Origin of the sequence: Hoeflea sp. BAL378 (genome assembly GCF_000759435.1) — a bacterium.
Taxonomy (GTDB): Bacteria; Pseudomonadota; Alphaproteobacteria; order Rhizobiales; family Rhizobiaceae; genus Hoeflea.
In genome coordinates, this window is the sequence record NZ_JRJG01000105.1 from 1 (window position 1) to 57,671 (window position 57,671).

Consider the following 57,671-nt stretch of genomic DNA (forward strand, 5'->3'; position numbering starts at 1 on the left):
CGGGGAGAAGGTGCCGGCGAAGCCGGCGGATGAGGGGGCGCCGCGGCAGCTTCATCCGTCTCGCAACTCATGCGTCGATCGACCCCCCTCGGGGAAAAGAGTGTGGACGTTCCGGCTGCGTGGTTTCTGTTGCCTGGCCCCTCCGAGATCCCGCGCCACCCTCTCCGTCGTCATCCTCGCCCCCCGAGGCGAGGATCCATTCCGTGATCTTTCCCAATGGCTTGTGAGGTGGATGGATCACGGAATGGATCCTCGGCGCGGGGGCCGAGGATGACGAAACATCTGGATTCCAGCCCGAAATCCCCCCCATCCTTTTCCCCACCTTCCGCCCCCGTGCCATACTCCTTGCACTCCCGCCGCCGGATGGATCCGCGAACGTGGCGGACCGGGCGGGAGGAAGCGCTCTCCGGGATCGGCCGAAACGTCCGGCCGGGACCGGGGAGAGGCGGCGGCCAGCGTGGCTCCGTCGGCGGGCTGGCTCACCCCAGGGTGAGCGGGTCAAGCCGGCCACCGGGACGACCTCGCGATCCGTAGCCGCTTTCGGGCGGAGGGGCGGATTGGACAGCGGACCGGGCCTGTGGCGGAGGTCTGCCCCGTCGCGCAGCGCCTGTCCGGGCGGTCTCGCCCGGATGCGCCTCGCGTCGGTGGGGAGATGCTTCGTGCCGGAAACCGCGCTCACACGCCTTGCGTCGCGGCCCTTCGTCCGGGGCCGCGGCCCGGGTAACCGGACAAGCCGCGTCGGGTGGCCACCCTTGGGTGACGACCCTCAAGCGGGGCAGCAAGGCAGGCCACCGCCTGTCGGACGGGGACACCGTCCGGCAAGCCTCGGGTCCGCGCGGGTGCGCGCCAGCCTTCCCGTGCATGCCGCCCCGGCATGCACACCCCATTCCTCCGAGGCGACGCCCCGCGCGGCCCTCCGGACCCTGGTTTCCTCCCACACCCCGGCGGGTTTTTCCCGCGCGGCAGGGTAGGTGGCTGCCTTTGTGTAAGTAATAAATTACCATGGGCCGACGCCGGGTTGCCCCAACATCCTCCAGTTTCTGTCGCGGCCGCCCTCTCGATCCTTCGTCATCCCAGGCCCCCGAGCCTGGGATCCATTCCGTGATCTCTCCCGACAGTGAGACCATGGAAGCATCACGGAATGGATCCTCGGCTCGGGGGCCGAGGATGACGAAACCGAGAAGTGCGGAGACGATTACAGCCCAATTCCAGGACGGAACCCGCGCTTTCCACGCCCCCTCCCTCTCCATCGTCATCCTCGGGCTTGTCCAAGACAAGCGAAGCGACGTCGTTGCCTCCGAGGATCTACTGTCGCCCGCCCGGCAACAGGCGGTCCGGTGGACAACCCGACGGGCCGGTAGATGCTCGGGACAGGCCCGAGCATGACGAAGGCGGCGGGCGCGCGGTGATCCCTCGATGTTCAGGGTCTTCAGCCACACACGCGGATACTCCCTCCCTCCCGTCTCCCGCCACGAGAAGCCGCCAATGCAGCCGGCAGGCGGGGCAATTGCGCCCCCGCCCCCGACGGGTGTACTCCTGCAGGTTCCCGAGCGACGAAGGAGCGCGCCATGGACATCGAGGCCGACACCGTCACCGGCGGCTGCCGCTGCGGCAGGCTGCGCGTCACCGCCACCGGCGCGCCCTATAGGGTGGGCCTTTGCCATTGCCTCGACTGCCGCAAGCATCACGGCGCGCCGTTCCACGCCTCGGCCATCTTCCCGGAAGCGGCGGTCACCGTCAGCGGCGAGGCGCGCGACCTGACCGGCCGTTTCTTCTGCCCCGCCTGCGGCTCGCCGGTGTTCGGCCGCTCGGGCGATGAGGTCGAGGTCAATCTCGGCGCGCTCGACGAGCCCGGCCGCTTCACCCCCACCTACGAGCTCTGGACCATAAGGCGCGAGCCCTGGCTGCCGCCGTTCCCGGGGCTGCGAAGCTACGCGCGCAACCGCGACGGCTCCGGCCGCACCGAGCCGTAGCATCCGCGCAACAGCGGCCGGCAAAAAGCCCACCCAAGATGCGGGTTTTGCTGGGCGCGGCCGCCAGGTCGGCGTAAAGCAGGATCAGCCCACCCGATCCGGGAGCAGGATCCATGACCCATTTTCCCCGTGTCCGCTAGCTTTGGCGGAAATCCGCGGCCGAGCCACGCACGCCTGTAACGGCGGGCAAGGCCGGGCCGGTCCGGATCTCCGCCTTCGCTCCGGCACAGTCTGAAGCAGCCCCGGTCCGGCGCCTGTCTGCCGAACCGGCCGTTCGGCCGGTGGCCCGGGCGCCCGTCCGGCTGCTGCCGAATTCTGTCAGCGAAGTCCCTTATTCCCCAGACGGCGCTTCCCCGGCCTGTCCCGGCTGCCGTCCTTTCGATGTTTCATGAGGTTGCCCAATGTCTCCCTTCGTCCGTTCCGCCGTGGTGCTCGGCCTGCTCTGCGCCACCGGCCCGCTCGCCATCGACATGTATCTGCCCGCTTTGCCGCGCATCGCCGAGAGTCTCAACGGCACCATGGCCGGCGCGCAACTCACCATCACCGCCTATTTCATCGCCTACGGGCTGGCGCAGATGGTCTACGGCCCGCTCGCCGACATGGTCGGCCGCAAGCCGCCGCTGATCGCGGGCCTCGCGCTGTTCCTGGCGGGCTCCGTCGGCTGCGCGCTGGCGCCCGACATGAGCTGGCTGATCGCCGCCCGCGTTGTTCAGGCGCTCGGCGGCGCCGCGGCCATGGTGATCCCGCGCGCCATCATCCGCGACCTGCACACCGGCCCCCAGGCCACACGGCTGATGGCGCTGGTGATGCTGATCATCTCGGTCTCGCCGATGCTGGCGCCGCTCGCGGGCTCGGGCATCATCGCGCTGTCGGGCTGGCGGGCGATCTTCGCCCTGCTCGCGGTGGCGGCCGCGCTGTCGATCGCGGTCACGCTGCTCCTGCAGCCCGAGACCCTGCATGAGGAATACCGCGTGCCGGTGCGGGTATCGGCGCTGTCGCGCGGCATCCGGACGCTTCTCACCGATCCGGTGTTCATGGGGCTCACCTTCGTTGGCGGCTTCGGCATGGCGAGCTTCTTCGTCTTCCTGGCCTCGGCCTCCTTCGTCTACACCGGCCATTACGGGCTCACGCCCACCGGTTTCAGCCTGGCCTTCGCCATCAACGCCGCGGGCTTCTTCGGCGCCTCGCAGCTCGCGGCGGGGCTGGGCGAGAAATACGGCGCCGAACGGGTGGTCACGCTCGCGGTCACCGGCTTCCTCGGCTTCACGCTGGCTCTCCTGGCGCTGGTCTGGGGCGGCATCGAGCCGTTCCCGCTGCTGGTGGCCATGCTGATCGGCGCCAATGCCTGCCTCGGCCTCGTCATCCCCACGGTGATGGTGATGGCGCTCGACGATCACGGCGACATCGCCGGCCTCGCCTCGTCGCTCGGCGGCATGCTGCAGATGCTCTGCGGCGGCATCCTCACCATGCTGGCGGGCCCGTTCTTCGACGGGACGCCGCTGCCGATGGTGGCGGCCATCGCGCTGTCGGCGGTGCTGGCCTTCCTCGCCATGCGCATCACCCAGTCCGCCCGCGGCCGGCGCCTCACCGCCGCCGCCTGAGGGGACGGTCACGAAAAACCCCGCCGCGATCGATGCATCGCGGCGGGGCGTTCATGTCAGCCAGTGGAGGCCAGGCCTCAGCGGCCCTGCGTCACGATCACCGGGATCAGCAGGTCGCCCCAGTTGCCGTCGCCGCCATGGTGACGGGCGGAGCGCACCAGCTCCACCGAGACGCCGGCGTCGACGGCCTTCATCACGGAGTGGTTGAGGCGGTGCAGGTCGTTGGCGAGCATGCGGATGGCTGCCTGCTGGTCTGCATCCATCGCGGAAGATTGCTCTTCGGCGCGTTCCTTGACACGGGTCTGGGGGGGCATGGCATTTCTCCTCTGTCGGGGTTTGTGAAGTCAGGATCGGGTCCTCGCCGGCCAGGGCCGGCGAGGGGTGTCGCGTTATTCGGCCGCCGGCTTGAACTGGGCGTGCTCGGTGGATTCGCCCATCGCCGTGGTCGAGGACTTGCCGCCGGTGATCGCCATGGACACGGCGTCGAAATAGCCGGTGCCCACTTCGCGCTGGTGCTTGGTCGCGGTGTAGCCGTTGACCTCGGAGGCGAATTCCGCCTCCTGCAGCTCCGAATAGGCGGCCATCTGCCGGTCCTTGTAGCCGCGGGCCAGTTCGAACATGCCGTGGTTCAACTGGTGGAAGCCAGCCAGCGTGATGAACTGGAACTTGTAGCCCATGGCGCCGAGTTCGCGCTGGAACTTGGCGATGGTGGCGTCGTCGAGGTGCTTCTTCCAGTTGAACGAGGGCGAGCAGTTGTAGGCGAGCAGCTTGCCCGGATGTTCCTTGTGCACGCCCTCGGCGAACTTGCGGGCCTGCTCCAGGTCGGGCTTGGAGGTCTCGCACCAGATCAGGTCGCAATAGGGCGCATAGGCCACGGCGCGGGCGATGCAGGGCTCGAGGCCGTTCTTGATGTTGTAGAAGCCCTCGATGGTGCGGCCGGCGTCGTAGTCGACGAAGGGACGGTCGCGCTCGTCGATGTCGGAGGTCAGCAGCTTGGCGGCCTCGGCGTCGGTGCGGGCGATCACCAGCGTCGGCGTGCCCATCACGTCGGCGGCAAGCCGCGCGGCGTTGAGGTTGCGGATATGCGCCGCGGTCGGGATCAGCACCTTGCCGCCCAGATGGCCGCACTTCTTCTCGGACGCGAGCTGGTCCTCGTAGTGGACACCGGCGGCGCCCGCCTCGATGAAGGCCTTCATGATCTCGAAGGCGTTGAGCGGGCCGCCGAAACCGGCTTCGGCGTCGGCCACGATCGGCGCGAACCAGGTGTCGACCGACAGGCCGTTGCCTTCCGCGGTCTCGATCTGGTCGGCGCGCTGCAGCGTCTTGTTGATCCGCTTGGCGAGTTCCGGCGCGGCGTTGGCCGGGTAGAGCGACTGGTCGGGATACATCGACGAGGCGGTGTTGGAGTCGGCCGCGACCTGCCAGCCCGAGAGATAGATCGCCTTCAGGCCGGCGCGGACCTGCTGCATGGCCTGGTTGCCGGTCATGGCGCCCAGCGCATTGACGAAGTCTTCCTCGTGGATCAGCTTCCACAGCCGGTTGGCGCCCATTTCGGCGAGGCTGTACTTGATGTTGACCGAGCCGCGCAGCTTCTGCACGTCGTCCGGCGTATAGGGCCGCTCGACGCCGTCATAGCGTCCCTCGGGGGCGGTGGGAACCAGGTTGTAAAAATCAGTCATGGCGTGTCTCCGATCTGCAAGTGTCTCTGTCGGGCGAACCGGCCTGGGAGCAACATGTCCGCTTTCGATGTGACCGGGTTTACATTGCAGCGCACCTTGAGCCGAGAAAATTCAGCAAAACCGGCCGGAAATTCAGGTCATGCTGTCTTGTCTTTGACTGATCCAGCCTGTAAATCTGTCACAATTGTAAAAGCGCAACGGCCGGAACCAGCGGGCAGACTCTGTAAATTCCTGTAAAGATCGGTGACATGGCAGACCAGAAAATCTTCGCCGGCCCGCGGATCCGCCGCATCCGCAACGCCAAGGGCCTGACCCAGACGGCGATGGCCGAGGCGCTCGGCATCTCGCCCTCCTATCTCAACCTGATCGAGCGCAACCAGCGGCCGCTGACGGTGCAGCTCATCCTCAAGCTCTCCGCCGTCTACAAGGTCGATGTCGAGGAGCTGCAGGGGGAGGGCGGCGGTGGCACGCTGGCGAGCCTCAAGGAGGCCTTCGCCGACCCGCTGCTCGCCGGCGAACTGCCGGGCGACCAGGAGGTGATCGAGATCGCCGAGGCCGCGCCCAATGCCAGCGCGGCGATCCTCAAGCTTTACCGCGCCTATCGCGAGCAGGCCGAGCGCCTGTCCGATCTCTCCGCGATGCTCGCCCGCGAAGGTCATTCCACCTCGATGGCGGGGGCGAAGCTGCCGATGGACGAGGTGCGCGAGGTGCTCGAGACCCGGCCCAACCACCATCCGGCGCTGGAGGAGGAGGCCGAGGCCTTCCACGCGCTGCTCAAGCCCGGCGACGACCTGATGGGCGCGCTCAAGGCCTGGCTTCGGAGCGAGCACGGCGTCGTCGTCCGCTCGCTTCCCGTCGCCACCATGCCCAACTGGCGCCGCCGCTACGACCGCCATTCGCAGCGGCTGTTCCTGTCCGAGCGGCTGTCGCCCTTCGACCAGTTGCGCGAGGTCGCGATGGAGGCGGCGCTCATCCGCATGAATGTCGCCATCCTCGCCGGCGTCAATGCGCTCAGACTTTCGAGTGACGAGGCCCGCCGCATCGCCCGTTTCGAACTCGCCCGCTACGCGGCGCATGCGCTGATGATGCCCTATCAGGCGTTCCATGCCGCCGCCCAGCGCGCCCGCTACGATGTCGACGTGCTCAAATCCCGCTTCGGCGTCTCCTTCGAGCAGGCCGCCAACCGCGTCACCACCCTGTGCCGGCCCAGCATGGAGGGCGTGCCCTTCTTCATGCTGGAGGTCGATGTCGCCGGCCACCGCTTCCGCCGCGCCGGCGCGCAGGGCTTTCCGCAGCAGCGCTTCGGCGGCCATTGTCCGAAACTGTCGATCCACTCCGCCTTCTCGCAGCCGGCGCAGATCCTGGTCGACGCGGTGGAGCTGCCCGGCGGCGCCGAATTCCTCACCGTCTCGCGCACGCTCGAAGGGCCGCAGGGCGCGTTTTCCGAGCGGCCGCGCCGTACCGCCATCCTGCTCGGCTGCGACATCGGCTTCCGCGACGAGATCGTCTATGGCGCCGCGCTGCCGATGAGCACGGGCAAGACGCCGCATCCGGTCGCCATTCCGGTCGGCCCCGCCTGCCGCCTGTGCGAGCGCGCCGGCTGCCTCGCCCGCGCCGAGCCGCCGATCACCCGCCCGCTCGGGTTGGACGAGATGGTGACCGGTCTGTCCGCCTTCGATTTTCAATAGGCGCGCCGCCCATGTGGATCGGCAAGCCTGCCCGGACGACCGTGGATTGCACTGCGGCATAAAAGCGTCCGATCGCGCATTCCCCTCTTGTGACTCCGGCAATTCCTTCATAGGGTTGGAGGTCCGTGAAGCCCGGCCAATCCGGACTCTGCTCAGGACCGCATCAAGCAGGAGCCTGGCGCCAGACTTCGGCCCGGTTTGATTCGGGGGAACGAAAGAACGAGAGGAACAGGAATGACCCTGAAAACCCGCCTATTCTCAGTGGCCGTCATGCTCGCTGCATCGACCGTCTTCACTGCCGCTCAGGAACGCGTCGTCAACGTCTACAATTGGTCCGACTATATCGATGAGTCCATTCTCGAGGACTTCACCAAGGAAACCGGCATCAAGGTCGTCTACGACGTGTTCGATTCCAACGAGGTGCTGGAAACCAAGCTTTTGGCCGGCTCCACCGGCTACGACATCGTCGTCCCCACCGGCACCTTCCTCGCCCGCCAGATCACGGCCGGCGTGTTCCAGAAGCTCGACAAGTCCAAGCTTCCCAACCTCGCCAACATGGATCCCGCGATCATGTCGCGGCTGGAAAAATACGATCCCGGCAACGAGCACGCGATCAACTACATGTGGGGCACCACCGGCCTCGGCATCAATGTCGACAAGGTCAAGGAACGCCTGGGCGACACCCCGCTCAATTCCTGGGACGTCGTGTTCAAGCCGGAGAACATCTCCAAGCTCGCCGATTGCGGCGTCTACATGCTCGACACCTCCGAGGAGATCATTCCCGCCGCGCTCAACTATCTCGGCCTGGATCCCGATTCCAATTCCCCCGACGACATCGCCAAGGCCGAGGAGCTGCTGCTCACCATCCGCCCGAGCGTGAAGAAGTTCCACTCGTCGGAATACATCAACGCGCTCGCCAATGGCGACATCTGCCTGGCCGTCGGCTGGTCGGGCGACATCCTCCAGGCCCGCGATCGCGCGGCCGAAGCCAACCAGGGCGTGACCATCGAATATGTCATCCCCAAGGAAGGCGCGCTGATGTGGTTCGACAACATGGCGATCCCGGCCGACGCCGCCCATTCGGCCGAGGCGCATGAATTCCTCAACTTCATCATGAAGCCGGAAGTCATGGCGAAAGCCTCCAACTATGTCTACTACGCCAACGGCAACCTGGCTTCCAAGCAGTTCCTCAACGAGGACGTGATCGGCGACCCCGCCATCTATCCCGACGAGGAAACCATCGGGCGGCTCTATTCCACATCGCCCAAGGATCAGCGCACCCAGCGCCTGATGACGCGGACCTGGACCAAGGTCGTCACCGGCCAGTGACCCGAAGCTTCGCCCCCGGCCCCAAAGGCCGGGGGTTTTCACTCCTGCGCCGCGGCGTCCTGCGGGACATGCCCGGGGTCGCCGGGGCGCCTTGAAGGAAGGCATGTCCGCCATCGGTCGGATACCGGCATCCGGGCGCGACATGCATTGGTTTTGACCATGGGGGCAATCGATCATGAAATCTCTGGGAAGCATCCGGCGCAGTTTCGAACCGTGGAATGATCCGAGCCAGCGGCCCTACATCGCCTTCGACAACATCACCAAGAAATTCGGCGATTTCACCGCGGTCAAGGACCTGACGCTGCACATCTACCAGCGCGAGTTCTTCGCGCTGCTGGGCGGCTCGGGATGCGGCAAGTCGACCCTGCTCAGGATGCTTGCCGGCTTCGAGAACCCCACCAGCGGCCAGATCCTGCTCGACGGCGAGAATCTCGCGGGGGTGCCGCCTTACCGCCGCCCGGTCAACATGATGTTCCAGTCCTACGCACTGTTTCCGCACATGAGCGTGGAGAAGAACATTGCCTTCGGCCTCAAGCAGGATGGCATGGCCCAGTCCGAGATCGACGACCGCGTCGCCAACATGCTCAAGCTCGTCAAGATGGACCAGTTCGGCAAGCGCAAGCCGCACCAGCTCTCGGGCGGCCAGCGCCAGCGCGTGGCGCTGGCCCGCTCCATCGCCAAGCGCCCCAAGGTGCTGCTGCTCGACGAGCCGCTCGGCGCGCTCGACAAGAAGCTGCGCGAGGAAACCCAGTTCGAGCTCATGGACCTGCAGCAGGATCTGGGCCTCACCTTCGTCGTCGTCACCCACGATCAGGAAGAGGCCATGACCATGGCCGACCGCATCGCCGTGATGGATCTGGGCCGCATCGTCCAGATCGGCACGCCCGCGGAAATCTACGAGGCGCCCAATTCGGAATTCGTCGCCAGCTTCATCGGCGACATCAACATCTTCCGCGGCGAGGTCACGACCGCCTCCGGCGGCAAGGTCGACATCGAGACCCCCGACGGCATGGTCATCCGCTCCGCCGCAGCCACCGCCGAACCGCTCAGGACCGGGCAGAAGGCCAGTTTCGCCATCCGGCCGGAGAAGCTCCGCGTCTCCCGCAGCCGGCCCGAGGGCGGCATCAACGCCGTGGCCGGCGAAGTCTGGGACATCGGCTATCTCGGCGACATGACGGTGTTCAACGTCAAGCTCAAGAGCGGCGACGTCGTCAAGGCCTCGCTGCTCAACGCCGCCCGCACGGTTGAAGATCCCTTCAGCTATGACGACGAGATCTGGATCTCGTTCGACGCGGACAGCGGCGTCGTGCTGAGCAGTTGAGGAGGATCAGATGAAATTCCTCTCCGCCATCACCCGCCGCCTGGTCATCATCGTCCCCTATGCCTGGCTCCTGGTCTTCTTCCTGGTGCCGTTCCTCATCGTCCTCAAGATCTCGTTCTCAGAGCCGGTGATGTCGATGCCACCCTATGCGCCGGCCATCGATCTCAAGGACGGCTTCTCCGGCCTCGTCGAGGCCTTCAGGCAGTTCAGCTTCTCCAACTATCTGTGGCTGACCGAGGACGCGCTCTACATCAACGCCTATATCTCCTCGATCGTCATCGCCTTCATCTCCACCGTGCTCACCCTGATGATCGGCTTTCCGCTGGCCTACGGCATGGCCCGCGCGCCGACCTCGCTGCGCCCGACGCTTCTGATGCTGGTCATCCTGCCGTTCTGGACCTCGTTCCTGATCCGGGTCTATGCCTGGATCGGCATCCTCAAGCCCGAGGGCCTGCTCAACCAGTTTCTCATGGCGCTGGGCCTCATCGACGAGCCGCTGATCATCCTCAACACCAACACCGCCGTCTATATCGGCATCGTCTATTCCTACCTGCCGTTCATGGTGCTGCCGATCTATTCGGCGCTCGAGAAGATGGACTACACGCTGATCGAGGCCGCGCAGGATCTGGGCTGCCCGCCGATCACCGCCTTCTGGAAGATCACCTTTCCGCTCGCCATCCCCGGCATCGTCGCGGGCTGCCTGCTGGTGTTCATCCCCGCCGTCGGCGAATTCGTCATCCCCGACCTGCTCGGCGGCTCGCGTACGCTGATGATCGGCAAGACACTGTGGAGCGAGTTCTTCAACAACCGCGACTGGCCGGTGTCCTCGGCGGTGGCGGTGCTGCTGCTGTTGATCCTGGTGGTTCCCATCATGCTGTTCCAGCAGGCGCAGGCCAAGGCGCAGGAGAGCGGACGATGAACACGACCTGGTCCCGCTTCAACATCGCCTCGGTGGTGTTCGGCTTCGCCTTCCTCTACCTGCCGATCGTCATCCTGGTGATCTACTCGTTCAACGAATCCCGGCTGGTCACCGTCTGGACCGGGTTTTCGACCAAATGGTATGTCGAGCTGTTCAACAATCAGGGCCTGATGGACGCGGCCTGGGTGACGGTCAGGGTGGGGCTCGTCTCGGCCTCCGTCGCCACCGTGCTCGGCACGCTGGCGGCCCTGGCGCTGACCCGCTACACCCGCTTCAACGGCCGCATCCTGTTTTCCGGCATGGTCTTCGCGCCGTTGGTGATGCCCGAGGTGATCACCGGCCTGTCGCTGCTGCTCCTGTTCGTGGCGGTGGATTTCGCCCGCGGATTCTGGACCGTCACGCTGGCCCACATCACCTTCTCGATGTGCTTCGTCGCCGTCGTGGTGCAGTCGCGGCTGATGAGCTTCGACCGCTCGCTCGAGGAGGCGGCGATGGATCTCGGCGCCGGCCCCGTCACCACCTTCCTGCAGATCACCCTGCCGGTGATCCTGCCGGCCGTCATCTCCGGCTGGATGCTCGCCTTCACCCTGTCGCTCGACGACCTGGTGATCGCCAGCTTCACCTCCGGGCCGGGCGCCACCACGCTGCCGATGAAGATCTATTCGCAGGTGCGGCTCGGCGTGACGCCGGAAATCAACGCGGTCTGCACGCTGCTGATCGGCGCCGTCTCGATCGGCGTCATCATCGCCTCGATCCTCAACAAGAGCCGCGAGGTCAGGCGCCGGCGCGACGAACAGGCGGCGTTCAACCACTGAGGCGGGGAGGCCGGTCCTGAGGGCGGGTCAGTTCCGCGGCGGGCGCAGCAGGTAGGTCACGAACCAGATCGGCACGATCACCATCGAGCCGAGCAAGATGTTGGGGATCGCCCATTCCGCGCCCTGCCTGAGCAGCGCCGACACGCTCTCGGGCGTGAGCCCGATCTCGGCCAGCAGTTCGGCGGCCGACAGGTTGAGCGCCGAGAGCACCGCGCCGGTCACCAGCGAGGCCAGTGCGATCTTCACGACTGCCGAAATCACCTGCAGCATGGCGTGCCCCTGTCCCCCTGCGGTCCGCTCCCGGCTTCGCCGCGGCCCGCCGCCGCCGCGAAGCAGTGAATGGGGCGATTGTCGCCAAATCCGCGCAGTTCCGCAAGATGGGCGCATCGGGGCGCCGGAGGCGGCGATGCATCAGGGCGTGACGGGCGAGATCACCGGCCGCGGCCAGGAGCCGCCGACGAAGAACCGGAGCGCCTCCGGGGCCTCGGCCGCGGCGGCGACATTGGTCTCGGTCTCCGTTTTCGGCGCCAGCACGCCGGCGATGGCGAGGCTCGAGCGCGAATAGGGAATGACGCCCGACAGCGAGAACATCTGCCTGGCGCCCAGCAGTTCGGCGGTCTTCAGGTCCGCCTCGCCCGCAGCGATCGTGGCCTCGAAGCGCGCGCTCTGGAATGGAAACCCGGTGCCCGTGCCCAACTGGTCCAGGTCGAAGAACCGCTCCGTCTTGGCCAGTTCCCGGAACTTCTGCACATTGAGCCCGGGCACGACGCCCTTGCCGATGGACAGGTCGATCTTTCCGGTCAGGTCCGACAGCGCCGTGGCCCAGGTCGGGTAGGGCGAGGTCACCTCGACGTCGAGCGATCCCATGCCGCGCGGCAGCGGGCCGGTCAGGCCCATCGCGTCGAACAGGTTGCCGAAATCGATCTGGCGGGCCGACAGTTGCACCTTGACCCCGCCCTCGATGCCCTTCTCCGACAGCGCGATGCGGCCCATGACGCTGCCGCCATAGGCGGTGGCGTCGCCGACATCGAAATTGGCGCGGCCCTGCTCGACGCGCGCCGCCGCCGCCAGGTTGGACAGCACCACCGGGCCAAGGCTCGCCGACTGGGCCGAGAGCCTCAGGTCAAGCCCGATCTCGCGCAGGAAGCGGGTGTCGATGGTCGAGGCGATGTCCGCGCCGGTGACCGGCAGCGGCGTGAAGGCCTGCAGGAAGGAGGCGATGTCGAGCGAGTTGAACGCCAGCGTGCCCGCCACCAGCGGCGGCTCATCCTCGCGCAGCGCCACGTCCAGCACGCCGATGCCGCGGTTGCGGTCGATCATGACGATCAAATCGTCGAGCTTGGCCTTGGTCGGCTCCGCCGTGATCTTGGCCGTCAGCTCCAGCGCGCCCAGCGCTTCGCCCGGCTTGATGTCGGCGCCCGACCATTCCAGCGCCCGGCGCACCGAGGCGCTCTTGAGATCGAGCATCCCCGACAGGAACAGCTTCGCCCCCAGGCTCGCCGATCCGGCAAATCCGAGGTTGAGCGGCGCGGAGCTGATCTTGAACTCGACCGGCGCCGTGCGCTGGCCGAGCAGAAGCAAGGGCGCCGCCGTCGAGCCGGAAAGCGTGATCTGTTCGCCGCGGAAGATCGCCGTCAGGTCGGCCCGGGCCACCGCGGTCGGCGCCGTCCAGGCCACCGTGCCGTTGACGGCCGTCAGCTTTTCGGCCTGCGCGCCCGGGTCGCGGATCCATCGGACGGTGCCGTCCTCGATCGTCACCGCCCCCAGCGCGGCCGATTCCGGAATGGTCGCCGTCGACGGCGGCGCGGAGCCGGACTGCGCGGCGAGGTCCTGCGCCACGGCCGCCGCGATGCCCTGCGCCAGCTCGCCCGAGGAGGACGACCAGTTGGAGGTCGAATCCGGGTACAGCTCGACATTGAAGGTCGGCCGGATCAGCTTGAACTGCGAGAAGCTCGGCGCGCCCAGGACCGCGGAGAAAAGGTTGAAATTGGCGACGATGCTGTCGGCGCGCAGGATCGGGTCGCCATCGGCGAAGGTCGCCGGCCGGATCTCCACATTGTCGAGCTTGATGGTCGGCGTCGGCCAGAAATCGATTGACGGCGCGTCGCCCAGCGCCACCGCGTGGCCGGCCCAGGCGCCGATGTCGCGCTCCAGCCGGTCGCGCACCACGCCGCTCGACACCGCCAGCGGCAGGCTCGCGAAAATGGCCAGGACGATGGCGAGCACGGCGAGCCCGCCGCTGATCGCCGCGCGTCGCAAGGACCATTGCGCGATTAAGAACTTCAAACCCCAGCCTCCCGAAGCGCTGCCACGTTGCTCTGGTTAAAGCCTGCCGCCGGCGAATGCAATTGCGCAGGGACCGTCCGCCCCCTCAGGGCGGCGGTTGCCCCAGCTTCTGTTTGCATCCCGCCCCGCCGATGCTACTAAACCTTCCTCACGATTTGGCAGGAGCAGACGATGACCGACACACCGCTTTGGCGCCCCGACCCGGAGCGCTTGCAGGCCAGCCCCTGGATGGAATTTGCCCGCTTCGCCGGCGAAAGGGCAGGGCTCTCGCTCGCTGATCCGCTTGCGCTGCACCAGTGGTCGATCACCGACCGCGAGGGCTTCTGGTCGGCGGTGTGGGATTTCTGCGGCGTCCGCGGCGTCAAGGGCGCGCGCATCCTCGAGAACGGCGACGCCATGCCCGGCGCGCGGTTCTTCCCCGACGCCGAGCTCAATTTCGCCGAGAACCTGCTGAGCCGCACCGGCGCAGAGCCCGCGATCCTGTTCCGCGCCGAGGACAAGGCCAGGCGGGCCATGACCTGGCTCGAGCTGCATGCCCTGGTCTCGCGCCTGCAGCAGGCGTTCCGCGCCCATGGCGTGGGCAAGGGCGACCGCATCGCGGCGATGATGCCCAACATGCCCGAGACCATCGCCTGCATGCTGGCCTGCGCCTCGATCGGGGCGATCTGGTCGTCCTGCTCGCCCGATTTCGGGGTCCAGGGCGTGCTCGACCGCTTCGGCCAGATCGAGCCCAGGCTGTTCATTTCCTGCGACGGCTACTGGTACAACGGCAAGCGCCAGGACGTGACCGCCAAGCTCACCGAGATCGCCGCCGCGCTCAAGCCCAACGCCACCCTGATCGTGCCGATGATCGACGACGGCCATGCCGTCGCCGCCGCGGTGGCGGGCGCCTGGACGCTCGAGCATTTCATCGCCGAATTTCCGGCCCGGGAGGTCGAGTTCGAACGGCTGCCCTTCGGCCATCCGCTCTACATCCTGTTCTCCTCGGGCACCACCGGCGTTCCCAAATGCATCGTCCACTCGGCCGGCGGCACGCTGCTGCAGCATTTGAAGGAGCACCGCCTGCATTGCGGCCTCGAACCCGGCGAGCGGCTGTTCTATTTCACCACCTGCGGCTGGATGATGTGGAACTGGCTCGCCTCCGGCCTCGCGGTCGGCGCCACGCTCTGCCTCTATGACGGCTCGCCCTTCCATCCCGACGGCAATGTCCTGTTCGACTACGCCGCCGAGGAGCGCTTCTCGGTGTTCGGCACCTCGGCCAAGTTCATCGACGCCGTGCGCAAGGCCGGGCTCGAGCCGGCCAGGACCCATGACCTGTCGCAGCTTAGGCTCGTGACCTCGACCGGCTCGCCGCTGTCGCCGGAAGGCTTCAACTTCGTCTATTCCGGCATCAAGCCGGACGTGCATTTGGCCTCGATCTCCGGCGGCACCGACATCGTCTCCTGCTTCGTGCTCGGCATTCCGGCGCTGCCGGTCTACACCGGCGAGATCCAGGGCCCCGGCCTCGGCATGGCCGTCGACGTCTGGGACGAGGACGGCAAGCCGGTCCGCGGCGAAAAGGGCGAACTGGTCTGCACAAGGCCGTTCCCGGCCATGCCGATCGGCTTCTGGAACGATCCCGATGACGAGAAATACCGCGCCGCCTATTTCGCCCGCTTCGACAATGTCTGGACCCATGGCGATTTCGCCGAATGGACCGCCCATCATGGCGTCATCATCCACGGCCGCTCGGACGCCACCCTCAATCCCGGCGGCGTGCGCATCGGCACCGCCGAGATCTACAACCAGGTCGAACAGATGGAGGAAGTGGCGGAAGCCATCTGCATCGGCCAGGACTGGGACGACGATGTCCGCGTCGTCCTCTTCGTCCGCCTGGCCCAGGGCGTGACGCTCGATGACGATCTCAAGGCCAGGATCCGCGCGAAGATCCGCACCGGCGCCTCGCCCCGCCACGTGCCCGCCGTGATCATCGCCGTCAGCGACATCCCCCGCACCAAATCCGGCAAGATCGTCGAACTCGCCGTCCGCGACATCGTCCACGGGCGCCCGGTCAAGAACAAGGAGGCGCTCGCCAACCCCGACGCGCTGGAGCTGTTCAGGGACTTGCCGGAACTGAAGGCCGGATGACCTGAAGTCCTCGGGGACTAGGGCGGGTAGTGCGCACGCACACCCGCCCCTGTGTCCCGTCAGGCCGGAATGCCGGAAAGCCGAAGCGCGATCATCCGGATCGGCCGGCCGATCAGCAGGGCGACCAGAAAACCGGTCGGCCAGCCGATCGCGAATCCGCGTGCCCAGGACACCAGCCATTCGGGCGTCAGTCCGAAGGCCAGGAAGGTAAACAGGCCTGAAAAGAAGGCTGACATCGCGAACGACATCAACAGCGAAATCACCAGGTTCATTTTGACGTGTGGTGTCATGGTCTTCTCCTGCTGCGGGCAGGGAGGCGTTGTCCACGCCAGCACCTGCCCGATTGGACATCGGGTTCAAGTGCCGCGGGTTCATGGAAAACGTGGCCCGGATAACCGGCGCCGGATGACCAATCCGGCATAAGCCTCTTTTCGACCTCAGCAGGCTAGGCCGGTCCGACAGGCCCGTCAAGCGGGCAAACCGGCCTCGCGCCGCGATGCCTGGCGCCGTGGCGATCGGCTACAGCAGGCCGTGTTCGGTCGCCCCGAAGGTGATGGCCAGGAAGAAGCAGGCGGAGGCCGCGATGACGAAGCCGTGCCAGATCGCGGTCGCGAAGCGTAGCTTCTTGGCCGCGTAGAAAAACACGCCGACGGTGTAGAGCAGCCCGCCGGCGATGATGAAGCCGACCGGCATCTCCGACCAGGCCGACCAGATCAGCACGATGCTCATCCAGCCCATGATCAGGTACAGCGCCGGGCCCATGCGGCCGGGCGTGCTCCAGAACACGAGTTTCAGCGTCATGCCGATGATCGCCAGGGCCCAGACAAGGCCGAGCATGACATAGGCCAGGCCGTTGCCGATCATCACCACCAGTGGCGTGTAGGTGCCGGCGATCTTGAGATAGATCGCCGCGTGGTCGATCCGGCGCAGCACGGGCCGGAGGTTTTCCCAGGGCGTCATGTGATAGAAGGCCGAGGCGGCGAAGGTGGCGATCAGCGTGATCGCATAGATGCTGATGGCCGTGATTTCCCACGGCGAGGCCACCCGGCTCGACCAGACCAGCAACAGCGCCGCCCCGCTCGTCGCGCCGATCACGCCGATGGCGTGCATGCTCCCGTCCGCCACGCGTTCCGACTTCGAATAATCCGGGTACATCGTCATCTCCAAACCCTGAACGACCGCCGCATCGGGGCGCCGCATCCGGCGAAGGCCAGACCGCAGCCTATCCTGTCGGTCCCGCACATCGCGCTCAGGACCGTTCACTTAACGTATGGACCTCATGGCTGGAAAGAGGCATATGATCGCAGGCAGCCCATGGGAGGGGAGCGGCGACGGTTGCGACGCCCGTCGGGTGGCCCGGCCCGAGTCCGCGTTCTTCCCGTGATCGACGCCCTCCGCGCATCGCGGCGTCGCCCATTCCTTAACAAAACCTTGCCGCTGATTTTAACCAAACCCGGCGAATGAACTCCATATCAGTAAAAACTTAAGTATGCTGGAAAGGAGCCGGTAAGGGTTTGCGGGCCATGACTCGCATCACCCTTTGGATAGCTTCGCTTTCCACGGTGTTGGTTAGCACTGATGCAAATTTGACGGGGATCCTCGCGGGTCCCCGTTTTTTTGTCCGGGCAGCCGGCCGTCCGGTCGCCGCGCCGCGGTCTCAGTCGGCCAGCACCCGCTGCGGCGGGAACGAGATCGACACCAGCGTGCCTTCGCTCGGCGTCGAGACGATGTCGAACTGGGCGCGGTTGGCCTCCACCATCGCCTTGGTGAGCGGCAGGCCGAGGCCTGTACCCTCGCCGCGCTGCCGCGGACCGGGGCCGACCTGGCCGAAGGGCTTCATCGCCTGCTCGAGTTCCTTGCGGTTCATGCCGATGCCGGTGTCGCGGATGCGGATGACCACGTTGCCCGAAGGCTCGTAGGAGGTCGACACCACGATCTGCCCGCCCGAGGGGGTGAAGCGGATGGCGTTGGACAACAGGTTGAGCGCGATCTGCTTGATCGAGCGCCGGTCGGCCACCACTTCCGGCACGCTCACCGACAGGCTGGTGCGGATGATCACCCGCTGGCTGTTGGCCATCGGCTGCAACAGCGACACGCTTTCGGCGAGATGCTCGTTGAGCGAGACGGCGACGAACTCCATCTGCTCCTGGCCCGCCTCGATCTTGGAAATGTCGAGCAGATCGTTGACGATGTCGAGCACATGCTTGCCGGAATTGCCGATGTCATGGGCATATTCGAGATAGCGCGGGCTGCCGATCGGGCCGAAGCGCTCTTCCACCATCATCTCGGAAAACCCGATGATGGCGTTGAGCGGCGTGCGGATCTCGTGGCTGACGCGGGCGAGGAAATCCGACTTGTGCGAATTGGCGGTCTCGGCGGCGCGCTTGGCGGTGCGCAGCTCCTCTTCCGTGCGCTTCCACTGGGTGATGTCGCGCAGCACCGCGCAATAGCCGTTGGAGCCCGACAGCCTGCCGATGGTCATGAACAGCGGCAGGAAGCCGCCCGCGGCCTCGCGGCCGATCACTTCGCGCCCGTCATTGAGCACGCTCGACACGCCGTGTTCGGCGAGCCCGGAGACATAGTCCATCACCGCGCGCTGGCTCTCATGGGCAAACAGCATGGCGAAGGGCTGGCCCTGGGTTTCGCTCTCATTGTAGTTGAACAGCGCGCAGGCCGAGCCGTTCATCGAGCGGATGGTGCCGTCATCGTCGAGGATCACCACGCCGTCGGTGGCGGTCTCCAGGATCGAGCGCAGCTCCTGCGCCTCGATCTTCAGCGCCGCCGCATCGGTCTCGCCGGCCTCGGGCAGGGGGGCGGAGGCCGCGCTGCCGGGTTCGCCTGGCTCTTCGGCCGCGAATTCGTCCGGCTCGTCGTCAGCCGCCAGCGCTTCCGCTTCGGTCGGCGTGATCACGGCCGCGGTCTCCAGCGACGCCGCAGGCGGGATTGGCGCCAGCGCCAGCAGCAGCGCCTGTCCGGCGCCCCAGTTGACCGACCGGAGCCGGGCGGTGACCTTGAGCGATGTGCCGTCGCCGCGCCGCACGAGCATGCCGCCATCGGCGGGGGCCGCCTCGTCGTCGGGCCGGTCGAGCAGGTGATCCAGTCCGCCACGCGCGGCAAGCTGGGTGAGCGAGGAATAGCCGGTCAGGTCGAGGAATTCGGCATTGGCGTGGATCAGCGCGTCGCCCGAATGCACCAGAAGCGCCGCCGGGATGGCGTCGACCAGGGCCGCGTCGAGCCCCGTCTGCATCACCTGGCGGGCCGGCAAGGCGAAGGCCGACGGCAGAGGTTCGACGACCACCCGTTCGATGATCTGGGGTTCGACAGAAGCGGGCTCGGCAGACCGGGCCTCGGGCTCTGTCGATCCGTCCGCGGGCTGGGACCCTTCGGTTTCCCGCGCGCTCCTTTCCGCCGCCGGCTCGCTCCAGCCGGCTTCAGGCGCATGCGCATGCGCAGGGGCGTCGGTGTCGACTTCTTCCCTGGGCTCCGCCGCGTCCTCGGCCCGATCCTCTGTCAGTGCCGTGATCTCGCCGATGGCTGCATCGCGGTCCGCGGCGCCGGCGCCGACGTCATCGGCTTCGCCCGCGGGCTCGTCCACGGTCTTGCCGGTTTCATCCAGGGGATCGCCGTCGAAACTGCCCTCGCTGTCGGCCTGGCCCGGTTCGCCGCGCAGCGACTGGCGTTTGCCGAACACCGGCCGGTCTTCCGGCGCATCCGGCGTGGCTTCGGTGTCGGTGGCGTCGGTCAGCGATGTCCCGGCTGCAGGCGCCGTGAATTCGGTCAGGCGCACGCCGATCTCCCGGAATGCCGCCTGTTCGCCGGGTGACAGGCCGTCGCGCGTCCGCGTCCGCCGCGTTTCGAGGTCGATGATCTTGTCGCTGTCGCGGCGCATCGGGGTTTCGACCAGCCGGATCGCCGGCCGCTCGCCCCGGAACGGATCCTCTGGCTCGGCGTCGGGCTGGTCTTGCCCGGCCGCGCCGGTGTCGTCTGCGTCCACGCCTTCGGCGCCGTCCATGCGGGCGAGGTCGTCCGTGTCCCGGTCAAGATCGGCGATCTCGAGATCGGCGTCGTCGACACCGGGCACATCCTCGCGGGACGGCGCCTGCGCTTGGTCTGCGTCGCCGGTTTCGGTCCGGTCTTCGGCCGGGGTCTCGGGGGCAGGGCGGAGAGGCGCGCCGGGCACCAGCGCCAGGCCCAGCGCCTCGGGATCGGGCCGGGTCTCGCCGATCCTGACGATGCCGAAGCCGCGGAACCCGTCGAACTGGCGGTCGCGGGTATAGGTCGGCAGGGCCGCCAGATCCACCGGCGTCACCAGCGACGTCCCCTGGATCGGCCAGTAGACGGTCTTGCCTGACCATGTGTCGCGGCGGTTCAGGAGTTCGGTGATGACATGGTCCGGGTCGAGATTGAACACCCGCGCCAGGTCCGGGAAACTGCGGCCGACGATATCGGCCGAATGCGGACCCACGGCGGCGGCGAATTCGGGCGAGACGTCGCTGAACTTGCCGTCGCGATTGATCTTCCAGACGAAGCGCGCCGGCTTGCGGTTGGGGTCGAAGCGGAACTCCCGTGCCGCGGTGGCGGTCTGCTCCTCCTCGGTGTGCGTCCCGGCAGGGGCCGTTGCCTCCGGTTGCTCAGGCTGGGCCGCATCCGCGGCTTCGTCCCCGTCGGTTGCCGGAACCTGATCCTCGGGCTCCTCGGCCGCGCCGAGAGGCTCCTCCAAAGCCTCGCCGGCCGGCGAGGCTGTTCCGGCGTCCGGTTCCGCGTCGCTGTAGGGACCGGCCTCCGGGGTCGTGTCCGGTCCGGCCTCGCCGCCGGCATCGATCTCCGTCAGAACATCGGCATCGGTTTCGCCGTCGGCCTCGAAGCCCGACACGAGATTGCGCGCATCGGCGAAGGGCGGCGGAACCTGCTGCTCCTCGAGCGCCTCCTCGGCGCGGGCCTTCGCAAGCCGCGCATTGAGTTCGGCGCGGATGCGGCTGATGTCGAATTGGGGCCGGCGCGGCGCCGGGGCCTGGCTTTCCCGCTCGGTCTCAAGGCCGGCATCCGCCGCGGCGGTGTCGGTCTCCCGTTCGGGCGAAGCGACGTCATCTTCGGAAGAGGCCGCGGCATCGGACGCGTCGTCGAAGGCGGGTGCCTCGTCGGCATCGGTTCGGCGGGCGGAATCGTCGTCCATGACGGGGGCGGGGGAATGATCCCCTGCGCCCTCGGAAGCGTCGTCCGCGCCCGACTGCCAGTCGGGACGCGCCAAATCTTCGGGCTCCGGCCCGGCCTCACCTGTGGTCGCGTCGGATGCGGCGTCGTCCTCGACCGGCTCGGCAACGTCCTGCGGCGCCTCGTCCGCGTCCTCGACCGGCGATGCCTCGACGGCAAACAGCAGGTGCAGCGCCGGGTCATCGGCGAGCCTGCCGATGGCGGTCGGCATCGGTCCGTTGCGCGCCTCGGTCATGCGCTTGACCAGGCGGTCGGGATCCTCGGCCACGTCCGCGATCATCCGGCTGATCTCGCTTTGAGCAAGGCCGATCTCATCGAAGGTGCTGGTCGCGGCCAGCACCGTGCCGTCGCGGTCGAGCACGGCGACATGGGTGCCGGTTCCCTCGAAGCCGGAAATGATCTGGCGGGCGCGCACGCCCGGCGCCAGGATCTTGCCACTCTGGCTGCTGACGAGCAGCAGCGCCCGCTCGCCGTCGGGCAGGGTGATGTCCTCGAGCGTCGCCGGCGTCATCGCCCGCGAGAAGCCCGACGACAGCCGCATCATGAAGGCCTGCGGCCGGGCCGTGCGGCGCAGGCCGCTGAGCGCGCTTTCGATCTGCCGCCGTGTCGCGGCCTGGCCCGCCAGGCCTTCGTCCAGCGCGTCGTAGATGTTGTCGAAGCCGAACAGGCCCGCGGCCGCGCCATTGGCCCACAGCACCGCCCCCAGATCCGCGCTCAGCACGGCCACGGCGTCGCCCTTGGCGAAGCGGTCCCTGACCGAGGGATGAACGGCGAGATCGATGAACGGATAATGATGAGCCTGCATGGGCTGAATTCCAGTTTCGGCCAGATTGCGCCCGGGAAACGGGCGTATTAAGATTTAATTAATAGCTTTGACGCCAGCGCGGGTCCAGCAAGCCACCGTGTCGCAGCGGCAATTTGTCAATAAACGGTTAACGCATGGTGCGTTGCACAAGATATGTTGCAATGCACCATAATCTGTGCTAGGGTCTATCTGAAATCGAAACGGGGCCATGAACGGTCCCAGGATCCTTCAAGGAGAAGCGACATGGCGACCAAGAAAACCGCAACCACCGCAGACGTCTTCGAATTCCCGGCCTTCGACATGACCAAGATGGCCGACGGCTACCGCGAAATGGCTGACAAATCCGTCAACCAGACCAAGGAAGCCTATGCCAAGGTCAAGTCTTCCGCCGAGGAAGCCACCAAGGCGATCGAAGCCACGCTGGAAAACGCCCAGGCCGGCACCGTCGAACTGAGCCTCAAGGCCATCGACGCCGCCCGCGGCAATGTCGAGCATTCGCTCTCGCACATGGAAGCCCTGCTCGGCGTCAAGTCGGTCGCCCAGATGATCGAACTGCAGACCAGCTTCTTCCGCAAGCAGGCCGAGATGATGGTCGACCAGGCCAAGATCATGCAGGAAGCCGCCCGCAAGGTGGCCGAAGACGTCTCCAAGCCGACCAAGACCGTGGCCGAAAAGACCATGAACGAGATCAAGGTCGCCTGAGCCGCATCGGCGAGAACTGGCGAAGGCCGGACCCGGACGTGCAACGCCGACAGAGGGTCACCCTCTGTCGGAGCACGAGGGGCCGGCCTTTTGCCGTGTGGTTTTCCACACCCCCAAAATGACCCGATCCGGGCAAAATCCTCTTGCAAAATCGACTTTGCCGCCGTATGTCAGCGGCATAAACGCGGCTTGGACAGCGTCCTTGCCCGGTGGCGTGCGGTTGTAGCTCAGTTGGTTAGAGCGCCGGATTGTGGATCCGGAGGTCGGTGGTTCGAGCCCACCCAATCGTACCATTTCTTCCTGGCGCAGCGTCGAAATCAATCGCCTTCCTGCCGGCGCAACAGCCGCAGCCCTCGGGCTTTCGCGCTCCCCCGCTCAGAACGCCTTGCCCAAGCTCAGAACGCCTTGAATGTCAGGATCGTGTGCGTCCGCTCGACGCCCGGGATCGTGTGCACATTGTCGGCGATGAACCGGCCGATATCGACGTCATCGTCGATGTAGAATTTTGCCATCAGGTCGAACTGGCCGCTGACCGAGTAGATCTCGGAAGCGATCTCGCGGTTGGCGATTTCCTCGGCGACCGGATAGGCCTGTCCGAGCTTGCATTGGAACTCCACGAAAAAACACTGCATCGCCGGTCTCCTTCTGTTCCGTATGGCTGGTCTCCCCTTGGAACCATGCCCGCGCGCGGGGCGCAAGGCCACAATCCGCGCACAAATGCTTTAAGCTTAAAAAAGTACTGGAATTATCCGATACGGCTGTTAAGCTCCCCTGCAACGGCCCATAAAAAGGGGCCCGCCGGGGATAATGTTGCAGGGAGCGGACCGAAACAAGGGCCGGCCCGGCATCAAACACAGAGAGGACGTTCAATGAACAAGATGCTTTTGGGACTGACAACCGCCGTGTCGCTGATCGCCAGTGTCGCGGTTTCCGCCGCCGAGCCCGTCAAGGTCGGCATGATCACGACCCTCTCCGGCGGTGGCGCGGCGATCGGCCTGGATACCCGCGATGGCTTCATGCTCGCCATCAAGCAGTCCGGCGCCAAGGACATCGAGGTCATTGTCGAGGACGACGCCTTGAAGCCGGATCTGGCCGTGCAACTGGCCGACAAGCTGATCCAGTCCGACAAGGTCGACATCATGACCGGCATCATCTGGTCCAACCTCGCCATGGCCGTCGTGCCCTCGACCGTGGCCCAGGGCAAGTTCTATCTCTCCACCAATGCCGCACCCTCGGCGCTCGCCGGCGCAGGCTGCAACCCGAACTATTTCTCGGTCTCCTACCAGAACGACAATCTGCATGAAGGCGCGGGCGAATACGCCAACACCGCGGGCATGAAGAAGGTGTTCATCATGGCGCCGAACTATCCGGCGGGCAAGGATTCGCTGGCCGGCTTCAAGCGCTTCTACAAGGGCGAGATCGCCAACGAGGTCTACACCGAACTGGGCGCCACCGACTACGCCAACGAGATCGCCCAGATCCGCGCGTCCGGCGCCGACGGCGTCTTCTTCTTCCTTCCCGGCGGCATGGGCATCGCCTTCATGAAGCAGTATGCCGGCGCCGGCGTCGGTGTGCCGCTGATCGGCCCCGCCTTCTCCTTCGACCAGAACATCCTGCAGGCCGTCGGCGACGCGGCGCTCGGCGTCAAGAACACCTCGACCTGGTCGAAGGATCTCGACAACCAGGCCAACAAGGACTTCGTCGCCGCCTACCAGGCCGAATACAACCGCCTGCCGTCGATCTACGCCGCGCAGGGCTATGACACCGCCAGCCTGCTGATCTCGGCCCTGGCCGTCGCCCCCGTCAGCGATCAGGATGCGTTCCGCAAGGCGCTGGAAGCCGCCGATTTCAAGTCGGTTCGCGGCAAGTTCAGCTTCGGCCCCAACCATCACCCGATCCAGGACATCCATGTCCGCGAAGTGATCAAGGAAGGTGACATCTACACCAACAAGCTGGTCGGCACCGCGCTCACCGACCGCGCCGACGCCTACGCCGCCGACTGCAAGATGTAATCTTCTCTCGAACCCGGGCGGACACGCCGCCCGGGCCTTCTCCTTGCGCTGACGAGAGCCCGGCAGACCATGACCGTTGCCCTTTTTCTGGAACAAATCCTCAACGGTCTGCAGCTCGGCGTCATGCTGTTCCTGATGGCCGCCGGCCTCACCCTGATTTTCGGCGTCATGGGTCTGATCAATCTCGCCCATGGCTCGCTGTTCATGGTCGGCGGCTTCGTCTGCGCCGCGGTCGCCGCCTGGACCGGGTCGTTCTGGCTCGGCCTGATCGCCAGCCTGGCGGCAGCCGCCGCGCTCGGCGCCCTGGTCGAGATGGTGGTGATCCGCAGGCTCTATGACCGCGATCACCTCGATCAGGTGCTGGCCACCTTCGCGCTGGTGCTGATGTTCTCGGAAGGCGTGCGCTTCCTGTTCGGCTCGTTCCCGCTCTATCTCGATCCGCCCGCGTTTCTCACCGGTCCGGTGATGCTGCCCGGAGGCCTGCCCTATCCGGCCTACCGGCTGGCGCTGATCGTCGCCGGCCTCGCCGTGGCCGCCGGCCTCGGCCTTTTGATCAGCCGCACGCGGCTCGGCATGCAGATCCGCGCCGGCGAGTCCGATCGCGAAATGATCGCGGCGCTCGGCGTCGACATCCGCTTTCTCTACACGGTCGTCTTTGCGCTCGGCGCCGCGCTCGCGGGCTTCGCCGGCGCGCTGGTCGGCGCCATCCAGTCGGTGCAGATCGGCATGGGCGAACCGGTGCTGATCCTCGCCTTCGTGGTCATCGTCATCGGCGGCATCGGCTCGATCCGCGGCGCGCTGATTGCGGCCCTGATCGTCGGCGTTGTCGACACCATGGGCCGTTTCCTGCTGCCCACGCTTCTCTCCACCGTGATGGGCGCCTCCGATGCCGCCGGCGTCGGCTCGGCGGTGGCCTCGATGCTGATCTACCTGCTGATGGCCGCCGTGCTGGTGTTCAAGCCCAAGGGGTTGTTTCCCGCCAATGCGTGATCTTGTCACCGAACACCGACTCAACATCGTGCTGGCGCTGATCCTGCTCGGCGGGCCGCTGATCGCGCATTTCGCCGACGAACCCTTCCTGGTCACGCTCGCCACCCGCGCCACCATCCTGGCGCTCGCCGGCGTCGGGCTGAACATCGCGCTCGGGCTCGGCGGGCTGGTCTCCTTCGGCCATGCCGCCTTCTTCGGGCTCGGCGGCTATGCGGTGGGCATTCTCGCCAGCCACCACCAGACCTACGAGCCGCTGATGACCTGGCCTTTCACCGTCAACGGCAGCAACCAGATGCTGGTGCTGTGGCTGGTGGCGGTGCTGGTCTCGGGCCTGGCGGCGCTGGTGATCGGGGCGCTCAGTCTGAGGACTTCCGGCGTCTATTTCATCATGATCACGCTGGCCTTCGCCCAGATGCTCTTCTTCTTCGCCATCTCCTGGCCGGCCTATGGCGGCGAGGACGGGTTGTCGATCTATGTCCGCAATGCCTTTCCCGGCGTCAACACGCTCAGGCCGCTCGATTTCTTCCTGCTCTGCTACGGGGTGCTGATGCTGGTGCTCCTCGCCCAGTGGCGGATGACCGGCGCGCGCTTCGGCATCGCCCTGCAGGCGGTCCGACAGAATGAAGGCCGCGTTGCCGCCCTCGGCCTGTCGCCCTACCGGATCAAGCTCGCCGCTTTCGTGATCTCGGGCATGGTGACCGGCCTCGCCGGCGCGCTCTATGTCGATCTCAACCGCTTCGTCAGCCCCTCGATGATGTCCTGGCACCTGTCGGGCGAGATCATGGTGTTCATCATCCTGGGCGGCGTCGCCCGACTGTTCGGCCCGGTGGTGGGCGCCTGCCTGTTCGTGCTGTTCGAGCACGTCTTCGGCAGCTTCACCGAACACTGGCAGTTCTTCCTGGGCGCGGCGCTGCTCGGCGTGGTGCTGTTCGCCCGCGGCGGCTTCATCGGCCTGGTGGCGGGGAGGGCGCGCCATGATTGAGCCGGTGCTGGAGCTCAAGGGCCTGACCAAGTCCTTCGGCGCGCTCAAGGTCACCGACGGCGTCGACCTCGATCTGCGCCCGGGCGAGATCCACGCCCTGATCGGCCCCAACGGCGCCGGCAAGTCGAGCCTGATCAAGCTGGTCGCCGGCGAACTCGCCGCCAATTCGGGCTCGATCCGCTTCGACGGCCGCGAGATCAACGGCCTCGACCAGATCGCCCGCGCACGACTGGGCCTCACCCGCACCTTCCAGGTGTCTTCGCTCATTCCGGAATTCTCCGCCCGCGGCAATGTCATGCTGGCGGCCCAGGCGCGCCACCGGTCGGTGTTCGGCTTCGTCAGGCAGGTGAGCCGCGACCGGGAGCTGACCGGCGAGGCCATGCAGGCGCTCGAGCGCGTCGGCCTCGCCGACCGCGCCGCGGTCCGCGTCAGCGAACTTTCCCACGGCGAGAAGCGGCTTCTGGAGATCGCCATGGCGCTCGCCATGCGGCCGCGCATCTTCCTGATGGACGAGCCGATGGCGGGCCTCGGCCAGGAAGGCTCGAGCCGCCTCATCGGCTTCCTCGACAATCTGCGTCGCGAGGCGCCGATCCTCCTGATCGAGCACGACATGGATGCGGTGTTCCAGTTGGCCGACCGCATCTCGGTGCTGGTCGCCGGCCGCATCATCGCCCGCGGCAAGGCCGACGAGATCCGCACGCATCCGGAAGTCCGCGCCGCCTATCTCGGGGAGGACGAGGCATGAGCCTGCTTGAGGTCAGACGGCTCGAGGCCTTCTACGGCGCCTCGCAGGCGCTGTTCGGCGTCGATCTGGAGATTGCCGAGGGCGAACTGGTGGCGCTGATGGGCCGCAACGGCATGGGCAAGACCACCACCGTGCGCGCCATCACCCGCATGCTCCGCACCACGCGCGGCGAGATCCGCTTCGACGGACACGATCTGGCGGCGCTGCCCTCGTTCCGCGCCGCCCGGCTCGGCATTGGGCTCGCGCCCGAGGGCCGCCGCTGTTTCGCGGGGCTGACGGTGGCCGAAAACCTGATGGCCTCGGCCCGCCCCGGGCCCTGGACCATCGACCGGGCGACCGCGCTGTTTCCGCGCCTGGGCGAACGCATGGGCCAGACCGCCGCCACGCTTTCGGGCGGCGAGCAGCAGATGCTGGCGATCGCGCGCGCGCTGATGACCAATCCGCGGCTGCTCATCCTCGATGAGGCGACCGAGGGGCTGGCGCCGGTGGTCCGCCATGAGATCTGGGCGGCGATCGCCCTGCTCAAGCAGGGCGGCCAGTCGATCCTGGTGATCGACAAGGCGTTCTCGGAACTGCGCGCGGTGGCCGACCGCTGCGTCATCCTCGCGCGCGGCCAGAGCGTCTGGACCGGCACGCCCGCGGGCCTCACCCGCGAGATCGAGACCGAGTTCCTCGGCGTCTGAGCCTGGGTGAACCGGACCGGCGTTCACGCCGGTCCGAAGGCCAAGCACGCAACCGCAGTTCCCGGAACCCGGGTCCCGCTACTCCGCCGCCTGCTGCGACACCACCAGTTTCGGCGGCCTCGGCCCGGCCTGGCGTTCGAGCTCCGCCAGCCGCGCGCGCAGGTCGGCGAGCTCTCCGGCATTCTCGCTCAGCGCCGCGGTCATCGCCCCGGGCTCCATGGTCTCGGCCTCTTCCTCGCTGGGGCCGACCAGGCGGCCGAAGATCCGGCGCAGGAGCCGCGACAGGTCGTCCATGATCAGGAAGAACGAGGGCACCACGACAAGGCTCAGCATCGTCGAGACGATGATGCCGCCGATCACCGCGATTGCCATCGGCGAGCGAAACGATCCGCCTTCGCCGACGCCCAGCGCGCTCGGCAGCATGCCCGCCGACATGGCGATCGAGGTCATGACGATCGGCCGGGCGCGCTTCTGGCCGGCCTCGATCATGGCGTCGACGCGGTTGCGCCCCGAGCGGATCAGCTCGACGGCGAAATCCACGAGCAGGATGGCGTTCTTGGTGACGATGCCCATCAGCATCAGGATGCCGATCAGCACCGGCATCGATAGCGCATTGCCGGTGAGGATCAGGCCCGCCGCCACGCCGCCGATGGCGAGCGGCAGCGAGAACAGGATGGTGAACGGCTGGATGACGTCCTTGAACAGAAGGATCAGCACGGTGAGCACCAGCAAGAGCCCCATCAGCATGGCGTTCTGGAAGCTGGTCATCAGTTCGTTCTGAACCTCGGCGTCGCCCGATTCCAGCACCTGCACGCCGGCCGGCAGCTCGGTGGAGCTGACCACCGCGTTGAACCGCTCCTTGGCCGTGTTCAGCGCCACGCCGATCGGCAGGCTGGCGCCGATGGTCGCCTGCCGCTCCCGGTTGAAGCGCTTGATGGTCGAGGGACCCTGGGTGATGATGATGTCGGCCACGCTCTTGAGCGGCACCGACACCCCCTTGGAGGTGGCGACCCTGAGATTGGCGAGCCGGTCGATGTCGGTCCGGTAGACCGGGTCGAGCTGCACCCGGATCGGAATCTGACGGTTGTCGAGCGAGATCTTGGCGAGCGCCGCGTCGACGTCGCCGATGGTGGCGACGCGCACGGTCTCGGCGATCTGCGCCGTGGTGACGCCGAGCCGGGCGGCCTCCTCGAGCCGCGGCCGGATCTGCACCTCGGGGCGGGGCAGGGAGCCCGACACGCTGACCGAGGAGAGCACGGTTTCGGCCTTGAGCTTGGGCTCGAGGATGGCCACGGCGCGGTCGATGGCGTCATTGTCGGTCGAGATCACGTTGTAGCTCAAGTCGCGGTCGCCGCGATCGTTGAGCTTGTAGGCGCGGATGTCGGGAATGACCGCGAGCTTGTCGAAGATCTCGGCTTCGATCTCGGCCTGGGTGCGGGTTCGGCCGTTGACCTTCATGCGCGGCACGAAATCGCCGGGCACCGCGTCCGACAGGCCGTTGACCACCTTCTTGAGCATCGAGTGCTCGATCTTCTTGAGCATCACCGAGACCGAGGCGCGGCGGATGTCGAGTTCGCCGCGCGGCGAGGTGCCGCCCAGGATGAACACGCTCTCCACGCCCTCGACATCCTGGATGATGTCGCGCATCGCCTGCGTCGTGGCGTCGGTGTCGGCGAGCGTCGCGCCGGGCGGCAGCTCGACGCTGACGCTCACGCGTGACACGTCTTCGGGCGGCAGGAACGAGCCCGGCACCTGCGCCATGAAATAGACCGCGACCACCAGCGATCCGATCGCCGCGAGCAGGGTGGTGTAGCGCCAGCGCAGGGTGCGGCTCACGAGCCAGGTGTAGCCCTGCATGATGCGGCCGCCGCCTTCCTTCTCCTCATGCGCATCGCTGTCGCGCATCAGGTAGGCGGCCATCATCGGTGTGATCAGCCGCGCCACCAGCAGCGAGAACATCACCGCCACCGCGACCGTCATGCCGAACTGCTTGAAATACTGCCCCGGAATGCCGGGCATCAGCGACACCGGCACGAACACGGCGATGATGGTGAAGGTGGTGGCGATCACCGCCAGCCCGATCTCGTCGGCGGCCTCCACCGCCGCCCGGTAGGGCGTCTTGCCCATGCGGATGTGGCGCGAGATGTTCTCCACCTCGACGATCGCATCATCGACCAGGATGCCCGTGGCCAGCGTGATGGCGAGCAGACTCACCAGGTTGAGCGAGAAGCCGAGCAGGTCCATGACATAGAAGGTCGGGATCGCCGACAGCGGCAGCGCGATGGCGGCGATCATCGTCGCCCGCCAGTTCCTCAGGAACAGGAACACCACGAGGATCGCCAGCAGCGATCCCTCGGCCAGCGTGTGCAGCGCCGATTCGTAATTGCCGTAGGTGTAGAACACCGTGTCGTCGACCGGCACGAGCTCGACATTGGGGTTGTCGGCGCGGATCTGGTCGAGTGTCTCCGTCACCACCTCGGCCACCGAAATCTCGCTGGCGCCCTTGGCGCGGAACACCGCGAAGGCCACCACCTGGTCGCCGTTGTAGCGCCCGAAGGATCTCAGTTCCTCATAGGTGTCGCGCACGGCGCCGAGGTCGCCGAGCCGGACGAAACGGCCGTTCGCGAGCGCGATGGTGGTGTTCTCCAGCGCCTTCGTGTCCTGGGCGTCGCCGAGCGTGCGGATGGTCTGCTCGCGCTCACCGATCTCGCCGCGTCCGCCGCCGAGATTGGCGTTGGTCGCGCGCAACTGCCGGTTCACGTCGGCCGCGGTGATGCCGTAGGAATCGAGCCGCGCCGGATCGAGTTCGATGCGGATCTCGCGGTCCGCGCCACCATAGCGCTCGACCTTGCCGACGCCGCGCTGGCCCTGCAGCGCCCGCATGATGGTGTCGTCGACAAACCACGAGGCTTCCTCGAGCGTCATGTCGGGCGCGTGCACCGCGAAGGTCATGATCGCCTGGCCCTCGACGTCGACGCGGGTGACGATCGGCTCCTCCACCGAGCCCGGCAGGTCGCCGCGCACCCGGTCGATGGCGTCCTTGACGTCCTGGACGGCCTGCTCGGTCGGCACTTCCATGCGGAAGACCACATTGGTGGTCGACACGCCGTCGGAGACGGTCGAGGCGATGTCGTCGACGCCGGTGATGCCGGCCACCGCGTCCTCGATCTCCTTGGTCACCTGCGCTTCCATTTCGGAGGGTGCCGCGCCCGACTGCACCACGGTGATCGCCACCAGCGGCACGTCGATGTTGGGAAACCGGGTGATCGGCAGGGTGAAGAAGGATTGGATGCCGACAACCGTCAGCAGCGCGAATGCGAGAATCGGCGCGATCGGGTTGCGGATGGCCCAGGCGGAGAAATTCATGGCGGGCGCCCTATTCGGTGATCGCGGCGACGTGGCCGCTGTCGGTTTCTTCCACCGGCGTCACCCGGTCCCCGTCGCGCACGAAGGCCCCGGCCTTGGCGACGATCAGATCGCCCTCGGCCAGGCCCTCGGTGATTTCCACCCGGCCGCCGTCGCGGATCCCGGTCTTGACCGCGGTGAGCCGCGCCACGCCGTCCTCGATCTTGAGCACGTCGGCGCCGTCGGGATCCATGTTGATCGACGTCACCGGCACCGTGACCGCGTCGCGCTCGGCGACGATGATCTCGGCGTCGGCGAACATGCCGGCGCGCAGGGCGGCGGCGTCCTCGATCTCGATCCGGGCCATGCCGAGCCGGCTCGTGGTGTTGAGCGTGGGCTCGATCAGCCGGACTTCTCCGGTGACCGGAGCCGCAGCACCGATCAGATGGATGCGCGCGGTCTGCCCCTGGGCGATCCGCTGCATGTCGGCCTCGGCGATGTCGGCGCGCATTTCCAGCCGGCCATCCCGGATCATCGTAAACAGCGGTCCCGCGGCCGCGCCGGCAATCGAGCCGACGCGCGCGCCGCGTCCGGTGATGACGCCCGAGACCGGCGCCTTGACCTCGGTGCGCGCCAGCCTGAGCTCGACATCCTTGATCTGGGCGTCGATCAGCGTGATGTCGGCCTCGGCGACCTTGATGGATTCCTCGACCGAGCGGATGCGGGCCAGCGCCCCGGTCGCCTGCGCCTCGGCCTGCTCGGCCTGCACGGTCGAATAGGTGCCCTTCTCGGCCAACTGGCGCGCGCGCCGGGCGGTCTTGACGGTCTCATCGGCCGTGGACTGGACTTCGGCAAGCTGCGCGCCAAGCTGGGCGATGCCGGCGAGCGCCTTGGCCCGGTTGGCATCGAGCTGGCTGCGCTGCAGGATCAACTGGTCGTCGGACAGGGTGGCGAGCACCGCTCCGGCTTCGACCCGGTCGCCGACATCGGCGTTGAGGCTCTCGATCGCCAGGCCCTCGACCTGCGGCGCCACCAGGACTTCCTCCACGGCGGCGATCATGCCGTTGGCGAGAACCCGGTCCGTGATCGGCGCCACCACGGCCCGCACAGCGATGATCGCCGGCGGCTGCGCGGCGGGGGCCGCTGCGGGTTGGGCGTCCTGCGCCGCGGTCGGCAGGGCGGTGGCGAGGACGAGCGGGGCCGGCATCAGGGAAACGGCAAGGGCGAAGGCAAGGAGAGGGCGCATCGAAAATCCGGTCAAACGGCGGGTGGGACGGGGGGAGCGAAGATGGTGTCGTGCAGGGTCGAGAGCACCAGCTCGGCGACGGCGGCGGATTGTTCGGGGCTGACGCTGTCGCGCGAGCAGGATTTGCGCTGGGAGAAGCCGTGCACCAGCAGCATGATGAAATTGGCGCGGATGGCGAAGGTCGCAAGCGCTTCGGCGCTGTCATCGCCGTGGATGCGCACCAGCGCCCGGATCATGTAGGTGCGCACGGTCTCTTCCATGGCGCGCATCAGCGCCGCGATTTCCGGGCTGCGGAACGAGGCGGCCTGGACCTCGCTCCACAGGGCGGCGTCCTCCAGCGGCAGGGTCTCGATCCTGAGCCGCAGCAGATGCATCAACATCGCGCCGGGATCGGGCGCCGCCTTGATCGCGTCGAACAGGCTTTCGATCTCCATCATGTCGCGCTTGACGAGCGCCGTGATGATGGCGTCCTTGGAAGGGAAATAGCGGTAGAAATTGCCCACGCTCATCTGCGCCGCCTGGGCCAGATCCTGCATCGACGCGCCGTTGAAACCATTGAGCGCGAAGACGGACTTCACCCTTTCGAGGATGTCCGAAACGCGTTGGCTGGCGATGTCGACTGCGGCGGTGTCCATCGGGCATGTCCTGAAATGGCAAGTCAGTATTGGTCTGGCAGATCGTGCGGAGGGCGGGGCCGGGCTTTGCGGTCGCCATCCATCAGCTCCTAGTATAGTGAATGAATATTCATTCATCAAGATGGGGGCCTGTCAAATCCGTCGTGGCCGGAAGGGTGTGCACCGCGCGCCTGCCACCAGGGGTGGCGGACGCCGGGCGCCCGGGCATTCCGGCGGTTTGGCGTTCCTGGACCCGGGGTGGAGCCGGCGATCCGGCTCAGGCGGCTGTCAAATGATTGATAACCAACACTTTGGAAACCATGTGGCCAGGTTCCGGATTAGCAATCTGTGAACCATTTGCTCCCTAATGTCGGCCCGCTCGAAGGGGGCCGCTCCGCATGAGGCGGAGGGGAATAGGATGTGGGGTAATCATGCACATGATGTGCACTAAATGGCCGGCCTTGCTTGCCGGCTTTCTCGCGCTGACCCTGTTGTGGTTGCCGCTGAGCCTTCAGGCGCAACTGGTCCTGAGCCTCGCGGCGCTCGGCGTCATGTTCTTCGGCATGACCAGGCCGCACAACACGGTGTTCCGGTTCATCACCTTCATGTTCTGCGCCGTGCTGGCCCTGCGCTACGCCTTCTGGCGCACGACCGAGACCCTGCCGGCAGTCTCCGAACCAATGAACTTCATCCCGGGCCTCTTGCTCTACATTGCCGAAATGTACTGCCTGCTGATGCTGGCGGTGAGCTTCTTCATGCTGGCCGATCCGCTCAAGCGCGTCGCGCCCAAGGTGCGCTCGCTCGATGAGCTGCCGAGCGTCGACGTGTTCATCCCGACCTACAATGAAGATCCGGAACTGCTGGCAAGCACGCTCGCCGCCGCCAAGTCCATGATCTATCCGCGCGACAAGCTCACCATCTGGCTGCTCGACGACGGCGGCACCGACGCCAAGCGCACGCACAAGGATCCGGTCGTGGCGCTTGCCGCCACCCGCCGCCACGAGCAGCTCAAGGCCCTGTGCAAGGCCATGGGCGTGAACTACCACGCCCGCAAGAAGAACGACCACGCCAAGGCCGGCAATCTCAATGACGGCCTGCGCGTGTCGTCCTCCGATCTCGTCGTCGTCTTCGACGCCGACCATGCGCCGGTGCGCGAATTCCTCAAGGAGACGGTGAGTTTCTTCCGCGAGGATCCGAAGCTGTTCCTGGTCCAGACCCCGCATTACTTCCTCAATCCCGATCCGCTCGAGAAGAACCTCAGGACCTTCCGCTCGATGCCGTCCGAGAACGAGATGTTCTATTCGGTGCTGCAGCGCGGGCTCGACAAGTGGAACGCCTCGTTCTTCTGCGGCTCGGCCGCGGTGCTGAGCCGCAAGGCGCTCGCCACCGTCGGCGGCTTCTCCGGCCAGTCGATCACCGAGGATTGCGAGACCGCGCTCAGCCTGCACGCCAAGGGCTGGCACTCGGTCTATGTCGACAAGCCGCTGATCGCCGGCCTGCAGCCCGAGACCTTCGTCGCCTTCATCGGCCAGCGCGCCCGCTGGTGCCAGGGCATGCTGCAGATTCTCATTTTGAACCGGCCGTTCCTGGCCAAGGGTCTCACGATGGGACAGCGCATCTGCTATGCCGGCATCAACCTGTTCTGGCTGTTTCCGCTGTCGCGGCTGGCCTTCATGCTGTCGCCGCTGCTCTACATTTTTTTCTCGCTCGAGATCTACCAGGCCAATATCCAGGAATTCGGCGTCTATGCGCTCACCTACCTGATCGCCTCCTTCGCCATGCAGAGCTATCTCTATGGCAAGGTGCGCTGGCCCTGGGTGTCCGAGCTCTATGAATATGTCCAGTCGATCATGCTGGTGGGCTCCATCGTCAGCGTGATCCGCAATCCGCGCAAGCCCACCTTCAATGTGACCGCCAAGGGCCAGACGCTGGATTCGGACGGGCTGTCGCCGATCGCCATTCCCTATTTCGTCATGTTCTTCGTGCTGCTGGCGGCCGCCGTCTACTCCGTCTGGCGGCTCGCCACCGAGCCGGTCGCCACCGATCTTCTGATGATCGTCGCGCTGTGGAACGTGATCAACCTCGGCGTCGCCGGCGCCGGCCTCGGCGTCGTCGCCGAACGCCGTGAACTGCGCCGCAACCAGCGCCTGCCGATCCGCCGCCACGGGCTGCTGCGCCAGGGCGGCCGCACCTGGACCATCATCCTGCTCGATGCGTCCTCCGGCGGCGTTTCGGTCCAGTTTCCCGAGCACGAACCCGAGATCGACCCGGACTCCGACTGGACGGGCGAGATCGAGGTGCGCCGCGGCGGCCGGCCGGTGACCTTCCCGGTGGCGATCCGCTCGGTGCGCGAGTTCGACGGCACCAATGTGTTCGGCTTCGCCTATCCCGAACGGATGCCGGCGACCTTCATGGCGATCGCGGAGATCATGTATTCCGACCAGGGCGTGCTGCAGGACCGCATCGCCCGCCGCCAGGTGCGCCTCGGCATCCTGCGCGGCACCCTGCGCTTCGGCCGCTGGAGCATCGTCGAGTCGGTCCGCGCCATCGGCTATCTCATGGGCTTCGGCCGGTCCGAGAAGACCGTCTCGCACGCAGATGCGCCCATCGTCGTCAAGGACAACAACGCCCGGATCCCGGGCAAGGCCGCCGATCTGGCCGCCGCCATCTCGGGGGTGCGCTCGCATGCGTAAACTGATGTCCTGTCTCGCCGCCGCCGTCCTTCTGGGAATCCCTGCGTCGCCGGCCGCCCTGGCGCAAAGCCTGCTCAGCGATGCCCCGGCGGCGCCGCCTGCGGTGTCGCTCAGGGGCCTGGGCGACAGCACCATCCTGTCCACCCGCCCGGTCGCCCTGGCCCGGGCCGGCGCCGCGCGGGACATCAACCTCGCCGCGTTTGAACAGTCCCGCTCGGCGCTCGCGCTTGAGGGCGAGGACGACGTGGTCGAGCTCACCTTCGTGCTCGACGCCGGCCACGTCGCCGAAGGCGGCGACCTCGTCATCGCCTACCGCAACGCGGTCTCGGTCATGCCGGAAGCCTCCATGGTCTCGGTCATGATCAACGGCGCGCCCGTGGGCGACTTCCCGATCCGCTCGCCCTCGGGCTTTGCCAGGCAGGTCATCGACGTGTCTCCGGCCTTGCTGCGCGCGGGCGTCAACGAGGTCCGCCTGCGCGCGGTGCAGCGGCACCGGGTCGATTGCTCGATGGAGGCGACTTACGAATTGTGGACGGAAATCGACGGCCAGGCCTCGGGCTTCCGCAGCCGCTCGGCCCTGCGGCCGGAGGATTTCCAAAGCCTGCGGACCCTCGGCCGCACGGAGCACGGCCTCACCGATCTGCGCCTGGTGCTGCCCGCCGGCGCAGGCGCCGCGACGCTCACCCGCGCGGCCCCCGTGGTCCAGACCCTGGCGCTGGCGCTCAACCGCGACGATCTCTCGGTCACGGTGGCCGAGTCCGAGGGCCGCGGCCCCGGCATCGACCTGATCGTCGCCACCGATGACGACCCCGGCTCGCTTGCCGCCGCCGGCTCCGCCCCCTACGGCCTCTCGGTCGCGGCCGGCGCCGACGCCGGCCGGGCCAGGGTAGTGCTGCGCGCGGCCACGGCCGGCGAGATCCCGGGCCTGCTGCTGAGCGCGGTGCAGGGGCCGCTCCAGCCCGTGCTCGACACCGGCATCCGCGCCAGGCGCAAGGGCGAGATCCGCGCCGCGGAAAACAGCGCCTATACGCTCGCCGATGCCGGCTATGTCGCCGCCCCCTTCTCGGGCCGCCTGTTCCATACGGGCTTCGACATGATCCTGCCCGCCGATTTCTACCCGGCCGAATACGCCACCCTGGATCTGGCCCTGCATGCCGCCACCTCGCCGGGCCTCAAGCCCACCTCGCAGCTCCTGGTCCGGGTCAACGGCCACATCGTCAAGAGCCTGCCGATGCGCGACGCCGACGGCGAGGTGTTCTCGGGCCGCAAGCTGGAGCTGCCGCTCCGCGCGTTCCGGCCCGGACGCAACCAGATCGAGCTGCTGGCCGAACTGGAGCGCGCCGCCGATGACGCCTGCGTCTTCGCCGAGCGCGACGATTCGGTGCCGCGCTTCATCCTGCTCGACACGACCGAGATCCGGGTGCCGGCGCTGGCGCGCGTGGCCCGGTCTCCCGAACTCGCGGCGCTGGCCGGCTCGGCCTATCCCTATGCGTCGCCGTCGGGCGTGAGCGTGCACGCGCTCAAGCCGGACGCCGGCTCGGTGTCCGCGGCCATGACCATGATCGCCAAGATGGGCCTGGCCGCGCGCGCGCCGGTGATGGCCCGCATGGAATTCGGCCCGCCCTCGGCGGACGCCGGCGCCAATGCCATCGTGATTGCCTCCAGGCGCGCCGTCGAGGCCCTGTCCGGGCTTGAGCCCGCCGCCTCTCCGCCGGCGGCGCAGGCGATCGATTTCGCCCGCGCCCGGGATTTCGCCGACCCGATGCCGACGGCGTCGATCCATCTGCCCGGCGCCGCGGTGGCGATGTCTATGGCGACGGATCCGGCGGCGCTGCTCGATGCCTTCCAGCAGACCACGCGCGGCCTGGCCACGGGCGGCTCGCTGGTGCGGGATTTCGGTGCGGGTCTCTCCGATGCCTCCCGCGCGTTCAGGCATTGGCTCAACTACGAGCGGCCCTCCGATGCGGCGCCGCTGGTCGAGCCGCTGCGCAAGGCGCTGCTGTTGCAACGCCCCAGCGTGACCGGCGAGGGCGTCGTCACATGGCTGACGGCGGACACGTCGCTGGACATGGTCGAGGCCTCCGACATGCTCGCCGATCCTTCGGTGTGGAACCGGCTCGAGGGCGAGAGCGTGGTGCTCGACCTCGATGCCCGCACCCTCCGCGCCACCCGCCCGCAGGCCTATTTCACCCACGACATCAAGGATTACGGCCCGGGCAATCTGCGCCGCATCGCCGCCGCCTGGTTTTCCGATCACTTCCGCATCTACGTGGTGCTGGTGCTCGCGCTGATGGCCGTTTTCGCGATCTGGCTCGGCCGGGCGGTTCCCGGCGCGGGCGTGAGGACCGACCGATGAGACAGTCTGACCGACGCTTCCCCGCCGCCGCCTCCAAGCGGCCCTTCCGGCTCAACCATGGCCTCTTCGGGGCAGGGCTGCTGGGCCTCCTGGGCCTCGTCCCCGCCGCCGCGGCGGATTCGGCGCAACTGATCATCGCCGCAGGCCAGGCCTATCCCGCCGACAGCACCGCCGCCCTGCTTCAGCCCGCGACGGCAGCCCCCGCGGCGCCGGCCGGCGCGGATCTCGCGCTCGACCCGGTCGAGACCGCCGCGCTCTATTATTATGCCAAGGAACGCCAGATCGAGCGCGTGGAGGCGGAAATCGCCCGCCTGCAGGCGCTGCATCCGGGCTTCGTTCCACCCCAGGATCTCTACATCGCCGCCGACCGCATCGTGCCCGATGAAACCAGCCTGTGGGACCTGTTCGCCGCTGATGATTTCACCGGCATCGACGCCGAGATCATACGGCGCAAGGCCGCCGATCCCGCCTGGCAGCCGACCGCCGATTTCCAGGCCAAGCTCGCCCGCAAGAAGCTGCGAGTGCAGATGAAGGAACTCACCGAGGCCGGCGACTGGCTGGCGCTCACCGATGTGTCGGCCGCCCTCGATCCGGCGAAGGAGGCCGATGTCGATCTGGTCTGGATGAAGATCGACGCGCTGTCGGCGCTGGGCGACCGCGACGGTCTGGCGCGGGTGCTGCGCGGCCTGCTGACCCGGCAGGGCAAGGACCGGCTCTCCGACGAGCACCTGCTGGTGAGCCTGCAGAAGGCGTTGAGGGATTTCCCGGCCGACGAGATCCGCCTGCTGGCGGCGAGCCTCTGGCCGGCGGAGTCCGGGCTTGCGCTGCCCGCCGCACTGCGGCTGGACCTAGCGCGCAAGGACGTGGCCGATTTCAACGCCGACAAGGATGCCGCCCCGGTCGCTGCCGACGCCGTTAGGCTGCTCGCCGTGGAAGCCAGGGCCGCCCGCAGGCCCGAGGACCTGTCGCTCCTGGGCTGGCATGATCTCAAGACTGACAATCCGCAATCGGCGGAAGAATGGTTCGCGCTCGCCATCGAGGCCGCGCCCGATCCGGACACCATCAAGGGCATGTATCTGAGCCTGGCGCGGCAGAAGGACGAGGCGCGGGCCTATGACTTCGCCGCAAGCCATCTGGCCGAGCTCTCCGATGACCCGGTGTTCCTGATGAACGTGCTGTCGCCCCGCTTCGGCAAGCCCGGCGAGGGCACCGTTGGCGCGGACGCGGTGCTCGCCTATTCGACGGCGATCATGGAGACCAGCGCCGCCGACCATGCCGAGATCCTCGGCTGGTACGCCTACAATTCCCGCCAGTTCGACGCCGCCGAGGCCTGGTTCCGCCAGTCCCACGGCTGGGAGGCGTCCGCCGACCGGATCAAGGGCCTGGCGCTGACGCTGATGCAGCTCAGGAAGAAGAAGGACTATGCCGCGCTCAAGGCCGAATACGCCGGGGTCTATCCCGATATCTGGCCGGAGATTGCCGCGGCGCCGGCGCCCAAGGCCAAGACGGCCGCCTCCGTCGCCGAGCCGGCCTCCGGGGTCAGGATGAGCCATGTCCGGCAGTTCGAGGCCAGGAATTACCCCGCCTGCCTGCGCGACATCGACCGGCTCGGCGCCGCCGCGGCCAAGCCCGCCGTCGCGGTGATCCGCGGCTGGTGCGAATTGGGCCTCAAGCGCTTCGACGACGCGCGCAAATCCTTCGAGGCGGCGATGGCGGGGTCCGGCCAGGTCCGCTCCGACGCGGTCTACGGCGCAGGCCTCGCGCTTCTCGGCTCGCGGCTCACCGACGAGGCCGAGGCGCTGATCGCGGCCTGGCCGCTGTCGGCCGAGCGCGACCGCGAACTCAAGGCCGAGATCTATTTCCAGCGCGCGCGCTCCTCCTTCGATCACAAGCAGTTCGACCGGACGCTGCGGGCGCTCGACGCCCGCGCCGCGCTCGTTCCCGAATCCCGCGACCTGATGCAGATGCGCGCCTGGGCCTATTATCATTCGGGACAATCCGAGCAGGCCAAGGCGATCTTCCGCGAGCTCAACATGGTCATCCGCGACACCGCTTCGCTCGCTGCCCTTGCGCTGATCAACACCAATGAGGGGAGATGATCCCATGATGCCGCGATTGATGGCCATGATGGCCCTGGCGCTTGCCTTGACGGGATGCGCCACCGGGAATGATCCCGCGCTCTTCACCGGCTCGACCCCGCCCGTCGCCCCGGCGCTGATCGCCGATGTGGCGCCCGACTATGCCGCCGCCTATCTGCCGCAGGTGGCGGGCGGCGTCAAAGCCGTGCGGCAATCGTCGCGGCCCGATCACATCTTCCAGACCATCCTCTATCCCAATCCCGGCTATGGCGACGGCGAGAACGAGCTGATGATCTCGATCGCGCCGCCCTCCTCGGGGGCCTCCTATTTCCAGGCGCCGACCGAGCGGCAGGTGGCAAGCGAGATGCGCGCGGCGCTGCCCGGCGTGGCGATGCGCATCGCAAGCAATGTCGGGCAGAATCCCCATGGCCCGTTCGGCTACGCCACCGGCGCCCCCGCCGGCGGCGGCGCCTGCATCTTCGCCTGGCAGACCGCCCGGGAGATCGGCCGCGCCGACCAGAACGGCTTCGGCAAGCTGACGCGGACCCATTACGCGGCCAAGGTGCGGCTGCGCTACTGTCATCCGAGCCTGAGCGAGGGCGCGCTGGTCTCGCTGATGAGCGGTCTCAGGATCCGCGAAGTCACCGCCGCCACCGTGGAGATGCTGCGCTTCGCCGAAGGCTCCGGCGTGGCCACGCAGCCCGGCTATGCCGCCCAGCGGGTCCAGGCGCGGCCCGTGACAGAGCCGGCGACGGTGAAGGCTGCAGCTCCCGCCAGGCCCTCCGCCGACGAGACCGAAATGCCGGTGCGCAGCGCCCCGCGCGTGCTCAAGCCCGGCGAGCTGGCGGGCTACGCCGGCGCGCAGAAGGCCGCGCCGGTGGTTCTCGCCCAGGCCGCACCGGAGGACGGCGTGGCCGCCGCCGCGGTTCCGCTGCCGGCAACCCTGGGCCGCTGAGGCGCACGTTTCAAAGATAAGAAAGCTCGGCGTTCCCTGCTGTGGATCCCATCCCGGAAGCGGCGCCGCCGCCTCCGGGATGGCTCGGGACAGGTCTATTCCGCGGCGTCCGCGTAATCCGCCATTGGCGGGCAGGAGCAGACCAAGTGCCGGTCGCCATAGACATTGTCGACCCGGTTCACGGGCGCGAAATACTTGGCGGTGCGCATGGCGCCGGCCGGGAAGCAGGCGGTCTCCCGGTCGTAGGGCCGGTCCCAGGGGCCGACCAGGTCCTCGATCGTGTGCGGCGCGTGCTTGAGGGGGTTGTTCTCCCGGTCCATCGTGCCGTCCTCGATCGCCTGCGCCTCGGCGCGGATGGCGAGCATCGCCGCGCAGAACCGGTCGAGCTCGGCTTTCACTTCCGATTCCGTCGGCTCGATCATCAGCGTGCCGGCCACCGGCCAGCTCATGGTCGGCGCGTGGAAGCCGCAGTCGATCAGCCGCTTGGCGACGTCGTCCACCGTGACGCCGGCGCTTTGCACCAGCGGCCGCGTGTCGATGATGCACTCATGCGCCACCCGGCCCTTGGCCGAGGAATAGAGCACGTCATAGGCGCCCTTGAGCCGGGCGGCGATGTAGTTGGCGTTGAGGATCGCGATCTTGGTGGCCTGCGTCAGGCCCTCGCCGCCCATCATCAGGCAATAGGCCCAGGAGATCGGCAGGATCGAGGCCGATCCGAACGGAGCGGCCGAGACCGCGCCCGGCTTGCCGTCGGTCTGGCAGTGACCCGGCAGATAGGGCGTGAGATGGGATTTCACCCCGATCGGCCCCATGCCCGGTCCGCCGCCGCCGTGCGGAATGCAGAAGGTCTTGTGCAGGTTGAGGTGGCTCACATCCGAGCCGATGTCGCCGGGGCGCGCGAGCCCCACCAGCGCGTTGAGATTGGCGCCGTCGAGATAGACCTGGCCGCCATGCTGGTGGGTGATGGCGCAGACTTCCGTCGCCGTTTCCTCGAACACGCCGTGGGTCGAGGGATAGGTGATCATGCACGCCGCCAGATTGTCCGCGTGCAATTCGGCCTTGGCACGGAAATCATCGAGGTCGATGTCGCCGTTCTCGCGCGTGCCGACGGCGACCACGGTCATGCCCGCCATCTGCGCCGAGGCCGGGTTGGTGCCATGCGCCGAGGTCGGGATCAGGCAGACATGGCGGTGCGCCTGGCCCTTGGCGCGGTGATAGGCGCGGATGGTCATCAGCCCGGCATATTCTCCTTGCGCGCCGGAATTGGGTTGCATCGAGATCGCGTCATAGCCGGTGATCTGGCAGAGCTTGTCCGACAGGTCGTCGATCATCTGCCTGTAGCCCAGCGCCTGCTCGGCCGGGGCGAAGGGGTGGATGTCGGCGAATTCCGGCCAGGTGATCGACAGCATCTCGGCCGTCGCATTGAGCTTCATCGTGCAGGAGCCGAGCGGGATCATCGTCCGGTCGAGCGCCAGGTCCTTGTCCGAGAGCCGGCGGATGTAGCGGGTCATTTCGCTTTCGGCGCGGTTCATGTGGAAGATCGGGTGCTCGAGATAGCGCGACTGGCGCGCCATCGGGTCCGGGATCACCGGCTCGGCGAGCAGGTCCTTGAACTTGAGGTCGCCGCCGAAGGCCCGCCACACCGCTTCCACCGTCTCCTTGCGCGTGACCTCGTCGAGCGCGATGCCGATGCGGTCGTCGCCGACCTTGCGCAGGTTGATGCCCTCGGCCCGCGCCGCTTCGAGGATCTCCGCCTGGCGGCCCTCGGCGAACACGGTCACCGTGTCGAAGAAGATCGCCGGATCGATGATGAAATCGAGCTGCTTGAGACCGGCCGCGAGCGTCGCCGCCTTGACATGGATGCGGCCGGCGATGGCGCGCAGGCCGACCGGCCCGTGGAACACCGCATACATCGAGGCGATGACGGCGAGCAGCACCTGCGCGGTGCAGATGTTGGAGGTGGCCTTCTCGCGGCGGATATGCTGCTCGCGGGTCTGCAGCGCCAGCCGGTAGGCCTGGTTGCCGCGCGCGTCGACCGTGACGCCGACCAGCCGGCCGGGCATCGAGCGCTTGTAGGCGTCCTTCACCGCCATGTAGGCCGCATGCGGCCCGCCATAGCCGACCGGCACGCCGAAGCGCTGCATCGAGCCGATGGCGATGTCGGCGCCCATCTCGCCTGGCGATTTGAGCAGCGTCAGCGACAGCGGATCGGCGGCGACCACGGCAATCGCGTTCTCGGCATGCAGCCGCGTGATCACGTCGGTGAAATCATGCACATGGCCGTGGGTGCCGGGATACTGGAAGATCGCGCCGAACACGGCCGCGGGCTCCAGTCCGGTGAAGGGATCGCCGACGATCACCTCCCAGCCGAGCGGCTCGGCGCGGGTGCGGATCACATCGATGGTCTGCGGGTGGCAGTGATGATCGACGAAGAAGGCGGAACGCTTGGATTTCGAGGCCCGCTCGGCCATCGCCATGGCCTCGGCGGCGGCCGTGGCCTCGTCGAGCAGCGAGGCGTTGGCGATGTCGAGACCGGTAAGGTCGGCCACCAGCGTCTGGAAATTGAGCAGCGCCTCAAGCCGGCCCTGGCTGATCTCCGGCTGGTAGGGCGTATAGGCCGTGTACCAGGCCGGGTTTTCGAGAATGCAGCGCTGGATCACCGGTGGCATGATGGTGCCGTGGTAGCCCTGGCCGATCAGCGAGACCATCACGGTGTTCTTCTTCGCTGTCGCGCGCAGATGGTCGAGCACCTCGCGCTCGCTCATCGGCTCGCCGAAGGCGAGCGGCGCCTTCTGTCGGATCGAGCCGGGCACGGTCTCGTCGATCAGCGCATCGAGCGAGGCGGCGCCCACCACCTTCAGCATGTCCGAGATTTCCGAGGGCGACGGGCCGATATGGCGGCGGTTGGCGAAGTCGTAGGGGTCGTAGTCGGTCAGGGTGATGGTCATGGACTGTCTCAGCCGATCATGGATTTGTAGGCGGCTTCATCCATCAGCGCGCCGGCGCTCGCCGCGTCGTCGAGCTTGAGCTTGAAGAACCAGCCGGCGCCGGCCGGGTCGGAATTGACCAGCGACGGATCGTCGACGATGGCCTGGTTGACCTCGACGACCTCGCCCGCGAGCGGGCAATAGACATCCGACGCCGCCTTGACCGATTCCACGGTCGAAGCCTCGCCGCCCTTCTCGAGCTTGGCGCCGATCTCGGGCAGTTCGACGAACACCAGGTCACCCAGTTGCTCGGCGGCATATTCGGTGATCCCGACGGTGGCGACATCGCCTTCGATCTTCAGCCATTCGTGGTCTTCGGTGAATTTGAGCATGGGGCGTGATCCTGTTCTTGACTTAGCGTTTGTAGGTGGAGGGGACGAAGGGCAGGGCGGTGACGGCCATTTCCAGCCGCTTGCCGCGCACATCGGCGTAGATTCTGGTGCCTGTGGCGGACAGGCCGGAGGGCACGTAGCCCATGGCGACGGGCGCATTGGCGCTGGGGCCGAAGCCGCCCGAGGTGACCGTGCCGATGCTCTCGCCGCCGGTTTCCGCCTCGAACAGCGCCGCGCCCGCCCTGACCGGGGCCTTGCCCGTCGGCTGCAGCCCGACGCGGCGGCGCGGCGCCCCGGTTTCGAACTGGCCGAGGATCACATCCGCGCCGGGAAAGCCGCCCGCGCGCGCGCCGCCCTTGCGGCGCACCTTCTGGATCGCCCAGGTAAGATTGGCCTCCACCGGCGTCGTCGTCTCGTCGATGTCGTGGCCGTAGAGGCAGAGCCCCGCCTCGAGCCGGAGCGAATCCCGCGCGCCGAGCCCGATCGGCGCGAGCCGGTCGTCGGTCAGGAGCAGCCGGGCGATGCGGTCGGTCTCTTCGGCCGGCAGCGAGATCTCGTAGCCGTCCTCGCCGGTATAACCCGAGCGCGAGACCACCGCCGGAACCCCGGCGATGTCGAACTCGGCCACGTCCATGAACACCATGTCCTCGGCCTCCGACGCATAGGCGAGCAGCACGCTCTCGGCCTCCGGCCCCTGCAGCGCGATCAGGCCGCGGTCGAATCGCGCCTCGATCTCGCAGGTCTCGGACAAGGCCGCCTCGAGCCGGGCGAGGTCGTCATGCTTGCAGGCCGCGTTGACGACGAGATAGAGGTGGTCGCCGCGGTTGGCGACCATGAAATCGTCCTCGAGCCCGCCTGCCGCATTGGTGAACAGCCCGTAGCGCTGGCGGCCGGGCTTGAGGTCGGCGACATCGACGGGCGTCAGGCTTTCGAGCGCCAGCGCCGCGTCGCGCACGTCGCCGCTTTTCGCGCGGATCAGGATCTGGCCCATGTGCGAGACGTCGAACAGGCCGGCTTCCGCGCGGGTGTGAAGGTGCTCCTTCATCACGCCCATCGGATACTGGATCGGCATGTCGTAGCCGGCGAAGCCCGCCATGCGCGCGCCGAGTTCAAGGTGTAGGGAATGCAGAGGCGTTTTCAGAAGGTCAGCTGTGGTGTCCACGCTGCAGTCTCCATCTCGGGTGCCGGGGTCAACCGCGCACGGGCCAATCGTCAAGCGTCAGACGCCTTCCATGGCCCCCTCTGTCCTTTTGCCTGAGATTGTTATCCCTTCGGCAGACGCAGCGAGCGCCATTCTCCAGAGTCCTTGATGTTCCGCTGGTCCTTTTGCCTGAGAGTTTCCGGGGCGGTTGCTCCTTCGGCACCGGATCGGACCGGTTTCTCCCAACGGGACGGGGTGTATCTAGGATGAATCGCGGCGGGAAGGCAAGGGGCGCGCAGGAGCTTGATCTCTCTCACTGTGACCGCTTCCCGCAGACACATCGAGAGGTATATAAATCAAATGCCATCCCAAAAAGATAATTTTTAAAATTAAAGAACCTCAAAATCGATCCAAATAATTAAGGTAAATTTAAAAATAATCGATCTTTCCTCTCTTAAATTCTATTTTTTTCCACTCAAAATGCACAATAAAGCGCACCAATCTCGATTTCAGAACTTCAAAATCAGCGTTTATCTGCCCTCGACGTTCGCTATCCTGAATCATCTCGAAGTATTTCTTTGCTTTCTGCAATGCTTCATCCTGTCTTCCCATGGAAACTAAGGCGTCAATATGATACCGCCCTAAGACCGAAAGAGGGTATTCATCGAAGCTTTTATGTTGACTGTTTCCGTACGACTCGAAGTGTCGCATCAACAGAGCACTTTCCGCTTCTGTAATCCACCTTGAGGCTTCATTAGGTTTTTCATGCGAGAAAATCGAAGCGCTGATCAATTTTTGTTGTGCCAAAGCATGCTCGGAATATGGGTTACCGGGATAAGCTTCAATGGATTTTTCAAGCTTCTTTAACGCTTCTATATGCTCTCCGCACCTACGGAGAAAAAGCCCAAACTGAAGCCAATAATGCCCATCTAACTGAAGAGGCTGTTCAAATTCCTCATAAAGTGTTCTGGCCCTCTCAAGAGAGTTTCTGCTCCTATAAAAATCATAATTTGATCTATTGTTAAGAATATATTTAAAAAGCTGACCGTCAATTCTAGAAATATTAGAAATAATAGGCCATTTATATTCACCAAAATAACCTACAATAAGCTTGTATGAGGTCAGCAAATCATCAATTTTCGAAATTTTTTCTAAAATTATACCAGCATACAAGTCATGTCTGGCTTTATACCGGCCATTAGGTGCTATATCTATTGTACCCTCCAATCTATATATTGCATCTCGAAAATTAATTATTTCCCTGTGTTTCTCATTAACATCACTCTCCGCAGAAACGATTTGAACCAGCGTTTCCCAAATTGAGCCTAGCACATCTTTTGCAATGCCGACCCTTGCAAGAGTAGCGATGCAAATGGTGCCAAGCAGTATTCTTAATTCCGGGGTTAAACTTCTTACGTACTCGTCGTGGACAATAGAGTCGATAACATCAGACTCAGATGCGGCGCGCATCGCAAACAGAATTTGACGCTTACTTTTCTTCAACACCAATATTTTTTCGGAATATGTCAATTTGTTAAAATTTGGCGCAACATAATACTGCGCAACTTTAGAAATCATTTCTTCATGATCTGAATCACCAAATCGACTCAAGTTAAATAATCTTACTTTATTACTTATCTGTTTCTTCACCAGACCATTCCAGTCTGTGGTGCGGACAGAAGTTAAAAAAGATAAGTTCGAATTTGAATTTGAATCTAAATATTCCTGAACTTCATCGGCGATTATATGAAAGTCATCAAATATAACACAGACTTTTTCGGTTTGATCAACAAGTCTATTAAGGGCTGACATGGCAGTCGAAAAACTAGAAGACGCCCTTTTATATTTATAAAAAGAAATTTCTGAAGAATGCTTATGAGCAAATCTGTAGACATACGTAGATTTACCAGATCCGGCCTCGCCGACAACAACATTCAGCCTGTTGCCAGATTTTATATTGGCAATTAATTCTTCGTCAATTTTCCTAAACTGAGAGAGCTCAAAAAAAGCGTCTTCCGATATTACTTTCCAATTAGGTCCATACCCTTCAAAAAACTGTCGCCGAGCGTTTCTTTTTTCTGCACTGCTCGATGAGGTCTGTCGGTTAAAAAAATCGTTATCTAATCTAAAAAGTCCTTCAAGGGCCTTTATATCATTCCTATCGAACTTGCTCAAAAGCTTATCCGTTAGCCCGATCTCCTGTGATAAAATTGACGACACGGCGATACGTTCGCCTAAATTCTTCAGAAGCGCCTGGGAGAAATCCTTAAGGTTTCCTCTAGCATACTCAATGTTAGCGCGCTTTAAGGATGAAAGTCTTATGCTGGAAAGATCAGAAGGTATAATTAATTTAGGTTTTTTAGAATCCTTAAATGAAGTTTCTTCCTTCTTGATTAGCGATAATATGAATTGCTCATCCATACTGCTGCCAATTATATATATATTTCTATTTCGAAAATCTTCGCGGAGTTGCTGATACCATCCTAATCTCCGGTCATAAACCGCTCCATATTCTTCATCGGAGAACACAAAACCAGAATCGGAGTTCCATACAGCGCCATGCAAATGAATAATCTGGCATACCCCATGGCCTCTCCACTCAATTCGGTCTCCTCCAATCCCATTTATCATTTCCAGCTCTTGGGAGCAATTTTTCTTGGGTATATTATATATAGAATCATCTATATTTAGTGTATAAATTCGATACCAACAGTAATTAAATATATTAACAAGTTCAATGCTTGCTCTTAGCCCGGAATACTGCGAAACTAAAAAATTGTGAACTTGCTGTTTAGTTTTCTTAATTATTGCCGCATCATAAATTTCCCGGAGGGACTCTTCGGCATAAGGTTATTCAATCCAATCGCATAATTTCTTCGACAACGCAGATGTTGCCAGAATCGGTCGGTTGTCTTGTTTATCGTACCTCGTGTTGGCAACGCTCGCTCCTGCGCCGAGCAAGAGAACGGCATGGCCATTCCGAATCTCATTGATGTCATGCTCCGAAAATGAAACTGCCATTAGTATCCGCCTTCATGCTGTTCGACGTAATATAAATTACATCGTATGCGAAATACTACGATAAAATTGGATCCATGGGAATTAGGATGAGAGGTTTTTGCCAATAAAGTCAATGGAACTAAAAAATTGTTTTCGGTCAATTTGATTTGATATGATCCGTCTACCACCGAACCACCGGCCGCATCCCCGCACCTGCCCCACCACCAGTGCCACAACGAACAGCAAGATTATCATCAGCACTCTTGTAGGCATAGTTTCGTTGTCGATGTTGTATCTCAAAAAGATGCCGACAAGCGCTGAGAGCACCGAGGAACAGTTGGGTAACGCACGTATGGCGGCGAAGTTCTTTGAAATCCATTTATACCTACGGCGACCTTCACCGCTTGAGCAGCCCCATGATCCGCTTCATCTTCGGCGTGTGGGTCTTCACCTGGTTGCGGCCGGATGTCTTGGCCTCGTAGAGCATCGCATCGGCCTTCTTGTAGAGATTGGCCGGGCCGGAGGCGTCGGCCGCCATGCACAGGCCCAGGCTGATGGTGACATGGCCGCGGTCGACGCCGTCGTTCTGATCCTTCAGCGGGGTCGATTCGATCGCCACGCGCAGACGCTCGGCGGTCGCCTGGGCTTCCTCCAGGCTGGTGTCGTCCAGGATGACCGCGAATTCCTCGCCGCCGGTGCGGGAGAGGAAGGTTTCGCTGCCAAGGGTCCTGGTCATCACGGCCGCCGTCGCGCGCAGCACGCGGTCGCCGACCTGGTGGCCATAGGCGTCGTTGAACGCCTTGAAATGGTCGATATCCGCGACCAGCAGCGCCTGGCTCACCACGGTCTGCAGATCCTCGTAGATGGCGGCCAGCCGCTTGTCGAAGGCGCGGCGATTGGACAGCCTTGTGACCGGATCGATGCCGGACAGGCGCTTGTACTCCTCGAGTTCGGCCTTGAGGCGCGCCAGTTCCAGCGCCCGCTCGACCATCTGCTGGATGATGGCCTTGCTCTTCTCCATCGTGTCGACGGTGGCGGAGGAGAGAACCCTGTTGAGATCGTCGAGGAAATCCAGGCTGCGCACGCCTTTCGCGGACATGCGGGCCGAGGTTTCTCCCAGCAGGGTCGAGTATTTCTCGAGCCTGGAGCGGTCCTGCTTGAACAGACGGATGATTTTCCGCATCTCTTCGAACACGCATTCCAGCGACTGTTCGACCGCGCTGACGGGATGGAGATGGGGCAGGAACCTCATGCCGATGGCATCGAGCTGCAACTGGGTCGGACGCCGCCCGAGCGCCGCGAACTCCTGGATCAGCGCCGGGTTCGAACTGTTGAGGAACCGGTAGACCAACTCGTAATTGCGCGGCAGCGAGGAAATGCCCTGCTCCCGCATCCTCGTAATCACCGTTTCAGCGGGATCGGTGGTCTCTGTGTTTTCCGGATGAACCACGATGCGGACTGCCTGGGGGAGGGTGAATTATTCAGGTGAACTTATGAATTACAGATAAAGAATTCTCTAAACATGCTCGGCAGGAAATAGGCAGGTGCCCGCGGCCCATCGGGCTGAGCCGCGGGGACGCCGCGCACGGCGCCGCAACCGGACCCTCGGGGACGTCCACGATCCGCCGCCCATGTCTCTACCCCCCGGCCAGCCGCCGCATCCGGTAATCCCTGACCTGCCCCACTGCCAGCGCCACCATGAACAGCCCGGTCATCATCAGCACCATGGTCGGCGCCGGTTCGCTGTCGATGTGGTAGCTCAAAAAGATGCCGACGAGCGCCGAGAGCACCACCGATCCCACCGCGATGCCGAGCATGCCGGCGAAGGTGCGGGCCACCAGGAAGGCGATGGCGCCCGGCGCCACCAGGAGCGCGATCGACAGGATGATGCCGACCGCCTTGAGGCTGGCGACGATCATCAGCGCGATGGCCGTGAGCAGCCCGTAATGCAGCCAGCCGGTGCGCAAGCCGATGGCGCGGGCGTGCAGCCCGTCGAAGGCCTGGGCGACGAGATCGCGCCATTTGACCAGCAGGAATCCGCCGCACAGCGCCGCAAGCGCCGCGGTCGCGGAAATGTCGGCCCAGCTCACGCCCAGCATGTCGCCGAACAGGATATGGTCGAGATGCAGGCTCGAGCGGACGCTGACATGCAGCACGATCCCCAGGCCGAACATGCCGGAGAAGACGATGCCCATCACCGTGTCTTCCTTGACGCGGCTGTTGGCGTTGAGCCAGCCGGTGGCGACTGCGCAGAACAGGCCGGCGATGAAGGCGCCGATCACCAGCGGCAGGCCGGCGATATAGGCGAGCACGATGCCCGGCAGCACCGCATGGCTCATGGCGTCGCCCAAGAGCGACCAGCCCTTGAGCACCATCAGCGAGCTCATCGCCGCCATCGGCATGGCGATCAGGAGCGTGATCAGGAACGCCTTCTGCATATAGGCGAAGCGGAACGGATCGATGATGAAATCGATGAGGGCGTCCATCACGCGGCTCCCGCGTCAGGGCTTGCGTGGCGCACCCTTGCGCGCTGGGCGAGCAGCCCGTGCTTGGGTGCGAACAGGAAGGCCATCAGGAACAGCGAGGTCTGCAGCATGATCACCACGCCGCCGGTGGCGCCGTCGAGGAAATAGCTCAGATACACGCCGACAAAGGAGGTGATCGAGCCGATGGCGACCGCGATCACGATCAGCCGCGGGAACCGGTCGGTGAGCAGATAGGCGGTGGCGCCCGGCGTCACCACCAGCGCGATCACCAGGAAGGCGCCCACCGTCTGCATCGCCGCCACCGTGGAGGCGGCGAGCAGCGTGAAGAAGATGACCTTGAGCGCGGTGGCGCGGACGCCGATGGCGCGCGCATGGCTCTCGTCGAAGAACACCAGCATCAGATCCTTCCAGATCACAGAAAGCACCACGAGCGTGACCACGCCGATGATGATGAGCTGGAACGAATCCGCCGGCGTGATCGCCAGCACGTTGCCGAGCACGATGGTCTGCACATTGATGGGCGTCGGCGAAATCGACACCATGAACAGCCCGAGCGCGAAGAAGGAGACGAAGATCATGCCGATGATCGCGTCCTCCCGGAGCCGGGTGCGCGAGCGGATGGCGAGCATCGCGGCGGCCGCGAGCCCGCCCGCCAGGAACGCGCCGGCGGCAAAGGGCAGGCCCAGCATGTAGGCGCCGGCCACGCCCGGAACGATCGAGTGCGACAGCGCGTCGCCGATCAGCGACCAGCCCTTGAGCATGAGATAGCACGACAGGAAGGCGCAGATCGCGCCCGTGAGCGCCGACACCCACATGGCGTTGACCATGTAGCCATAGGTGAAGGGTTCCAGCAGCAGGGTCACGGGCGCTTGCTCCCCCGGGGCTTGGCGGCGGCCTTTCCGCTAGCCTTTGGGCCGCCCGCCTTTGTGCCGCCCGCCTTGGACTTGCCCGCAGGAGCCTTGGCGGTCTTGGCCTTGCCGGTGGAGGCCTTGGCGGATGCTGGCGTGGCGGATGCGGCCTTGCCGGCCGCTGGCGTGGCGGATGCGGCCTTGCCGGCCGCGGGCGCGCCGGAATCGGCCGCGCCGGCCTTGCGCGCCTTGCGCGCGGCTTCGCCATAGATGACGAAGGGCCGTTCGTCGTCGGTGAGCACGGTGAGCTGCCGCGTGTCGTCGTCGTCGTGCAGGTCCTGGCCGCCCAGCGTGAAATGCCTGAGCACTCCGCCGAAGGCCTTCTGCAGATTGTGCTGCGTGAACACTTCCGCCGTCGGCCCCTCGGCCAGGACGGAGCGGTTGATCAGCACCGCCCGGTCGCAGAATTCCGGCACGCTGCCGAGATTGTGGGTCGAGACCAGCATCACCCGTCCTTCGGCGCGGAGGTCCTTCAGAAGCTCGATGATCTGGGTCTCGGTGGTCACGTCGACGCCGGTGAAGGGCTCGTCGAGCAGGATCACCTGGCCCTCCTGGGCGAGCGCGCGGGCGAGGAACACGCGTTTCTTCTGCCCGCCCGAGAGCTCGCCGATCTGGCGCTTGCGGAACTCGCTCATGCCGACGCGGGCGAGCGCGGCGTCGACGGCGGCCCGGTCCTGCGGCCGCGTCATGCGCAGGAAATTCATGCGGCCGTAGCGGCCCATCATCACCACGTCCTCGACCAGCACCGGGAACGACCAGTCGATCTCCTCGCTCTGCGGCACATAGGCCACGAGGTTCTGGCGAAGCGCGTCGGCGACGGAGAGCCCGAGGATGGAGATCTCGCCGCCGGCCAGCGGCACGAAGCCCATCAGCGCCTTGAACAGCGTCGACTTGCCCGAGCCGTTGATGCCCACCAGCGCGGTGATCGAGCCCTTGGGCACCGAGAACGAGGCGCCGTCGAGCGCCCGGTTGCCGTTGCGGTAGATCACCGAGACGTCGGCGACGGTGAGGCCGGCCATGCCGGCGGCCTGCAGGTTGGCTTGGGAGACGTTCATGGCTTGGCCGTCAGCCCGGTGACGATGGTCTCCGAGGTGACCCGGAGCAGATCGAGATAGCTCGGCACCGGGCCGTCCGGCGTCGACAGCGAGTCCACGTAGAGCACGCCGCCATAGGCGATGCCGGTTTCGCGCGCCACCTGTTCGGCGGGCTTCGGCGACACAGTGCTTTCGGAGAAGATCACCGGGATGTCGTTGGCGTTGATCAGGTCGATGATGCGGCGCACCTGCTGCGGCGAGCCCTGGCTGTCGGCGTTGATCGCCCAGATCGCGGCTTCCTTCAGCCCGAAATCCCGGGCGAGATAGGAAAACGCCGCCTCGCTCGTGACCAGCCAGCGCCGCTCTTCGGGCAGCGCCTCGATCGCCGCGCGGATCGGCGCGAAGGTGGCGGCGATCTCGGCCTTGTAGGCCTCGCCATTGGCGGCATAGGCGGCCGCATTGTCGGGATCGGTCTCCGACAGGGCGGTGACGATGTTGTCGATGTAGATGCCGGCGTTGCCGGGCGACATCCAGGCATGCGGATTGGCGCGGCCGGCATAGGCGTCCTCGGTGATCAGGATCGGCTCGACGCCGTCGGAGAGGACGTAAGCCTTCACGTCGCCGAGATTTTCGAGATAGCGCTCGAACCAGGTCTCGAGCCCGAGCCCGTTCCACAGCACCACGTCCGCGCCCAGGCCCCGCTTGATGTCGCCCGGCGTCGGCCGGAACATGTGGATCTCCGCGCCTTCCTTGGTGATCGAGACCACCTCGGCGTGCTCGCCGGCGACGTTGCGCGCCATGTCGGCGAACACGGTGAACGAGGTCAGCACCTTGATCTGCGCCAGCGCGGGCTGGGCGAAGCCGAGCGCGATGAGAACTCCGAGAACTGGGATGAGGCGCATGCGGTCTTCCTGCGAATGGTTTGCAAGAAGCAGTCTATGGGGTTTCCCTCCATTGTCAATGTTTTTGCAAATGAGTCGCAAAAAGACGGCGGATCCCCGTCCTGCCAGGATGCGGAGCTCCCGCGCCTGCGGACCCGCATAGCCTGAAGGCGGGGCGTCGGCCCGGGAAGGGGGACGGAAGGGTGGCGGCGTGGGGACGGGATCGGCAGGCGGAGCGGCCGCGCACGGCCTTCGCCGAAGCCTGGCTCAGGCCCCGCCGAGACGGGCGTTGCGGTCGATGAGATATTTGTCGAACAGCGGCAGGCTCGCCGCCCCCAGCGCGCGGGCGAGGTGGCCCACGGTGCCGGGCAGGATGGTGGGGACCTCGAGACCCCTGAGGTCGTAATGGGAGACCTCGGCCCGCGTCGCCGCGACGATCTTCTCCCGGACCTCGGACGGCAGCCCGCCATCGATGATCACATGCTCGAAATCGATGATCGAGGCGGCCGAGACGATTGCCTGCGCCAGGCCGCGGGCGACGATGCCGATCCACTGATCGGCCAGATCCTCGAACCCTTCCCAGTGGTCCGGGCTGTTCCACAGCGGCGAGGGATCGAGCCCCGCCTGCTTCAGCATGCGCTCGAGCAACATGATCGACGCCCGGTCGAGCAGTTGCACCGGTGTGCCGTCGGGGCCGGCGACGGGCAGCGGCCCGAGCGCCCCGGCATTGCCGGTGCGGCCGGAATAGACGCTGCCGTTGAGCACCACGCCGCCGCCGACAAAGGTGCCGATGTAGAGATAGAGATAATCGTTGAGCCCGGGGTGCTTTCCGAACACCAGCTCGGCAGCGCAGGCCGCGGTGGCGTCGTTCTGCAGATAGACCGGCATGTTCGAGATCCGCGCGAGCTCGGCCCTGAGGTCGCAGCCGCGCCACAGGTCCATCGCCTCGCGCGGCGCGCCGGCCTGCTCGGTCCAGTTCCACAGTTCGAACGGCGTGGCGATGCCCAGCCCGGCGACGCGGTCGCGCAGCGCCGGCGGCAGGCCTGCCAGCATCTCGGCCAGGCCGTCGCGCACGAAGTCGATGATCAGGGGCGGCGTCGGCCAGGGGTAGCTCTTGCGCAGGGTGGCGCGCGGCTCGCCGAGGAAATTGATGAGAATGAGTTCGGCGCTGCGGCGACCGACCTTGAGCCCGATGAAGAAGGCGCCGTCGGGATTGATCGACAGCGGCACCGAGGGCTGGCCCACCTTGCCGCGGATCGGCTCGCCCTTGACGATCAGCTCCTCGGCCTCGAGCTCGCGCATGATCACCGAGCCGGTCTGGGCCGAAAGCCCGGTCAGACGGGCGATGTCGGTCTTGGCCAGGTTGCCGTGGGAATAGACGAGGCTGAGAACCAGGCGCTGGTTGTGGGCGCGCAGGCCGCTCTGGTTCGATCCCCTCAGCGAGGGACCCGCCGTGGCCGGCCGCACATCGCCCGCTTTCGCATTGTCCGCCACGTGTTTGGTCCCTCCGCCCGCTTTGCGCGTTCTTAGCAAAAGAATGACGGAAAGACACGTCCCGGTCAATTACTAAATAAGAATGATTTATTTATTGACAGAGCCGGCCGGCCGTGCTGTTTTAGCAATGGCGCGGAGACCGGGAGGGAGGACTTTTCGGCTGGCCGCGCCTGCAGACTGACCTGCATGACACATCCCGGGAGGATCAAATGAAGTCGATTTCCACACTCAAGACCGCGCTCTTCGCAGCCGCCGCCCTCGGCGCCATGGCCGCAGCAGCCCCCGCCCAGGCGGCAAGCCACAGCGTCGGCGCCTGCCTGATCACCAAGACCGACACCAATCCCTTCTTCGTCAAGATGAAGGAAGGCGCCGAGGCCAAGGCCGCCGAACTGGGCGTCACCCTGAAATCCTATGCCGGCAAGATCGACGGCGACCATGAAAGCCAGGTCGCGGCCATCGAGACCTGCATCGCCGACGGCGCCAAGGGCATTCTCATCACCGCCTCCGACACCTCGTCGATCGTCTCCGCCGTCAAGCAGGCGCGCGACGCAGGCATCCTGGTCATCGCGCTCGACACGCCGTTGAGCCCGATCGACGCCGCCGACGCCACGTTTGCCACCGACAATTTCCTCGCCGGCGAACTGATCGGCAAATGGGCCGCAGCCACCCTCGGCGACGAAGCCGCCAACGCCAAGATCGCCATGCTCGATCTCGGCGTGAGCCAGCCCAGCGTCGATGTGCTGCGCGACCAGGGCTTCCTCACCGGCTTCGGCATCGACGTCAAGGATCCGGGCAAATGGGGCGACGAGGAAGATCCGCGCATCGTCGGCAACGACGTGACCGCCGGCAACGAGGAGGGCGGCCGCAAGGCGATGGAGAACCTGCTCGCCAAGGATCCGATGATCAACGTCGTCTACACCATCAACGAACCCGCCGCCGCCGGCGCCTACGAGGCGCTGAAGGCGATCGGCCGCGAGGGCGACGTGCTGATCGTCTCCGTCGACGGCGGCTGCCCCGGCGTGGCCAATGTCAAGGACGGCGTCATCGGCGCCACCTCGCAGCAATATCCGCTGCTGATGGCGTCCAAGGGCATCGAGGCGATTGCCGCCTGGGCCAAGGACGGCACCAAGCCGCAGCCCACCGAAGGCAAGGATTTCTTCGACACCGGCGTCGCGCTCGTCACCGACAAGCCCGCCGAAGGCGTCGAATCGATCTCGGTCGCCGAGGGCATGGACCGCTGCTGGGGTTGATTGCCCACCATTTCACGTAAACAGTGATGGGGCGGCTCAAGAAGCCGCCTCATTGCGAGAGGCACGCCGTGCGGGGAGCATGGCTGCCTATCCATGCCGCGCGACGTTGGGGAGGAACCATGTCCGACACACAGGAATATGAGAAGGCCGCGGCATCGAGCCCGACCGCTGTCGCCGCCTTCGCCACGCGACACCAGAGCCCCGGCAAGCGCCTGCAGCATGCGCTGCACCAGACGCCCTGGATGGTGCCGGCCATCGTCCTCATCGGCTCGATCCTGGTCTTCGGCCTGCTGCTGGGCCAGAAATTCTTCTCGCCCTTCGCGCTCACGCTGATCCTGCAGCAGGTGCAGATCGTCGGCATCCTCGGCGCCGCCCAGTCTCTGGTGATCCTGACGGCGGGTATCGACCTGTCGGTGGGCGCCATCATGGTTCTGTCCTCGGTGGTCATGGGCCTGTTCTCGTTCCGCTACGGCCTGCCGACCGAGCTGGCGGTGGCCGCGGGCATCGCCTGCGGCACCTTCTGCGGCTTCATCAACGGCTTTCTCGTCGCGGTGATGAAGCTGCCGCCCTTCATCGTCACGCTCGGCATGTGGCAGATCGTGCTCGCCGCCAACTTCCTCTATTCCGCCAACGAGACCATCCGCGCCCAGGACATCGCCGAGCAGGCGCCGCTGCTGCAGTTCTTCGGCGAGAAATTCGCCGTCGGCGGCGCGGTCTTCACCTATGGCGCGATCTTCATGGTGGGGCTGGTGCTGTTCCTCGCCTATGTGCTCAAGCAAACCGCCTGGGGCAGGCATGTCTATGCGGTCGGCGACGATCCGGAGGCGGCGGAGCTCTCGGGCGTCCAGGTCAAGCGCACGCTGATTTCGGTCTACATGCTCTCGGGCCTGATCTGCGCCTTCGCCGGCTGGGCGCTGATCGGCCGTATCGGCTCGGTCTCGCCCACGTCCGGGCAGCTCGGCAACATCGAATCCATCACCGCCGTGGTGATCGGCGGCATCTC

At 65.6% G+C, this 57,671-nt stretch carries 40 protein-coding genes, 1 tRNA gene, 1 pseudogene and 1 riboswitch (1 of these 43 running past the window's edge); of the genes and pseudogenes, 21 read left to right on the forward strand and 21 right to left on the reverse strand.

All coding sequences use genetic code 11. The features are described from left to right. Nucleotides 1-1,568: 1,568 nt before the first annotated feature. The gene (locus LL06_RS19375) at nt 1,569-1,973 is read left to right on the forward strand and encodes a GFA family protein (protein WP_035530646.1); all 405 of its coding nucleotides are present in this window, start codon (nt 1,569-1,571) and stop codon (nt 1,971-1,973) included. Nucleotides 1,974-2,374: 401 nt separating this feature from the next. After that, nucleotides 2,375-3,574 carry a multidrug effflux MFS transporter gene (locus LL06_RS19380; RefSeq protein WP_035530649.1) on the forward strand — a complete coding sequence of 400 codons (1,200 nt, stop codon included), beginning with the start codon at nt 2,375-2,377 and terminating at the stop codon, nt 3,572-3,574. A gap of 77 nt (nt 3,575-3,651) precedes the next feature. Here LL06_RS19380 and LL06_RS19385 read toward each other — a convergent pair whose 3' ends face one another. Both LL06_RS19385 and aceA read right to left on the reverse strand, forming a co-directional pair. Next, a complete protein-coding gene (locus LL06_RS19385; protein ID WP_035530650.1) occupies nt 3,652-3,888 on the reverse strand; it encodes a hypothetical protein in 237 nt (78 codons plus the stop codon). 75 nt (nt 3,889-3,963) lie between these two features. Then, complete coding sequence (gene aceA, locus LL06_RS19390) at nt 3,964-5,253, reverse strand: isocitrate lyase (RefSeq protein WP_035530652.1); 1,290 nt, start codon at nt 5,251-5,253, stop codon at nt 3,964-3,966. A 248-nt stretch (nt 5,254-5,501) separates the two neighbouring features. On the opposite strand from aceA, the gene LL06_RS19395 reads away from it, so the two are divergent. From LL06_RS19395 to LL06_RS19415, 5 genes are all read left to right on the forward strand, one after another. Then, on the forward strand, nt 5,502-6,941 hold the full coding sequence (locus LL06_RS19395; RefSeq protein WP_035530654.1) for a short-chain fatty acyl-CoA regulator family protein: 1,440 nt from the start codon (nt 5,502-5,504) through the stop codon (nt 6,939-6,941). A 234-nt stretch (nt 6,942-7,175) separates the two neighbouring features. Next, nucleotides 7,176-8,270 carry a polyamine ABC transporter substrate-binding protein gene (locus tag LL06_RS19400; protein WP_035530655.1) on the forward strand — a complete coding sequence of 365 codons (1,095 nt, stop codon included), beginning with the start codon at nt 7,176-7,178 and terminating at the stop codon, nt 8,268-8,270. 175 nt (nt 8,271-8,445) lie between these two features. Continuing rightward, nucleotides 8,446-9,591, forward strand: a complete 1,146-nt coding sequence (locus tag LL06_RS19405) for an ABC transporter ATP-binding protein (RefSeq protein ID WP_035530656.1) — start codon at nt 8,446-8,448, stop codon at nt 9,589-9,591. Between the two features lie 10 nt (nt 9,592-9,601). After that, nucleotides 9,602-10,510 (forward strand): ABC transporter permease subunit, encoded by a 909-nt coding sequence (locus LL06_RS19410; RefSeq protein ID WP_035530657.1) that lies wholly within the window; start codon nt 9,602-9,604, stop codon nt 10,508-10,510. Then, on the forward strand, nt 10,507-11,325 hold the full coding sequence (locus LL06_RS19415) for an ABC transporter permease (RefSeq protein ID WP_035530658.1): 819 nt from the start codon (nt 10,507-10,509) through the stop codon (nt 11,323-11,325). Before LL06_RS19410 ends, LL06_RS19415 begins: the two co-directional genes overlap by 4 nt. A 27-nt stretch (nt 11,326-11,352) precedes the next feature. Here the strand turns inward: LL06_RS19415 and LL06_RS19420 are convergent, their stop codons facing one another. Next, complete coding sequence (locus tag LL06_RS19420; protein ID WP_035530659.1) at nt 11,353-11,595, reverse strand: DUF6460 domain-containing protein; 243 nt, start codon at nt 11,593-11,595, stop codon at nt 11,353-11,355. 141 nt (nt 11,596-11,736) lie between these two features. After that, nucleotides 11,737-13,611 carry an AsmA-like C-terminal region-containing protein gene (locus LL06_RS19425; RefSeq protein ID WP_152599686.1) on the reverse strand — a complete coding sequence of 625 codons (1,875 nt, stop codon included), beginning with the start codon at nt 13,609-13,611 and terminating at the stop codon, nt 11,737-11,739. A gap of 171 nt (nt 13,612-13,782) precedes the next feature. Here LL06_RS19425 and LL06_RS19430 point away from each other — a divergent pair, with 171 nt between their 5' ends. Further along, nucleotides 13,783-15,738 carry an acetoacetate--CoA ligase gene (locus tag LL06_RS19430; RefSeq protein WP_035530661.1) on the forward strand — a complete coding sequence of 652 codons (1,956 nt, stop codon included), beginning with the start codon at nt 13,783-13,785 and terminating at the stop codon, nt 15,736-15,738. A 59-nt stretch (nt 15,739-15,797) separates the two neighbouring features. On the opposite strand, the gene LL06_RS19435 is transcribed toward LL06_RS19430, so the two are convergent. From LL06_RS19435 to LL06_RS19445, 3 genes are all read right to left on the reverse strand, one after another. Further along, on the reverse strand, nt 15,798-16,028 hold the full coding sequence (locus LL06_RS19435; protein ID WP_081964080.1) for a DUF2798 domain-containing protein: 231 nt from the start codon (nt 16,026-16,028) through the stop codon (nt 15,798-15,800). Nucleotides 16,029-16,257: 229 nt separating this feature from the next. Continuing rightward, nucleotides 16,258-16,893, reverse strand: coding sequence for a hemolysin III family protein (locus tag LL06_RS19440; RefSeq protein ID WP_035530733.1), 636 nt, complete (start codon nt 16,891-16,893; stop codon nt 16,258-16,260). A 502-nt stretch (nt 16,894-17,395) separates the two neighbouring features. Next, a complete protein-coding gene (locus LL06_RS19445) occupies nt 17,396-21,754 on the reverse strand; it encodes an ATP-binding protein (protein ID WP_035530664.1) in 4,359 nt (1,452 codons plus the stop codon). A gap of 243 nt (nt 21,755-21,997) precedes the next feature. Here LL06_RS19445 and LL06_RS19450 point away from each other — a divergent pair, with 243 nt between their 5' ends. Next, nucleotides 21,998-22,456: a phasin family protein gene (locus LL06_RS19450; RefSeq protein ID WP_035530666.1), complete on the forward strand. Its 459-nt coding sequence runs from the start codon at nt 21,998-22,000 to the stop codon at nt 22,454-22,456. Between the two features lie 216 nt (nt 22,457-22,672). After that, nucleotides 22,673-22,749 (forward strand) — tRNA-His (locus tag LL06_RS19455). 102 nt (nt 22,750-22,851) lie between these two features. Here LL06_RS19455 and LL06_RS19460 read toward each other — a convergent pair. After that, the gene (locus LL06_RS19460) at nt 22,852-23,088 is read right to left on the reverse strand and encodes an Lrp/AsnC ligand binding domain-containing protein (protein ID WP_035530668.1); all 237 of its coding nucleotides are present in this window, start codon (nt 23,086-23,088) and stop codon (nt 22,852-22,854) included. Nucleotides 23,089-23,334: 246 nt separating this feature from the next. Between LL06_RS19460 and LL06_RS19465 the strand changes: the two genes are divergently transcribed. The 5 genes from LL06_RS19465 to LL06_RS19485 all read left to right on the forward strand — a co-directional run bounded on the left by LL06_RS19465 (nt 23,335) and on the right by LL06_RS19485 (nt 27,868). Beyond that, nucleotides 23,335-24,468 (forward strand): ABC transporter substrate-binding protein, encoded by a 1,134-nt coding sequence (locus LL06_RS19465; protein ID WP_152599688.1) that lies wholly within the window; start codon nt 23,335-23,337, stop codon nt 24,466-24,468. Between the two features lie 69 nt (nt 24,469-24,537). Beyond that, complete coding sequence (locus LL06_RS19470; protein ID WP_035530672.1) at nt 24,538-25,458, forward strand: branched-chain amino acid ABC transporter permease; 921 nt, start codon at nt 24,538-24,540, stop codon at nt 25,456-25,458. Then, nucleotides 25,451-26,440, forward strand: coding sequence for a branched-chain amino acid ABC transporter permease (locus LL06_RS19475; RefSeq protein ID WP_035530674.1), 990 nt, complete (start codon nt 25,451-25,453; stop codon nt 26,438-26,440). Before LL06_RS19470 ends, LL06_RS19475 begins: the two co-directional genes overlap by 8 nt. After that, nucleotides 26,433-27,185: an ABC transporter ATP-binding protein gene (locus LL06_RS19480; RefSeq protein WP_035530676.1), complete on the forward strand. Its 753-nt coding sequence runs from the start codon at nt 26,433-26,435 to the stop codon at nt 27,183-27,185. Before LL06_RS19475 ends, LL06_RS19480 begins: the two co-directional genes overlap by 8 nt. Continuing rightward, nucleotides 27,182-27,868 (forward strand): ABC transporter ATP-binding protein, encoded by a 687-nt coding sequence (locus tag LL06_RS19485; protein WP_035530678.1) that lies wholly within the window; start codon nt 27,182-27,184, stop codon nt 27,866-27,868. The genes LL06_RS19480 and LL06_RS19485 overlap by 4 nt, the downstream gene beginning before the upstream one ends. A 78-nt stretch (nt 27,869-27,946) precedes the next feature. Here LL06_RS19485 and LL06_RS19490 read toward each other — a convergent pair whose 3' ends face one another. Genes LL06_RS19490 through LL06_RS19500 form a run of 3 tightly spaced genes read right to left on the reverse strand, consistent with a single transcriptional unit; the run spans nt 27,947 to nt 33,094 of the window. Further along, entirely contained in the window at nt 27,947-31,234 is a 3,288-nt protein-coding gene (locus LL06_RS19490; RefSeq protein WP_035530680.1) for an efflux RND transporter permease subunit, read from the reverse strand. Nucleotides 31,235-31,244: 10 nt separating this feature from the next. Continuing rightward, nucleotides 31,245-32,459: an efflux RND transporter periplasmic adaptor subunit gene (locus tag LL06_RS19495; RefSeq protein WP_052161736.1), complete on the reverse strand. Its 1,215-nt coding sequence runs from the start codon at nt 32,457-32,459 to the stop codon at nt 31,245-31,247. An 11-nt stretch (nt 32,460-32,470) separates the two neighbouring features. Continuing rightward, entirely contained in the window at nt 32,471-33,094 is a 624-nt protein-coding gene (locus tag LL06_RS19500; RefSeq protein ID WP_052161737.1) for a TetR/AcrR family transcriptional regulator, read from the reverse strand. Nucleotides 33,095-33,510: 416 nt separating this feature from the next. Between LL06_RS19500 and bcsA the strand changes: the two genes are divergently transcribed. From bcsA to bcsN, 4 genes are read left to right on the forward strand one after another with little or no spacing between them, the layout of a single operon-like run. Next, entirely contained in the window at nt 33,511-35,766 is a 2,256-nt protein-coding gene (bcsA, locus tag LL06_RS19505) for a UDP-forming cellulose synthase catalytic subunit (protein ID WP_052161742.1), read from the forward strand. Then, complete coding sequence (locus LL06_RS19510) at nt 35,759-38,122, forward strand: cellulose biosynthesis cyclic di-GMP-binding regulatory protein BcsB (protein WP_161784998.1); 2,364 nt, start codon at nt 35,759-35,761, stop codon at nt 38,120-38,122. The genes bcsA and LL06_RS19510 overlap by 8 nt, the downstream gene beginning before the upstream one ends. Beyond that, nucleotides 38,119-40,221: a hypothetical protein gene (locus LL06_RS19515; protein ID WP_035530685.1), complete on the forward strand. Its 2,103-nt coding sequence runs from the start codon at nt 38,119-38,121 to the stop codon at nt 40,219-40,221. Before LL06_RS19510 ends, LL06_RS19515 begins: the two co-directional genes overlap by 4 nt. A gap of 4 nt (nt 40,222-40,225) precedes the next feature. Further along, nucleotides 40,226-41,155 (forward strand): cellulose biosynthesis protein BcsN, encoded by a 930-nt coding sequence (gene bcsN, locus LL06_RS19520; protein ID WP_035530687.1) that lies wholly within the window; start codon nt 40,226-40,228, stop codon nt 41,153-41,155. Between the two features lie 95 nt (nt 41,156-41,250). On the opposite strand, the gene gcvP is transcribed toward bcsN, so the two are convergent. The 10 genes and pseudogenes from gcvP to LL06_RS19570 all read right to left on the reverse strand — a co-directional run bounded on the left by gcvP (nt 41,251) and on the right by LL06_RS19570 (nt 55,418). Continuing rightward, entirely contained in the window at nt 41,251-44,103 is a 2,853-nt protein-coding gene (gcvP, locus tag LL06_RS19525) for an aminomethyl-transferring glycine dehydrogenase (protein WP_035530689.1), read from the reverse strand. 8 nt (nt 44,104-44,111) lie between these two features. After that, nucleotides 44,112-44,474, reverse strand: coding sequence for a glycine cleavage system protein GcvH (gene gcvH / locus LL06_RS19530; protein ID WP_035530691.1), 363 nt, complete (start codon nt 44,472-44,474; stop codon nt 44,112-44,114). A 22-nt stretch (nt 44,475-44,496) separates the two neighbouring features. Beyond that, complete coding sequence (gene gcvT, locus LL06_RS19535) at nt 44,497-45,636, reverse strand: glycine cleavage system aminomethyltransferase GcvT (RefSeq protein WP_035530693.1); 1,140 nt, start codon at nt 45,634-45,636, stop codon at nt 44,497-44,499. A gap of 146 nt (nt 45,637-45,782) precedes the next feature. Further along, nucleotides 45,783-45,870: riboswitch (glycine riboswitch) on the reverse strand. A gap of 174 nt (nt 45,871-46,044) precedes the next feature. Further along, entirely contained in the window at nt 46,045-48,246 is a 2,202-nt protein-coding gene (locus tag LL06_RS27000; protein ID WP_081964085.1) for an SIR2 family protein, read from the reverse strand. 766 nt (nt 48,247-49,012) lie between these two features. Next, nucleotides 49,013-50,065, reverse strand: coding sequence for a GGDEF domain-containing protein (locus LL06_RS19545; RefSeq protein ID WP_244447188.1), 1,053 nt, complete (start codon nt 50,063-50,065; stop codon nt 49,013-49,015). A gap of 187 nt (nt 50,066-50,252) precedes the next feature. Then, the gene (locus tag LL06_RS19550) at nt 50,253-51,101 is read right to left on the reverse strand and encodes a metal ABC transporter permease (RefSeq protein WP_035530702.1); all 849 of its coding nucleotides are present in this window, start codon (nt 51,099-51,101) and stop codon (nt 50,253-50,255) included. Continuing rightward, entirely contained in the window at nt 51,101-51,928 is an 828-nt protein-coding gene (locus tag LL06_RS19555; protein ID WP_052161743.1) for a metal ABC transporter permease, read from the reverse strand. Before LL06_RS19555 ends, LL06_RS19550 begins: the two co-directional genes overlap by 1 nt. Before the next feature lie 281 nt (nt 51,929-52,209). Further along, nucleotides 52,210-53,064: pseudogene (locus LL06_RS19560) on the reverse strand (manganese/iron ABC transporter ATP-binding protein); the annotation flags it as partial. Then, nucleotides 53,061-53,945 carry a metal ABC transporter substrate-binding protein gene (locus LL06_RS19565; RefSeq protein ID WP_035530704.1) on the reverse strand — a complete coding sequence of 295 codons (885 nt, stop codon included), beginning with the start codon at nt 53,943-53,945 and terminating at the stop codon, nt 53,061-53,063. The pseudogene LL06_RS19560 and the gene LL06_RS19565, both read right to left, overlap by 4 nt. A 246-nt stretch (nt 53,946-54,191) precedes the next feature. Beyond that, complete coding sequence (locus LL06_RS19570; RefSeq protein WP_052161738.1) at nt 54,192-55,418, reverse strand: ROK family transcriptional regulator; 1,227 nt, start codon at nt 55,416-55,418, stop codon at nt 54,192-54,194. A gap of 209 nt (nt 55,419-55,627) precedes the next feature. Between LL06_RS19570 and LL06_RS19575 the strand changes: the two genes are divergently transcribed. Both LL06_RS19575 and LL06_RS19580 read left to right on the forward strand, forming a co-directional pair. Beyond that, nucleotides 55,628-56,668: a sugar ABC transporter substrate-binding protein gene (locus LL06_RS19575; protein WP_052161739.1), complete on the forward strand. Its 1,041-nt coding sequence runs from the start codon at nt 55,628-55,630 to the stop codon at nt 56,666-56,668. Between the two features lie 119 nt (nt 56,669-56,787). Further along, nucleotides 56,788-57,671, forward strand: partial view of an ABC transporter permease gene (locus LL06_RS19580; protein WP_035530706.1) — the 5' portion only. The gene runs 178 nt beyond the window's last position; only the first 884 of its 1,062 coding nucleotides appear in the window; the start codon lies at nt 56,788-56,790; its stop codon lies beyond the right edge, outside the window.

What these genes read in the sequence shown, in the direction of transcription:
- LL06_RS19375 (WP_035530646.1), top strand. Translation starts at nt 1,569, where the DNA reads ATGGACATCGAGGCCGACACCGTCACCGGCGGCTGCCGCTGCGGCAGG.
- LL06_RS19575 (WP_052161739.1), top strand. Translation starts at nt 55,628, where the DNA reads ATGAAGTCGATTTCCACACTCAAGACCGCGCTCTTCGCAGCCGCCGCC.
- LL06_RS19395 (WP_035530654.1), top strand. Translation starts at nt 5,502, where the DNA reads ATGGCAGACCAGAAAATCTTCGCCGGCCCGCGGATCCGCCGCATCCGC.
- LL06_RS19435 (WP_081964080.1), bottom strand. Translation starts at nt 16,028, where the DNA reads ATGACACCACACGTCAAAATGAACCTGGTGATTTCGCTGTTGATGTCG.
- LL06_RS19470 (WP_035530672.1), top strand. Translation starts at nt 24,538, where the DNA reads ATGACCGTTGCCCTTTTTCTGGAACAAATCCTCAACGGTCTGCAGCTC.
- bcsN (WP_035530687.1), top strand. Translation starts at nt 40,226, where the DNA reads ATGATGCCGCGATTGATGGCCATGATGGCCCTGGCGCTTGCCTTGACG.
- LL06_RS19500 (WP_052161737.1), bottom strand. Translation starts at nt 33,094, where the DNA reads ATGGACACCGCCGCAGTCGACATCGCCAGCCAACGCGTTTCGGACATC.
- LL06_RS19380 (WP_035530649.1), top strand. Translation starts at nt 2,375, where the DNA reads ATGTCTCCCTTCGTCCGTTCCGCCGTGGTGCTCGGCCTGCTCTGCGCC.
- LL06_RS19445 (WP_035530664.1), bottom strand. Translation starts at nt 21,754, where the DNA reads ATGCAGGCTCATCATTATCCGTTCATCGATCTCGCCGTTCATCCCTCG.
- LL06_RS19510 (WP_161784998.1), top strand. Translation starts at nt 35,759, where the DNA reads ATGCGTAAACTGATGTCCTGTCTCGCCGCCGCCGTCCTTCTGGGAATC.
- LL06_RS19420 (WP_035530659.1), bottom strand. Translation starts at nt 11,595, where the DNA reads ATGCTGCAGGTGATTTCGGCAGTCGTGAAGATCGCACTGGCCTCGCTG.
- gcvP (WP_035530689.1), bottom strand. Translation starts at nt 44,103, where the DNA reads ATGACCATCACCCTGACCGACTACGACCCCTACGACTTCGCCAACCGC.
- LL06_RS19495 (WP_052161736.1), bottom strand. Translation starts at nt 32,459, where the DNA reads ATGCGCCCTCTCCTTGCCTTCGCCCTTGCCGTTTCCCTGATGCCGGCC.
- LL06_RS19385 (WP_035530650.1), bottom strand. Translation starts at nt 3,888, where the DNA reads ATGCCCCCCCAGACCCGTGTCAAGGAACGCGCCGAAGAGCAATCTTCC.
- LL06_RS19485 (WP_035530678.1), top strand. Translation starts at nt 27,182, where the DNA reads ATGAGCCTGCTTGAGGTCAGACGGCTCGAGGCCTTCTACGGCGCCTCG.
- LL06_RS19465 (WP_152599688.1), top strand. Translation starts at nt 23,335, where the DNA reads ATGCTTTTGGGACTGACAACCGCCGTGTCGCTGATCGCCAGTGTCGCG.
- LL06_RS19550 (WP_035530702.1), bottom strand. Translation starts at nt 51,101, where the DNA reads ATGGACGCCCTCATCGATTTCATCATCGATCCGTTCCGCTTCGCCTAT.
- LL06_RS19440 (WP_035530733.1), bottom strand. Translation starts at nt 16,893, where the DNA reads ATGTACCCGGATTATTCGAAGTCGGAACGCGTGGCGGACGGGAGCATG.
- LL06_RS19515 (WP_035530685.1), top strand. Translation starts at nt 38,119, where the DNA reads ATGAGACAGTCTGACCGACGCTTCCCCGCCGCCGCCTCCAAGCGGCCC.
- LL06_RS19410 (WP_035530657.1), top strand. Translation starts at nt 9,602, where the DNA reads ATGAAATTCCTCTCCGCCATCACCCGCCGCCTGGTCATCATCGTCCCC.
- LL06_RS19480 (WP_035530676.1), top strand. Translation starts at nt 26,433, where the DNA reads ATGATTGAGCCGGTGCTGGAGCTCAAGGGCCTGACCAAGTCCTTCGGC.
- gcvH (WP_035530691.1), bottom strand. Translation starts at nt 44,474, where the DNA reads ATGCTCAAATTCACCGAAGACCACGAATGGCTGAAGATCGAAGGCGAT.
- LL06_RS19460 (WP_035530668.1), bottom strand. Translation starts at nt 23,088, where the DNA reads ATGCAGTGTTTTTTCGTGGAGTTCCAATGCAAGCTCGGACAGGCCTAT.
- LL06_RS27000 (WP_081964085.1), bottom strand. Translation starts at nt 48,246, where the DNA reads ATGATAAATGGGATTGGAGGAGACCGAATTGAGTGGAGAGGCCATGGG.
- LL06_RS19430 (WP_035530661.1), top strand. Translation starts at nt 13,783, where the DNA reads ATGACCGACACACCGCTTTGGCGCCCCGACCCGGAGCGCTTGCAGGCC.
- LL06_RS19555 (WP_052161743.1), bottom strand. Translation starts at nt 51,928, where the DNA reads ATGGTCAACGCCATGTGGGTGTCGGCGCTCACGGGCGCGATCTGCGCC.
- LL06_RS19405 (WP_035530656.1), top strand. Translation starts at nt 8,446, where the DNA reads ATGAAATCTCTGGGAAGCATCCGGCGCAGTTTCGAACCGTGGAATGAT.
- LL06_RS19565 (WP_035530704.1), bottom strand. Translation starts at nt 53,945, where the DNA reads ATGCGCCTCATCCCAGTTCTCGGAGTTCTCATCGCGCTCGGCTTCGCC.
- LL06_RS19475 (WP_035530674.1), top strand. Translation starts at nt 25,451, where the DNA reads ATGCGTGATCTTGTCACCGAACACCGACTCAACATCGTGCTGGCGCTG.
- LL06_RS19490 (WP_035530680.1), bottom strand. Translation starts at nt 31,234, where the DNA reads ATGAATTTCTCCGCCTGGGCCATCCGCAACCCGATCGCGCCGATTCTC.
- bcsA (WP_052161742.1), top strand. Translation starts at nt 33,511, where the DNA reads ATGATGTGCACTAAATGGCCGGCCTTGCTTGCCGGCTTTCTCGCGCTG.
- LL06_RS19400 (WP_035530655.1), top strand. Translation starts at nt 7,176, where the DNA reads ATGACCCTGAAAACCCGCCTATTCTCAGTGGCCGTCATGCTCGCTGCA.
- aceA (WP_035530652.1), bottom strand. Translation starts at nt 5,253, where the DNA reads ATGACTGATTTTTACAACCTGGTTCCCACCGCCCCCGAGGGACGCTAT.
- LL06_RS19415 (WP_035530658.1), top strand. Translation starts at nt 10,507, where the DNA reads ATGAACACGACCTGGTCCCGCTTCAACATCGCCTCGGTGGTGTTCGGC.
- LL06_RS19450 (WP_035530666.1), top strand. Translation starts at nt 21,998, where the DNA reads ATGGCGACCAAGAAAACCGCAACCACCGCAGACGTCTTCGAATTCCCG.